Genomic DNA, 57,671 nt, shown 5'->3' on the forward strand with positions numbered 1-57,671 from the left:
AGTTAAAACAACCGAAACATCCAGCGCAACCTACACAACGTCCACCGCAACCTCCGCATCTTCCGCCGCCACATCCACCACAGCGTCCACCACAACCTCCGCATCCGCCGCAACGACGTGCTTCGTCTTGAATGTAATAGTATGGATATTGATTTTGTTGTAGTTGATCCCAATACACAACATTACCAGATTGATAATCATTAAGGTTTAATGATTGTAAGTCTTGTTGAAACTGATTCATTACGAAACCCTCCATTTATAAAAATAAATTCCGTCCAAATGTTAAAGTTTATATATTTTTGCAAACAAAGTAGAAATAAGACTATAGACTAAATGCGTACATCAACAAAATATGAACTTACACTAGGTGATGTACCTTGTTTTTTAGCCTATTTTCTTAATCTCCTTTTAGTGGACGTATTTACTATTAATAGAGGTGCTTAAAAATTGCTAATCCAACAGTTTAGTAGTTCATCGCTTAATTTTCTTTCTAATAACTTTTTAACTGATGGAGCTGGCATGATTTTATATGCATGTAAAGCTTCTTGATTATAATCTATCCAGTGAAACGCTAAATGAGATTCTTTAGATACTGGTATGAAATCAATATGTAACTCTTGCGAATCTACTTCAAAAATGTGATTGATTTCATGATGAAGAACTTCACGGTCTTGCCATTGGTTTTCTATCACGCCTAAAAATTGTTTTATGCTACAATTCACTCCGAGTTCTTCTCTTAGTTCTCTTATTAATGCATTCTCAGCTGATTCGCCAACTTCAACATGACCACCTGGTAAAAAATAATGATGGCCGATATATTCAGCCAATAATAATTTATTTTCCTTTAATATAACCGCTCGTACAATATGATGAAATTTATTTTTCAATTGTTATTCCGCCTAGTCTTTTTACTTTATATTTGATTAAAATAGCCATTTAATATTGGGATAATATAAATCATAGGTGTTTCATACGGGTGAATTTCATTAATCACTTCAAGGGCAGCCTTTACAAGGTCCCGTTTACACTTTATTTCAATTTTACATTCTTGCCCTTCGCATATTTGGCCTATTTCTCCATTAAAAGGTGATGCGTCATCTAATGGTCTCCAGTATCCTTTCACGGAACTATAGGAAAGACAATGGTCATATTTTCCCGTTTTACAAGCACCAATTCTATTTAGCTCATTCCGCAATGTCTCAATGTATTCTTCAGGAATAAATACTTCGATTTTCACTTCCGAAAATTGCATCTTTCTTTTCACACCTTTACCTCATAATATTTAAACGAATAAACGATATACTTGCTCACCATCATAATCATGTCCCAATGGTTGAAAACCGTAATGTTCATATAGTTTCTTTGCAGAGAGATTCTCTTTATGTACGGTTAATCTTATTTCTTTACACGCCTTACATGTATTTTTTATTAAGTAAATACTTTCTTGTAACGCCGCTTTTCCATAACCATTTCCTTGCTGCTTTTGATCAATAATAAATCCATTGATCCAATACATATCAGTTGTTTCTCTTATAACAGCATGCATAATAAAACCAACCATTAGATTGCCATCGTATATTGCAAATGGTATGTACTCCACATTGTCACCATCTGGTTTTATATATACTTTAGCTAGTGAAACTGCTACAGATGGAACAAATTTCGTCTGATTTTCTTTAACTTGTAGCTTTAAGGCATCTTCCCAATTCTCTCTCGTAACAAACTTTAACTGGACATTCACTATTTTAAGCTCCTTTATAAAGAGAATGTATTTATATATTCAACGTAGTGAAATAAATCCCTGTTTCGATAGCGACTTATAGCATAGTTTTAATAAAATCTTGAATAAATTTTTCTTCATCTATCTCTAAAGCTACACAGGCTCCTTCTGATATAGAACTAGGTCGAAAATCAGCAAATGTTTGTCCTTTCGTATCTCCGTATGTATCTACATTCACTGTACGATTTACAAATTCAAAAAAACCTGGATTTACTAATCCACTTATAGCAACCACATCATGAAGTAATGGTCCTTCGATAGATGGATTAAGTTTTTGGTATGCAGAAAAATAGTAATCATACATTGGTTTCATTATCGTATGGAATGGATTCTTTGAATTAGCTTGAATATAGTCAAACACATTTGGTGTTAACACAGCTTTGTTTGTTACATTTAAAGGAAATATAAATAAATTATTCGCTTGCTGAAAAACAATTTTACTTGCAATAGGATCTCCATACACATTTGCCTCTGCTAATGGCGTAACGTTCCCTACTTCTAAAAAGACACCACCCATGAAATATATTCCTTTTACATTTAGCATTAAATCATTCCATAAATTAAAAGCAATCGCTAACGAGGTAGATCTTCCTACATCGACAATTGTTAAGTCCTTTCCGTACTTTACAAGAATCGAGGCAATACTACCAAAATTGTATATCGGGATAGACAATACACTTTCTGGCACATGAATAGGCCCTAATCCTTCTGGTCCATGAATTTCAGGATAATATGTAGTAATTTCTTCTGTAAGTGGTTTTGTTGCACCGCTAATCACAGGAATGTCTTGTCTATTTGCTAACTGTAAAATATACGCTGCATTATGCGCAGCATGTATATGTTCAACATTTCCATATCCAGTTACAATACCGACAATTTCAATTTCAGGATGCAGTAAACCAAACATAATGGCAAACGAGTCATCAATACCTGGGTCTCCGAAAAATAATACTTTTTCCAAAGGATGCCTCCTTTCATATAGTAAATAGCAGATTATAACTATGTATATGTAAAAAAATAATTAAACTATACAATTTTATATGGATGTTACTAGTAAGAATTGTATAAATAAAAAGGATTAACATTATGCTAATCCTTCCACTAATAAGAAATCTAATAAACAGTTCAATTACATCTCTTGCAAATACTAACCAAACTACCTTGCTGTATTGCGGTACTCTTCACTTTGCATTTCTTTTTTTAATGATACATGTGCAATTAAAACCCCAAGTATAGTAATTCCCCCGCCAATTATCGAAACAAATGTCGGTACTTCACCTAACCATAACCACGCAATAAAACATGCAGTTACTGGGGTTAAATATAGAGAACTTGTTGCCTCAGCAGCACCAGTATGAGAGATGATATAAGCCAATGCGATATATGGGAGTACAGTTGGAAATAAACCTAAATATAAAACACTCATATTCACTTCAAGAGGAGCTGCTAGTATTTCTGTATACATTCCCGGTAAGAAAATAAGCATACATACAGTACTAGATAAAATTGTATATATGGTAAATGGCAAGAAGCCGTATTTTTTCAAGTAAGAAGTTTGGAAAACGAAAAATAGGCTTTCTGAAACGGCTGCTAATAATATAAATAATCCTCCGCTATTCAATTGAATAGCATCTCCTTGACTAAATGATATGAAAGCAATTCCTATAAAACTAATTACACCACCAATCCAACCATTTAATTTCATCTTTTCGTTCAAAAAAACAGAAGCAAAAATTGCCGTTACTATAGGTGTTACTGAAACAATTAAACTTGCAGATCCAGCATTTACAGTTTTTTCGCCGTAGTTTAATGCAATGTGATAAATAGTAAACCCTAAAGCACCAAATATAAAAATTGCTGGGATATCCTTTAAATCTGGTAGCCGCAACTTATATATAAAGGAAAACAAAAGAAGTATAAACGAAGCAATTAATAAACGCAGTAAAGTAAGATGCTCAGGTGTATAAGATTCGAGTCCCATACGAATTGCTGGAAAAGCGGTTCCCCATATTAAAATCGTAAAAGCGTGAGCACATATGATGCGTAAATCCCATTTTTTATTATGCATGTTGTCTCTCCCTCCCTAATAAACCAACCATTTTCAAATTACCAATTATTTCTTTTCATCATATTTAATAGTTGTTACAATGTCTTCAACCAGTTATTTATCGTAAAAACCAACCACTTGGCATTTTTAAAGTGAACGAGGGAGTTTTTTTATGACAACTAATAAAAAACTGCCTAAATATCGGCAGATAATAGACTATATGAAAGAAAAAATTGAAAATAGAGAATGGCCAATTGGAAGTAAGATCCCTAGCCAAAGGCAGTTAGCTAAATTATTTCAAGTAAATCGTAGTACTGTAATAACTGCACTAGATGAACTTATGGCAGATGGATTGATTCAAGGGAAAATTGGAGCAGGAACAATTGTAACAAATAATACATGGTCCTTATTAGCGACGAATCCTCCGCCTGATTGGAGTGAGTATGTAAAAGCTGGTATTCACAAACCAAGCAAGTTAATGGTACGAGAAATCAATGAAGCAGAAGCAAATAAAAAACTTATCCACCTTAGTAAAGGTGAACTTGCGCCTCAACTTTTTCCGGTAGAAACTATGCAGTCCATTATGAAAAGCGTATGTGAGGATTTAGAGTATTTTGGATACGAAGAACAAAAAGGGTTTTTACCGTTACGTGAAGCAATTAGTAAATACGTAAAATCATTTGGAATACATGCATCAGCCGGTTCTATATTAATCGTTTCTGGTGCGTTACAAGCATTGCAATTAATATCAATTGGTCTATTACATAGAGAATCAACCGTTTTACTTGAGCAGCCTTCTTACTTATATTCACTTCATGTGTTTCAATCAGCAAATATAAATCTATCTGGTATATGTATGGATCATCATGGTATTTTACCTAACGAGTTGTTAAAACGCATTAAATATAGTCAAAAGAAAAATATTTTATATTCTATCCCTTGTTTTCAAAATCCAACAGGGATATTAATGTCTCTAGAGCGAAGAAAAGAAATATTAAAAATATGTAAAAAGGAACAGTTACCTATTATTGAAGATGATATTTACCGCGAATTATGGATTGATGAACCACCTCCAGCTCCTTTAAAGTCGATAGATAAACATGGACATGTATTATATGTTGGTAGTCTCTCTAAAACACTTACTCCTGGTCTTAGAATTGGATGGATTATTGGACCAGAACCTGTAATTGATAGATTGTCAGATATAAAAATGCAAACAGACTATGGATCGAGTTCATTATCCCAAAGAGTTGCTGCTGAATGGATACATAAAGGTTTTTATGAAGAACATGTTGCAAACGTAAGAATTCAATTAAAAGAACGAAGACAAATCATGATACGAGCTTTAAATAAGTATTGTGCAGATGTTGCGGCGTGGGATATTCCTACTGGCGGAATTTTTATATGGCTAAAGGTTGTACCTAACATTCCGATGAAAAAATTATTTTCAGAGGCACTTTCAAAAGGAATTCTACTAAACCCAGGGCGTATATATGAAGAAGAATCAGATCAGTACATTCGTTTATCATATGGATATGCTTCTCCAGAGCAAATGACTAACGGGATTAAATTGTTAGGCGAATTAATCCGTAAGTTAATGACATAACAAAAACTCCTCTTTTATTAATAGAGGAGTTTTTTGTGTATTGTATTCACCACAATCTCATTTCCTGCCCTAACACAATAAGTTCCTCATAAGGATCTCCGTCAATATTTAATACTTGAGCAAAAGCAGGTTCTGTTTTTAAACCGTCCTCTTTTAAGCGAAGAATTTCTTCCCTTATATGGGGATGCTGCATTAATAACATGTGCTCTACGATCATATGTCTATATGCATTTTGGTTACGTACTGGCTTAGGCTGAGCAAATAATTCAAATTCAAAACCTTCAAATTCAAAGTTTACTTTTATCGATTCTGTAGTTTTAATTTTTTTCTTTTTTATTTTGAATCCTTTATAAGAACCGTATAAAGATCTCATTTCCTGTTCAAAAACATCAAAGTTATGTACTTCCATTACTATATCTAAGTCAGATCGAAGAGTATCAATTCTAATAGGAATTGTCCCACAAAGAACCGGACTATACAAAGTTAAATCCTCCATAATGTTTAGTTTATTCAAAACATCATACACTTTTTGTTGCTTCTCATTCCCAGATTGTAAATATGTAATAGATGTAAACATGGAAGTCTCTCCTTCTTTTCGCGTAATACGTGTCTCTCTAAGTTCAAGAAAAATTTGTCCGTTTATATTTGTTCTAGGAGTACCTTTATTTCAATATATTAAGGCGAATAAACAATACGTTTCAACTTTTCTCCTATACTGCAATACTATAAAAATAAAAAAGGAGGAATTATTATGAGCATTTTCAACGTTCTTTTAACCATCCACATATTATTTGGAACAATATGTTTAATAACCGGTATTATAGCGATGGTTGCTCAAAAGAAGAAAGGAAAACATACAGAATGGGGTGAAATATATCATGCATCCTATGTTGTTATCACCGTTACTGCAATTATATTATCCATTATAAACTGGGATAAAATCGCATATTTATTTTATGTAGCAATTTTCTCTTATTCATTTGCGATTTATGGCTACCTGGCACGAAAAAAACGTTGGAAAAATTGGCTGCATCACCATATTAGAGGTATGTTAGGTTCTTATATAGGTGCGGTAACTGCACTTTTAGTAAACGTTGGTATTCATATTCCCTTAATAAATTTCCTGCCACCTATATGGTTTTGGTTTTTACCTACATTAATCGGTATTCCTCTCGTAGCCAGTGTATCAAAAAAATATAAAAAGCGTAGTTAAAATTCATTACAATTTCATTACTTTCTGATGATTAATATAAAAAATCATACCCAATGTAATATTTTATTAACAAATTCAAATTCATATTGCTTTAAGTTAATTACTTAGAGCTAAATAAAAAGAATCCAATAAAAATATTGGATTCTTTTTCGGATTTCATTTCAATATCGGCTCTATGCATTCAATGATGTTACCATTTGGACCAAAAACCATCTTTATATACTTGTGGGTACTTGTTTTATTGGTTCAGTGATAATTACACCATTATAGTTTAAGATTGTAATAACGAATGTAAACGATCCGGGTAATTCGTAAACATCCCATCAACGCCCCATAAAAGTAACTTTTTCATATCTTTTTCATTCTCTACAGTAAATGGATGAACTTCTAATCCGTGTTTCTTTATTCTCTTTACATAAGCTGAATCAATATATTTATAGTTCATCCCAAGACCGATGCAGTATGTTTTATACTTTTTTATCTCTAATTCGGTTAATAGAACTGCCTTTTTGTAAGGGAGTAATTGTACAAGAGGTATATGAACATCTAAACTATGAATTTTTTGCAGACTTTCTTCACTAAATGATTGAATAATAACGTTATCACTCATTTCGTAGTGCTTTATAATTTCTAATAGCTTCTCTTCCATACCAGCGTATTCATCTGGTGATTTTGTTTCAATATAATAGTTTGCACCATTCCCGAACGTTTCAATAATTTCTTCTAGTGTTGGGACTTTAGCATCTTCAAAGTCTTTCTTTGCTAAACTTGGATGCTTTTCATTGAAAAAAGAACCTGCATTAAGTTTCTTTATTTCTTCTAATGTATGTTCCTTAACTAGACCCGTACCATTTGTAGTGCGGTTTACTGTTTCATCATGCATAGCTACTAAATGTCCGTCTTTTGTCATTTGAAGATCAATTTCTATATAATCTGCTTTTAATTGTTGTCCTAATTTATACGCTGCTATTGTATGTTCCGGCGCATACGCAGAAGCGCCTCTATGTGCAATGTTTTTTATATGATTTAATTGATTAATAGCTCTCGTGTACTTAAGTTCATTTGCTTTATGAAAAACAAAAGTACTTATTACTATAAAGGTGCAAATGATTGTAACGATATATATTCTTTTCATAATGATGTATTAACTCCTACATGAAAGCAATTTGGCTTGGATAATTTATTCAAATAAATGTCGATTTTCAAATACTGTCATTTGTCCAACAGATTGAAAGCCAGCCTTTTTATAAATATTAATTCCATCAGGTGAAGCTTGTAATACGCATTGAGCAACGTTTAATTCCTTTGCTTCTTGCAGCAAGTAATTAAACATAGTGGAGCCAAATCCTTGCCCTCTCATTTCTTCTTTAGTTGCTATATCATAAATACCAATACTATCTTTTGTACATACTAATGAACCAACAGATACGACTTCATCTTTAAAAATCCCTAAATATAGTTTCATATTTTCACTATTCCATAAATCGAAAGAAGCAGTTTGGTTGTAAAATGTTTGTATATGTATACCTTCCTCTGATGTACCAAATAGATTAGCTAACGTTTCTCCAAAATTTTTAATTTGTCCTGACGAAGATGCTATTTGTATCGTAAAACCTTCCGGCATGTTTATTGTTGGGTGTATTACTTTTAAGTCTGCTACCATCGCGATATTTTGTTCTGCTTCTTTTAAGCCAAGTTTTATTAATTCGTTTTTTATAGTTTGCTCATGCCTATCATCCCAAAACCAAACACTCATTGGAATTTTTTTTTGATTATAGCTGTTTACCACTTTATATAATTTCTCAATTCCTTCCATTACATCATTGTTTAGTAAAGTAATGATATTAAATGTATCTGCAGGTAAACCACAGTCGATAGCAATATAATCCTTCGTTTCTTTTACATTCATTCCATGTGCCTGTCGTGCAATATATGACGTTTTATATGTGAAGTTATCTATTAATAACTGTTTATAATTCATTCGTTTTTCTCCTTTCATAAAAATTCGTATTCGAATCATTCAGTATTAAATATAACATATATGAAATGTGCCTATTTCTATAAAAATAGCTCTATACATCACTCTATTCACCCTAAAAGAATTAAAAATGATATAACGTTGTCGGAATGAAAAAAGTGGTATATAATAAATATTAACATTACTAGTAATTATTTTAGGTATTCCTAGAATAAAGGAGCGATACATATGAAAATTACTATTTATTTCGGAAGTCATGAAGATCAAGATGTTCGTACTATGGACTGTCATTTAGATGTAGAAGATACAGAAGAGATTGTTTCTGTATCATAATATAAATTGTACGGATGAACCCTCTTCCCTACAGCGTTTAAGGCACCTTTTACAGGTGTCTTTTTTGTTGTTTTTTTCGTCAAAAACCCTTTACTTTATAGCGTTTTAATAGTACAATATAAATATACGAACAAACGTTCTTTTTATTTTAATTGTACATGAAGGGATGATTTTTACAATGGCTCAAGCAAAGCGCAGAGGAAGAAAAAAGCAAACACCTATCATTTCAAATACAGGCTTTATCGGCTCTGTCTTTATTGATACATTGGAGTTACAAAAGAAATCCTATTATTTCGCTCGTAAAAAACTTCAAATTGTTCATCACGTACTTGATGGCCTATCTGGGGCAACAAGTTCTCTATTTAAAGAACATAACATTTCAGCATACATGTCATGTGTGTATTTACATAAACAAAAGAAAATCGGCTTTGTTCTTTCAACGAAACCATTTGAACAAAGTGACGGTGTTGCTTACTTTATAAATTATTTAATCGAAAAGAATTTTTATGGTAATGACGAAGATGTAGAATATCAAGAAGTATTTAATACAGGTTTTATCGGTGTAGTATTCGCTGATTTATGTAGCATAGATCGCTTTAATTTCGAGTTTGAAATGGGTATGTTAACGAAATTAATGAAAGATATGATTATTCCGGTTAAAGAACTCTTTTTACGCCACAATGTACCGGCCTACATCTCCACTTCTCATTTAGAGGAACAAAACAAATTAGGTTTCGTTCTATCTGTAAAACCGTATGATGAACGTGCAGAAGCAGATTTATATTTTGAGGCGTATTTAAAAGAACGCGGGTTATTTATCGGTGATGAAGAAGATGATATTGATAAGATTGTTATTAGAAAAACAGCTGAATTACGATAGAAAGGCGCAGGATATGTATCCTGCGCTTTTTATAATTTATGAAGTTGATTTACCAAACAAAGCGATAGCCATTCTTAGCGTCTATGAAATCCGGTTTTAAAAGCCCAATTTCATCATAGTAGCGCAGCGTCTTCATTGTAAGATGCGATATTTTTGAGAACTCCCCAATTGAAAGCATACCACTCACCTCCTGTTATTAATTATTTTAAATATATTGCTTCCTGTAAGGGGAAGGTCAATCCATAAAGCTAAATTTTATTTTTGTATTTAGCCCCCTAAAACGAATACGTAATCTCTTCAACATTGTTCATAGGAAATCCGTCCATTTTTTCGTTTTATAGTATTTACTTTTCTTACCTTGAAAGATGTAGCAATATACATTCTACAAATAACCTAAGATTCTACGAAGCACTATAATCTTTCGAATGAACTTCTAATGTGAAACGATTTGATGAAATTTTAATTACTATTAAATATAAGATTCCACCTGCAATTGGAATGATGTAGGCTGGGATATAATTTAATAATAGACCTGATATTGCGAGTGCTATTGGCTGCATCATTTTCCCTAAGCTTAATCCAATACTAAGCACTCTTCCCCTATACTCATCAGGAATCTCTTTTTGCATGAAATAAATTAAAGGAATATCAATTAGCGCTATAATAATCCCTAAAAAGATCATAACAACACAATACGTAATAACGAATACAAAATCATTCACTTCAAAGTTTTTGAATAAAACTGGAATCCCTGAAAAAATCATAATAACTGACAACATAAAACTTAGCTTTTTCAAAAGATAAGAGTAAGAAAAACGATCAGTTATCTTTTTTACTACAATTGCACCAATTATCATCCCTACTGGAAAAGTCCCTTGAATGATACCAAATTGCTTAGAACTAAGATTGAGTACTGTGTTAATAATGTATGGCAATGGAACGGTAACAGCAAAGCCTAAGAAGAAATTAAACGAAATTAAAATATGAAACGTATTCTTTAAACTTTCCTTTTCAAGTAAGTAAGAAAACCCCTCTTTTATATCTTTAATAAAATTAACTCTACTTTTTGAATTTTCCTCATTTATATTACACTCAAACAGTTTAAAGTGAATAAATAGTAATGCTATCCCTGAAAGAATAAATGAAATACCGTTTATAATGATAAAAGTTTTAATATCAAATACTGAAAAAACGATACCACCTAACATAGGGCCAAGAATTAAAGATACAGAATCGATAATTTTACTTATAGAATTAATACTCATAAGCCTCTCTTTATGGACGATATTCGGTTTCGCAGCTTCTAACCCTATTCCAAAAAAGGTTGTAAAGACCGTCATTAGAAAGGTAGTAGTATAAATGATGAATAAGTTTAATCCATAATGGCTGCTTAATATATAAACAGCTATTAATAAGCAGCCAATTAGTAGATCCATACAGACGACGAGTTTCTTTTTATCAACTTTATCAGCAATTACACCAGCAAATGGATTCATAACAATCATTGGAATCGTTCCTAATATGAGCGTAATCGCGAAATTCAACGCAGATCCAGTTATTTGTAAAACATATAATCCTAATGCGAAACTATACATAGAGGTACCGAATATTGATACTGTTTTTGCGATTGAATATAAACAAATATTTCTTAGTTCCTGGTTTCTTTTTTTATTTTCTATATGTAATCGTAAACTTCCCATAACATTTCCCTCGCTTTTCTTTGTATTACATAAAGTGTACGTTCTTGGGTTAACCCAATATCAATACATTGTGTTTAAAAATTAATACAAAGAAATAAAAAAAGATTGGGTTAACCCCATGCCCATTAAACTAATCTCATCTACCGTCAATAATTTGAAGATAAATAGCTTAGAATTACTTAAGCAAATAGTTGTAATTGATTAGATACAAAAATATACATATAAAAAACGCCACCCTTTTCTATAATTAATTCTACAGAAAGGATGTCGCTTTTTTACTTTATATAGCCGTTTAATACTTACGTTTGTTATTTATATAATCTTCATGAATAAAAGTTAGCAATAGTTGAATCATGTAGATCGCACTTCCATCGAAAGGTAAAATTATTAGAGTTTCAGAAAGCCCATTTTATCTCTTTCATATGGGTACACGTGTACAAATGCAAATTTTTTTATTGAAATGTAAAAAGTAATATGGTATCTTCTATTACATTGATTAATTACATATGAGAATCATGTATAACTCCAAGAATATGGCTTGGGGGTCTCTACCAGGAACCAATAACTCCTGACTACAAAATGCGTATTTTAGCGTTTGTGGTCAGGAGTTTTTTTGTTTTAAGGTAAATAATGACGAGAAGGGAATACAAAAAATGAATTTCAAAGTATTTATATTAGCTTTAGCAACAATAGCAGTAGGGCTTGTAGAGCTTATTGTTGGAGGGATATTGCCAGACATCGCTAAAGATTTTAATGTTTCATTAAGTTCCGCTGGTCAATTAATTACAATCTTCGCCTTTACTTATGCAATAGCAGGTCCTGTATTATTAATTTTCACTAGTAAAGTAGAAAGAAAAAAATTGTATATTATTTCACTTTATATGTTTCTAATTGGTAATATACTTACTTATTTTAGTCCAAACTTTACTTTTATGATGATAGCAAGAATTTTAACTGCTATGAGTACAGCATTAGTTGTCGTACTTTCCCTTACAATTGCAGCAAAGATTGTAAATCCCTCTTACCGAGCAAAAGCATTAGGATTAATTTATATGGGTATTAGTTCTTCACTTGTCCTAGGAGTACCACTAGGCATATTAATTTCAAACACATTTGGGTGGAGAGTTATTTTTTTATGCATAGCTATTTTATCATTGGGATCTATTATATTAATCTCGGTATTTTTAGAGAAAATACCTGGAGAGGAAGATCGAACTCCTTTATCTATCCAATTAAAGGCCGTGTGTAGTCCAAAACTAGGCGCTGCTCATCTAGCTACCATGTTTATGTTAGCAGGACACTATACTTTATATGCTTATTTTACTCCTTTCTTAGAAGAAAAGTTTCACCTAAGCCCTTATTGGATAAGCATATTTTATTTAGTATTTGGTATAGCTGCAGTAAGTGGCGGAGCGTTCGGCGGTATATTATCAGATAAAATAGGGGCTCCAAAAAGTATTGTGATAGTTATTACTTTATTTGCTCTAATCTTATTTATATTACCGTTCACGACAGTTTCTATTGGTCTATTTATTCCTGTTATGATAGTTTGGGCTGCATTAAGTTGGGGACTTGCACCACCTCAACAAAGTTATTTAATCCAAACCGCCCCAGATACGTCAGATATACAGCAAAGTTTTAATAATTCAGCTCTACAAATAGGAATCTCACTCGGTTCCGCAGTTGGAGGTATAGCTTTAAAACAAGTGCATAATGTCGCTAATATGGCTTGGGTTGGTGGATCTCTAGTTCTATTGTCTTTAGCTTTGGCTATCTTTTCTCTTACTAGACATACACCGATAAGAGAGTGTCATGTAAGTGCTAAACATGTAGATTAACATCCTCTTTGTCTATTAATCGCAAAGAGTATAAATATAAATCATCAAAAAAAGTCCAGTTATAAAACCGGACTTTTTTTTGACGGAGTTGCCCTTATCTTTTTCCGAAAAATGAATATGTATAAATTTCTTCTCCTTGAACAAAGAAATCCTCGTACTTACCTCCTCGTTTTAAATAGTTTGAAGTACTTTCATCAATCGATTGAAACTGTAGATTTTGGATTTCTTTCGTTACTTTTGAAAGTGTAAAATTTGCTCGAAATTTATTTGTAATTTGGCTATTTGGGCTAAAATTTTTAAATAAAATAAATAAGCTTAATAAATAGCAATCCATTTTAAAAAGCGGATTTAATTCGTGAAGTAAAAAACTCTCATGTTCAAAACTATAATTGCTCGTACCAGAATGATCAATTACAATATCAACAGACCGATTCTGAATAGGGATGTTCAAAAAATCAGCACAGATAAAAAGTATGTTTCTTGTCGGATTTCTTCTTGCTAATACATCTTTTAAAAATATAAGTTTATTTAAATCTCGATCCACTGCAATGTATAGGCAATCTTCGGGTAGATCTTCATAAATGTTTCTCAAAAAGAATCCAAGTCCCGATCCTATATCCAGTATTAATTTGTTATTTAAATCTAAATGTATTAGTTTCTTTTTCGCCCATTCCCCTTCTTTAAGCATATTTTCCAAATATGCATTATCAGTTTCATGAATATAATCTGAAATAGTATCTTCCAGTGACGTTTGCTCATTTGCTTTAAATGATTTACCAGCAGTTATAATTCCTGAAGTAATAATATATTCTTCACCACAATTACAAATTAACTTCCCCTCAGTAATTTGATTGTTAGTAATAATCCCATCTTGAAGAATTAGCTTTTTGCTACACTTAGAACATGTAAGTAAATGTAGTACACTTAAATCTATCCCTATAATTGAATTAGAGGTTTCACTTGTTAATAATAAATCATGTAACACTTCCTTTAATTTATCCCGTTTCTTCTTCAAAAGTTCTATTTCCTGTTCCAACTTGTCATATTTCAGTTTAAATAAAGATTGGTAAAAAGTATCTTTTTCGTAATTCATAGATTTCGCTAAATTTTTATAAAAAAATAGTTCTTTAATTTCATTCAAGCTAAACCCTAGCTCTTTGTAATGTAATATAAGTTTTAAATCTGTTTGACAATACTCATCAAAAAAATAATGCCCTCCCTTTTTTTCAGGAATAATGAGACCCAGGTCCATATAATGTCTAATTGTATCAATACTTATGTTATTTAATTCTCCAAATTTACCTATTTTCATAGCATCACTACCATTTATATATTTTTTTATATAGATTTCTATTTTTATATTTAAAAACCCTTTAAACTTTCGAAACAACATTATTTACGTTATGTATGGGATATTTGGATGCCACATATTTTATAGGTGTATAATCTTTTTATTTAATTAAATTTCCATCGCATGGAATATACAGGAGTTTATAACTTAATATAGAACATAAAAAGGAGAAGTTTATATTCTAAATAAGGGGATATACATACGGAATGAGGGATTAGAAAATGAAAATTGCAATAGTCTGTTTCGATAACTTTACTGATATAGATGTTTTTTTACCATGGGATTTATTAAATCGTGTACGTTTAGTTGGCGGTGTTTCTGATTGGAACGTTCAACTATTAGGAACGGAAAAAACTCATATATCCATGTCTGGTTTACGTATTCCCATGACAGGAAGCATATCTGATATTCCTACTGCTGACGCAGTAATATTTGCAAGCGGTAAGGGTGTACAAGATTTATATAAAAACCAAGAATATATTAATAGCATTCATGTAGATCCTCAAAGACAATTAATAGGATCTATGTGTTCTGGTTCATTACTATTAGGAGCTAAAAAATTGCTAACAGGTAAAAAAGCGACTACATATCCATCCGTAGTAGAACAGCTTAAAGAATTCGATGTAGATGTTATTGAACAAAGTTTCGTAAACGAAGGAAATATCTCGACTGCTGCAGGTTGTTTCGCTGCTCAAGATCTCTCAGCTTGGATTATAAGAACCCTAATCAATGAAACAATGGTCGATACTGTACTAGAAACTGTTCAGCCAGTAGGCAAAGGTTTATATTTTTAATTTCAAATCAAGTTGAGGGATTATTGCTCCTAAAAACGATAAAATGAGACTTCTTGCTTAATGGCGACGTAATATGCCTCCATTTTCAATTTAATTAAATAAAAAACCCGCGAATCATTCACGGGTTTTCCTCTTAATAACTAATTGCTATTGTACCTTCACCTGCATGAACCGCAAATGAAATTGGTAATGGGTATAATTTGAAATCCATTTCAGGGAATGCTTGTCTAATATCTGCAATCCATTCTTCAGCTCCATCTTTATCGTTAGCATGGAACATATGAAGTACTTTTGGTAATTCTTTTTCAAGTTCATTTTTAATATATTCTCGACATTTTTGGATTTTACGAACTTTCTTTTCAAGTAAAAGCTCTCCACCTTTTACTTCTAATATTAAGTTAACACTTAATAAACTTCCAAGTAAAAATTGAACGCCTTTTACACGTCCACTTGCGTAAAGGCCTTTTAAACTTTTCGGGAATACGTGGAAAGGTCTTCTTTTTTCATCTACTAATGTTTTGTGTATATCTTGTAAAGTCATACCATCATAGTATAACGATTTTGCTTTTCTAATTAGTTCATCCATTGGATAACTTGTTGTTTCGCTATCTAATACCGTTAATGGGAAACCTGCCATGTCTGCAGCTAACTTCATGTTTTGATAGGTTCCACTTACTTTTCCGCTAATAGCAACTGCAAATCCCTCTTCATATTCTTCTTTGCATTTCGAAAATAACTCTACCATTTCCCCTATGTTAGGCTGTGATGTAGTGACAGTTTTACCTTCGTTCAAAGCATTATAAACGCGCTCACGCACACCTTCTTCACAATCTTTGTACGATACACCATCAATAATAACTTCAATTGGGATAACAAAGTTATCTCCTTCTGTTTTAAAACTCGCAGTTGTACTATCAGTAATCCAAGCAACACGCTTCATGTTGTTCCTCCCTTAATTCAATTCCTCTTTTCTGACTTTTCTATATATTCATGTTACGAAAAGAGAATATCCCTGTAATAGTAACAGGACTTTATTGTTTTGGCTATAGTAGATGAATATTAAATGTGAATATTTTTTGTCATTTTCGCCAAAAAAAGAAGAAAATCGGAGTTTTTCCCAATTTTCTCTTATCATACATTATTTAAAAGTTTCATTATCTAAAATTACTACATAATCATTTGTCAATCGGCCAGCTTCCTTCGTATAACTAACAAGTCTTTGTATGTTATCACAGCTTAGTTTCGCTCCCCATACAAGTAACGGTACGCCGATAAAATCAATGTGGAACCTTCTAGAAAACAGACCACCGAAAGTCATCGGTAAAGGTACTGTTGGTGATGTATTTGAAAAAATAATCTTTTCATGGCTATGATAATGTTTTTGTAAAATCTCTCCTAAATGTTTCATCGCAGGTACAACGACTTTGGATGCCCCGCACCCAATTGTATATACAGGATTCCCATATTCATCTTGTCCATGGAAAATAATCTTTCCCATGTCCTCTGTTTTCAATTTATTAAAGTAATCTACATTTAATATTTCTTCTTTCGTTAACTTACGATTCGTTGGCAATTTATTTAAATGATAAGCTGCAGCGAGTGCAGTTGAATGCGTTCCACCAAAATCTGTGTAAATGAATATCATATTATCATCCCTTGTTGTAAAAGTTCAATGTTATTTAGTATTACCGTTCACGGCGCTGTTAAACAATGGATGAATACTTTTATGTTTTTTGTATTAATTCATTATATTTTTTCCAAATATAATATCGTCTACTAATTACAGTACCTAATGTGATACATAAAAAGGTATTTGTTATAACCATTAATGTATAGTGAGTACTGCCAGACAACATACTTTGTTTAATCAAAACCTTCGTACCTAGAATAGCAAGTAGAATAATTGTACTTAACCAATTTCCTTTTCTTAATACATGACCTGTTTCACTATCTAATCGAAATGTTAAAACTTTTCCCCTAATTACTCCTAGAACCAATCCAATCCCTAGCATTACAACGAATAGTAATACTTTCAATATAGTTAATTGTCCCATATGAATAATAGACTGGATTGTCACAAAGCACAGCAAAGCCGGAATGAGCCAAATACGATTAATATTCACTTTATATTCTTTACCTTGCATTAGTATGATTATAAAAACAACAAGTAGAATAACAAATAGAGTTTCCATTTAGAGTCCTCCTATTTACTTGTTTACATTTGAAAATTATATTCGCTTCTTTTTATTCCATACTTTAAATAAACTAGCTACTAAAAATCATAAAATATAGAATGTGATTCCCATCAGTTTTAAGCATTATTTATACAAAAAAGACGCACAAATAAATAGTACGTCTTTTTTGCATTTATTAGTGCATTCATAAACTCTTTTAACCTTATGAAAAAGAGTTTTCTAATTCTTTCATTATTTTTTCGGGTCCTGTTCCTTTATTTGATGGAATAACCAAAGTAATTCCTAAGCCTGGATATACGGCTGAGCGAAAACTGACTCCTGGATCATATCCCATTACATGATATTTGAATATCTTGTTTTCTCTTGTTTCAATCCATATTCCATAGCCGTAAGACTGATTATTATTTACTTGAATATGAGGAGTTAAAAGCATGTTTGTATATTGTCGGCTTATGATTTCATAGTTAAATAACGCTTCCCAGAATTTCAGCATGTCTGGCGCAGTAATAAAAGCTCCACCATCAGAACCTCCTATTATGGGTATAGAGTAGGCGTTTGTTCTCCAATTTTGGTTTATTTCATCTTTTATATAACCGAGAGCTGTCTGTCTTGGTAATCTATCTAAAGAGAAATACCCAGAATCATTCATACCAATTGGATTAAATATGTTTTTTTCTATATACTCCGTAAATTTAAGTCCTGTCTGTTCTTCGATTATTAATCCAAGTATGATAAACCCAGCATTGTTGTAGTGAAACTTACTTCCTGGCGCAAACATCATATCTCTATTTTGAAATAATGGTAAAAAGTCTTTTAAACTTTTTAATAGATACATAGGAATTTGCTTCCAAAGTTCTTCGAAGTTATCCATAATACTTTCATCAAAATAATCCGGAATACCTGAACTATGCGTCAAAAGGTGATGTATTGTAATATCTTCATTAAAGTTTGGAAATTTAATACTTAAACACTCTTTTAACTTTGTTTGAAGAGTAATTACACCTTTTTCAACAAGTTGACAGATACCGATAGCAGTGAATATTTTACAACCGGAGGCGATTCCGAACCTTGTTTGTAGCTTATTGTTTATACATTCATTGCGATTTGCGTAACCAAACGCCTCTTCATAGACTAAGCATTTTTCTTCTTTTACTAAAATTACCCCAGAGAAATCTATATGCCGATGCATTTCTTTTACAATGCTTTCTATTTGATCTTTTGTTTTCATTACAAAAACCACCCTCGTTTATCAATAATTGTTCACCCTTCTTATATTTCCATATATAGGAGGGGGAACCCTCCTATTGAATACCGTAAATCAAAACCATGAGAACTATTTTGAATTGATTGACTCAGAGGAATGCATTTTAGACTGTGATGGCAATAAAGTAAATACACATAATATGATAGTAATAAGTAGCATTACTAATGAGCCTACAATAACCACAAGTTGTATAGAAATAAATTGTGTTGCAACTCCGAATAGAATCGTAATTAAAATGGTGATTCCTGCAATCACAAGCCCATATATACTCCCAATCCTTCCCATGATTTGGACAGGGACATTATTTTGATAAAAGGTATAAAATCCTGTATTTGCATATGCCATAGAGAAAGATAAAATAAAGAATCCAATAGCAGCTATTAAAAACTCATTTGAAAAAGCATAAATTAAATAACCAATTGCAATGAATAATGATCCTATTCCAATTAAAAATGAAGGTGTTAATTTTTTTGATAAAATTGTATTTGTTATGGATCCTAAAATAAACCCGGCTCCAGCGATACTAACTAAAAAGCCATATTCACTATCTGTTAACAATAAAAACTCTTTCGCAAATGATAATTCAAGTGAATCATTTGCGGCAGATAATACCATCATTCCTTGAAATAAGAAGTACACAAAAACGATATACAAAGATTTTTTACTGAAATTTAAAACGATGTTCCAATCTTTTTTTAGTACAGCTAAAGATAACATCTCATTTGATGTATGAATATCGGATTTTTTATCAAGATTAGGTAACAGCAAAGTAATTGCTCCTGATAAGAGAAATGCTATAGCATTCATATATATAGCAAACTCTGGTGTACTTGCTATTAACAATAGTCCCGCTATTGCTGGACCAATTAAAGATGCACCAGATCCTATTAAACTACGTAATGAGTTAAAACGTTGTCTTTGCTCTACTGGTACTAATTTCGTCATATACGTCATAGCAGTTGGCTCATAAATCGCACTGGCCATACTTATAAAGAATACAAATACATAAACAATCCAAAGTGATGGAAGTAAAGGTAAAATAGCGATAAATATCGCACGATATATATCAAGGTGAATCATTAACTTCCGTTTATTTAAACGATCAATCATACTTCCTGACCAAGCGTTTGTAAATAAGGTGGCTAATGGTTTAATTACATATAAAGTAGCAACAGCTAGGGCTGAGCCCCCCATATTATAGACAAGTACATTCAGTGCTATTAAGTAAATCCATGCCCCTAAATTCGCAATACCAACGCCAGACAGTAGTAATAAAGGATATTTCCAATCTTTAAGTAAGTTTTTCATTTTAGGCCCCCGCTTTCCAAATTGTATTTAAACAATAAAAAAATCCCACCCCCAAGACTTTTTGTCTTAGGGACGAGATTTATTATCGCGGTGCCACCCTAGTTTGTTAATATGTCGCCATATTAACCTTATCAGGTACTGCATTGTAAATCATGCTTATACCATAGCTCTATAACGGGAGCTCCCGTCACACCACCCCCTAATAAAAGGTTCCGATGTGCTGCTCAGAGGCTTGGTTCAATAAAGAATTTTTACTCCTTTTCAGCTAAATGGAGCTCTCTGTGAAAAATTCATTTTATTTACTCTTCTCTTCACTGCATTTGATTTTTTCCATATTATCACAATTATTTTTAGCTGTAAATAAAAAATAATCAGATATTTAATAAACTGTTTCTGTTAATTTTCTTATTTATTATTTTTTCAAAAAAATACGGTGCGTGAAATTACTTATAACTTTAAAAAGAACCTATTGGATCTAGGTTCTTCAAAGTGTTGAAATTAATTTGTATTCGCCTCTGCTAACGGTTGTAAAGGTGGTTCTAAGTTCAGTTCTAATGCATCGCCTTCTTGTATATCTTGTCCTTTTTCAATGCTTTGACTCGTTACATAGCCCGTACCTGTAGTATTTAAATCTAATTTTAATAGCTTAGAGAAATACATAACATCACGCATGGACCAACCTTGTAAATTAGGCATTTTTGCGTTGTTTCCTAATAAAAAGATACGATCTCCTTCACTCATTACTTCACCAGACTGCGGGTATTGTTTTTTTATTTTTCCTTCTCCTAAAACTATTGGTTGGAACTTCTCTTTTTTCACATTATGCTCTACGGTATCCATTGATTGATTGACATAATTTTTTACTTGTAATTGGGTTCGTTTCGTTGCATCTGCCATTTGTTTTTCCGTGTATGGTTTCACCTTTAAATATTCAAGGCTATTTTTCACAACTGGTTTAAATATTTCAGCAAGCGGCTGAGCTCCATACTCGTCTCCCTTTAACTTTGGCTGCTTAATAGCTAAGTATACAATTAACTCTGGGTCATCAATCGGAGCCATTCCTAAAAATGAAAAAATATAATTTTCTTTTCCTTCCATGTATCGTCCATTTTCAGGATTCGGAATTTGTGCTGTTCCTGTCTTACCTCCTATTGGATAACCATCCACTTTATACATTGTACCGGTACCTTTTGAAGACGTAATAACACGCTCCATTAAGTCCCTTACTTTGTCCGCTGTCTCTTTTTTTATCGGATTTCCAGTTTCTTTCGGTTGATTTTCCATAATAACTTGTCTGTTTGTTGAATTTACAACTTTGTCAACGATATATGGTTGCATCATTTTCCCGTCATTAGCTATAGCAGTAGCTGCTTGAATTAATTGAATCGGAGTTACTGTAGAACCTTGCCCAAAAGAAGTTGTAACTTGTTGAATTTGTGTATTTAATAATAAAGTATTCTTTCTTTCACCAGGTAAATCTATTCCGGTTTTTTGGTTGAATCCGAATCTATTCATATATTGCTTAAATTTATCCGGTTTCAATAACTGATCTTCTAAAATAGAAAAAGCTACGTTTGATGATCTTTCAAAACCTTCATCAAATGTAATAGATCCCCATCCAAATCCCCCATTATGATCTTTAATATCAGATGAACCAACTGAATATTTTCCAGATTGGAAATATTCTTTCCCGTTATATACACCTTCATTAATTGCAGCGGCTAGCGTAAATATTTTCATTGTTGAACCTGGTTCGTATGCATTTGCGATTGGATCATTTAAAAAATATTCGATATCGCCTTTATTAGGATTAAAACTAGGTTTACTAGACATTGCTAAAACTTTCCCTGTCTTTGGATCCGCTATGATTCCTACTAACATAGAAGGATCATAGTGCTCTTGTGCCTTATTCATCGCTTCTTCTAAAAAACTATTAATTTGTTTATCAAGCGTAAGGTACACGTTATTTCCATTTTTAGCGGGTTCTATTTTTCCTATATCATTTGTAAGGGGGATACCTTTTCGTGCTCCCACATATTCTATTTTCCCATTTGTCGAGCGCAAATATTTATCCAGACTCTTTTCAAGTCCGAATTTTCCTTCAGTATTTCCTTTATCGTCAGGTCTAGCAAAACCAAGAATATAAGATGCAAAATCTTCATTTGGATACACTCTTGCTTTCTCTGACATAAAAGATACACCTGGAATTTTTAATTTTTCAATTTGTTCTTTTACTTCTCTAGATAAATTCCGACCAACTTTTCCAATTTCAACTTGAGTACGCCCCTCATGAAAATTTTTTAATACGTCCTCTTTATCAATTTCAAGCGCATCAGCTAATTGTCCTGCAGTTTTCTCTTTATTGTTCACCTTATCTGTACCTTTCAAATTTACAACAACGCGATACGTTGTGGAATCTTGTACTAGCACCTTTCCAGTTTGATCATATATCGTGCCACGATTTGCTTCCAAAACACCCTTTTTATTATGTTGATCGTTTGCTAGATCCTTTACATTCACATTATGCAAGACTCCTACTGCCTGAATATAGAAAAAACGCAAAAGCATAATAAGAAACAAAATAATAAAAGCAACCATAAAATACCGCGCGCCTTTATTCGTTTGAAGTTTATACATATTTATCCCCTTTCTTTCGCAATTCATTACTGCGGTAGTTTGCTATAAATTTATGTAATTTTTGTTTTCAATACTATATGTTTCGAACTTTTCCTTTTAATTCCTTTAAAACAATGTGAAACTAATTATTGTTGTCGCTAGTTTATTTATATACTTAAAATACAGTACGTGAAATTTTGAATATTCATTCTTTTGATCCTGCTCCATAACATTCAAATTCTTATTGGAAATAATCCATTCAATTATATACAATAAAAAATCCTCCTCTGGATTTCCAAAGGAGGGGTTTTTCACCTAATCTACGAAAGGCTAGTTATGAAATTTAAGCTACATGATTATATTTTTCTAAAAAGGGAATTCGTTTCGCTACGAGTGCATACATTTTGAAAACAAATTTTGCGATTGGTTCAAATATACGTTTTTTCTGCAACAATAAACTGCTTGTTACAATTGTTATTACAGCCGCACCTATTACATCTAAAGGAAAATGAACACCTACATACAAACGTGATATACAAACTAAACCCGCCCATAAAAGTGCAATATATCTTAACTTCTCTCCTCTAAGAACAAAGATGAATGCAATTGATAATACAAGTACAGAATGATCACTAACAAATGATGAGTTTTCTGCATGAGGTACTAATTGATTCACATCATATGATACAAAAGGACGTGGATGATAATATACTGCATGAATAAAAACATTTACTAGTAATGCAATTATTACTGAAAGTGTCGTATACAACACTGTATATTGTTTCCTTATCGCATTCTCTTTCTTTCCGTTATGAAACCATAAGATAAACATGAATAGAATAGCCACATATGCAGCACTATTTGTAATAGCAATCATTATCTTATCTAAGAGCGCAGATGTACCCGCTAAATTGTTTATCCATTGAAATACTGTGTAATTCACGTTACTCTCTCCTTATAATTTCTTATATTACTTGATTTACACAGTATACAACATTTACACATATTTAGATTTTTACTTTATTCATTGTACTATTTTTCATTTGACAATTATGTAACTATTTACATGAATTAAAGATATATAATATTAAAAAACCTTTTAAATTAAATGATTCACAAACAATAAGTGTATATATTACATAACATAACCATATAAAAAGATAGGTTATTAAATCATATTTTTATTCCATCCGTAGAGCGATATTACCAAACTGTTCTCCCTGTTCCATACGTTTTAATGCTTGAGTAGCCTCTTCTAACGAATAAACTTTATCCATAATTGGTTTAATCTTATCTATAAACGTAATCATTTCATCAAATTCCTCACGGCTACCCATAGATGTCCCCATAATATCGATTTGATTATAAAATAATGCCCGTAAAGGTAATTCAACTTTATCTCCTGAGCTTGCACCAAAATTAACAATTCTCCCATTTGGTTTTAATACATCAAAGTATTTTAAGAATGTTGCTGCTCCTATACTATCAATTATTAAATCTACTTTCTCTCCGCGTAAACTCTCTTCCCAATTTCCAGAACTATTAAAAGAAAAGTCTGCGCCATATGTTTCGGCAAACTTTCTTTTGTTCTCAACTCTTGAAGTAACACTGACTTTTGCGCCAATTGCTTTCGCAAATAACATGGCAAATGTCGCTACACCGCCACCTATTCCTGGAATTAAAACATGTTCATCGCACTTCAATTTACCCTTTGTAAAAAGCGCTCTATATGCAGTTAATGCCGATAAAGATAATACGCCAGACTCTTCCCAACTAAGATATGACGGTTTTGCAACTACATTTTCAGCTGGCACAATGACATATTCAGCAAACGTTCCATCTTTCGGTCCACCTAACACCTCTGGTAACTCTGGTACTTTGGCAATATTATCCCATCCAATGCTAGGATTTATAATAACCTCGTTATTTAATAAATGATTTGAAACGCCTGCTCCGATTTCTGTAACAATTCCTGAACCATCTGAGCCTATTACTAATGGCAGATCCAATTCTTTTCTATTGTTTATAATAAATAAATCCCTATGATTTAATCCTGCAGCTTTTAACTTTACTTTTACTTCACCAGCATTAGGGTTTATTTTAGATGACAATCTATATTCTAATCCTTCTACCCCTTTTTTATATTGATGTACAATAGCTTTCATTGCTTCATTCCCCCTTAATATTTTCAATGTACTAGATATATCGAAATAAATAAAAGAATTTGCCTCCAATAATTAGAAATAATGTATATCATTATGACAAAAGAAAAACCCCCTCCTTATAAATATCTTTGGAAGGGATTTTTAAATTTCTTCAAATAACAATCTTTAATTTTTTTGGGTTTTGGCCAATTCTAATATATTTTGAATAAACGGTGCTTTTGCATTTGTATATGAAGCACGATCAAAAGGATATGTAGCTGCAAGCTTCTCTTTTAATGCTCTATATTCAATTTGTGCCCATTTATGTTCTATAAGAAAATCACGAAATAAGATGTTATTCTTCCACTCCTCACTATTATAAATATAGACATGTAGATGATGTGTACCAGCTCTCCATTTGCCCTTTCTAAAAAAACGCCAATTAGGTGTTTCTTTTGGAACATATTCATATCCAATTTTTATTAGTGCTTCAATCCACTTTTCGGTAATTTGCAAATCTGTTACACCAACCATCATATCTATTAGCGGTTTCGCTCCTAATCCCTCTACGGATGTACTTCCTATATGTTCAATAGCAATATAATCTCCTCCGAGTAAAGAAATAAATTTCTCTTTTTCTATTACATACTCATCATGCCAGTCATTTTGATATGGTGTAATTACGATTTGTTGTTCCATTTTAGCCACCTTCTTATAATTATTTATTATTATATTTATAAAATTTCATGTGATTAACATAGGATTTTCACAGAATATGTCGAATACTGAAATATACAACTTAATTATAATAAATGTGAGGTATATTATGAAAGCTAATCCAGTTGAAATTCAGTTGAATCAATTAACATTCCAATTAAAAGAACATCATAATTTTGATTGGCTTACGAAATTAGGAACCGTATTTGCAATTTTTGACCAGCAAGATTCAGGTAATCTATCTTTCGGTGTAGAAAAAGATGGGCATAAGAAATTTATTAAATATGCAGGAGCAAATACAATTGCATATAACGGCAAAATCAGTGATGCTATTGATAAATTAAAAAATTCAGTTTCCCTATATGAGACATTAAAGCATGACTCACTTATAAAACTAATTGAACACTTTCCAGTTCACTCTGGATATGTATTAATTTTCGATTGGTTTGATGGCGAATGTCTCCATTCGCATTGGAGTTTTCCATCCCTTGAGAAATATAGAAATCCAAACTCTCCATTTTATAAATTTAAGCAATTATCAGTTATGGAACGAATTCAATCCTTAAATTCTATTTTTTCTTTCCATACATATGTCGAAAAGAAAAACTATGTAGCAATAGATTTTTATGACGGTAGTATTTTATATAATTTCCATACAAATGAAACGCTGATTTGTGATATAGATTTATACAATAAGAAACCCTATGTAAATACAATGGGACGACTATGGGGATCTTCACGTTTTATGTCCCCTGAGGAATTTCAGCTAAATGCTATGATTGATGAGAGAACAAATGTATTTAATATGGGGGCAATGGCTTTTGCGCTTTTAGGTGGTGAAAAAGATCGTTCCTTTATAAAATGGGAAGCAAGTAAGGAGTTATATGAGATAGCTTTTCGTGCTGTAAGTGAAAACCGTACGGAACGATATGCCTCAGTTGAAGAATTTTATGAGGAATGGTTAAACGTGTCAAATATTGAAAAGATATAAATCTATATTATAAAACAAATATATAGTTTATACTATAATTATGTATAATACATATGAAATAGAAATTAAAAATAATGAGGCAAATATTATGAACTTTGTTTATATTAATCAAAACGTACTAAATAATCTTCTTTATATTTTAAGTAGTATATTTATTTTCTATTTTATATATGATAGCGGGCGCTATTTAAAGAAATATAAAAAGCTACTTATTATCCTTTGTACGAGTATCCCTCTTATTTTATGTATGCGCTATCCGATCTATATGGATGAAAATTGTATTCATGATTTAAGACAAATACCAGTTATAGTTGGTACACTTTATGGTGGATTCCCTGTCGGTATAACATTGTTGGCTATTTTATTAATTACAAGAATTGCATTTTATGGATTTAGTATGTTAACCATACTCGTTTATGGCACAATGTTTATCATTACAGCATTCGCATCCGCAAAATTTAATAAGTATAATAGAAAAGTTAAAGTAGCTTATGGAATGTTTTTAACATTTTTTCTAGCAATATTTACAACTGTAATTGTATTAACTTTATCGGATTTTGAAGTGAATAATTTATACATTATTTATTTCATACTATTACCAACTTTTTTGATGTTGTTTGTCATTTATTTTAATGAAGTTTTAAAAGATGCAGTATGTATGCGATCGAAGTTAATTAAAATGGAAAAAATGGAGATAGTTAGCCAACTCGCTGCTAGTATATCGCACGAGGTAAGAAATCCCTTAACTGTCGTAAAAGGATTTACTCAACTTTTAAAAACACCAAATTTAACTCCAGAATCAAGAGACAAGTATATTGAACATATACTTGAAGAATTACACCGCGCCCAAGGCATTATTGATGATTATTTAACGTTTGCCAAACCTGCTTCAGAAAAATTAGATCATATTTCAGTAGAACAAGAGTTAAATCGAGTTATTAATATGATCTTGCCATTATGTAATATGAATACAATACATATTACAAAAGATTTTTCTATGGCGACAATTGTTGGTAATAAACAGCACTTTCAACAATGCTTTTTAAACTTAATAAAAAATGGTATTGAAGCAATGCCTAATGGTGGTACTTTAAATATCTCTTCAGCTATTAGTAATAATAAAGTTATCATACGAATTGAGGACAGTGGCATTGGTATGTCACAAGAGCAAATAAATCGATTTGGCGAACCATATTTTAGTACAAAAACGAAAGGTACAGGTTTAGGTACCATGGTTGCTGTTAAGATCATTGAAACGATGCAAGGTAGTTTAAAAATCCGAAGCGTTATTAATAAAGGTACAACTTTGACAATTACATTCCCAAAATGGAATACGAACTCATCTAAAAACAAATAAAAAAGGAGCATTTATGCTCCTTTTTTATTTGTTTCGATACATAAGTATCTTCTATGTTTTTTTAGTTTACATTTGTGGATACTAATTAGAAATTAGTATCCTCCGCCCCAGCAGCTGCATCCAACGATAATTAATAAAATAAATAACACAACTAATAAAGCGAAACCTCCACCAAAACCACAAGAACCACCGTAACTCATAATTTCTCCTCCTTTTGGTTTGAAAACTAATAGGTAGTTGATCATTTTAACTGGTTCGTATTATACATTATGTAAATATCCCTTTTTTGAGCATGTCTACAAAAAAATAAGTAAAAGCACTCATTTGAGAGTGCTTTAAAATGGATACCAAAAGGTTTGAAATACATGTAACTTTAAATATATTGCTACAATTAAAATAAAAACACCTACAAATAAAGCAATGAAATCCCTGCTTTTTGCTTTATTTGTATAAAACCACGTACGTTTATCCTTCTTTCCAAATCCTCTTAAATCCATTGCATTTGAAACTGTATCGATTCTCTCTAGTGAATGAATAATTAAAGGCCAGAAAATTAAGACACGGTTTTTCATACGAGTCCATAAACCTGCTTCTCCTTTTTCAAAAGCTATCCCTCTCGCCTCTTGAGCATGTTTAATAACTTTATATTCGGACTGAATATTAGGTATATAACGTAACGCAATTTTTATTGCATAGGTTATTTTATAATGAATTCGAAATTTACTTAAGCTACTTACAAATTCACTTGGATCAGTCGTATAAATAAAAATAAGTGTAAATGGTAATAACGTAAAATATTTTAATGAAAGTGTAGCCGCATAAAATAATGTTTCATAAGTAATTGTCGCATATCCGATTTGTAAAAACGAAGTATATGATTCAGTTAATTCAGACCCATGGGTTGGTGTAATAAATAAAATCATGACAGAATTTAATAAACTAAATGTAAATATTACACTAAAAACAATTAAAATTTTACGAAATGGAATTTTTGCAATTAGAAGTCCGATGCAGCCAATCATAAATACAATAAACAATATACGAAAATCAAAAAACAAAAAAGTAAGCGTCATACAAAAAATAAATAACAATAATTTCACTGCTCCATCCATACGATGAAAGTATGTACTATACAAGTTCCTCCCTCCTAGTAACCTCAAAATAAAGTTCTATAAACCTTTCAGGATAGGAAATCCCACTAAAGTTAACTAGCTTGAATAAAGAACTTTCCCTTAGGTTCGCTCTTTGCAGCGTTCTTGAATGACCTAATACGATAGACGCAGTATTATTTGCAATAATTTCCCCTTTATGTAAAACAATTGCTCTATCTGCGTATTCTAATGCGAGATTCATATCGTGTGTGATAAAAATAAAAGATATTCCCTTTGCGGCTAGTTTTTTAATAAACGACATAAACTGTTTATAATGATAATAATCTTGTCCCGCTGTCGGTTCATCTAAAATGATCAGTTTCGGATTTGTCATTAGTACAGATGCAATCGTTACTCTCTTTTTTTGTCCATAACTTAATGCCTGAATTGGCCAGTTTCGAAATGGATACAAACCACAAATTTTTAACGTCTCTTCCGCTCTAAGCTTAATTTCTTCCTTTGAAACCTTTTTTAGTTTTAATGTAAATGAAACCTCTTCTATAACAGTAGGTTGTGTAATCATGTGATTTGGATTTTGCATCACATAAGATAGGACTTCACCACGTTTACGAATAGACCAAGAATTAATATTTACTCCATCAAATAAAATCCTATCATTTTTTGTTTTGTTTATGCCTATAAGACTATGAGCTAATGTTGATTTTCCAGCGCCATTATGACCTAAAAGTGCTACAATTTCCCCTTCTTTTATTGAGAAATTTACATTGTCTAATACTTTTTGTTTATTAGGATAGGAGAACGATAAATTTTCTACTTTTAATAATTCTTTGTTGGTAGGAGTGCTTTTACAAAAAACTTGCTTCTCCATCCACTCATTTATTGCGCTACTTACACTGTCTCTTTGAAGATTTTCAAATGGATATATTCCAGCATTATTACTATCAAAAGGTAATCTCTTTAATCCTTCTATGTACATAGGTTCTCTTAAGCCGATAGATGGTAATATATTTGACGTTAAAATCTCTTCTGGAGTGCCTATCGTAACAATTTCCCCTTCATCCATTAAAATGATTTTATCTAAATCCAGATTTAACATTTCTTCTATACGATGTTCAATAATTACAATTGTTTTATTATATTGTCTATGTATATCTTTAATAAGTTCTATTGTATGTAAGCTACTTACTGGATCTAAATTCGCTAAAGGTTCATCAAATAATAATATATCGGCATTCGTTGTTAACAAACCTGCTAGAGAAACAGTTTGTTTTTGACCTCCTGATAATTCATGTGGACTTTGTTTATGAAAAGAATGCAGCTTTACCTTTTTTAATGAGTCTGAAACAATTTTTTTCATAGTGTTTTGATTTACACATTCATTTTCTAAATAAAATGCTACATCTTCTTCTACTGTAAGACCAATAAATTGAGCATCTTGATCTTGCAAAATTGTTCCTACCTGTTTACTCTGTTCAAAAATACTCCCTTTCCTTGGGTCTTTTCCGGCAATTAAAATATTTCCAGTGCTACTCCCCCCATAAGAAAACGGGATTAGCCCATTGATACAATGAGCTAACGTTGACTTCCCTGAACCACTACGTCCAGCAATTAATACTTTTTCCCCAGGATATATATGAAAAGTAATGTCTTTTACAGTAGACTGCGCCGCATGCTCATATTGAAAGCTAAATTGTTCAAAAGAAATAACTGGTTGCATGTTAACATCCCTACTTTTCAATTTTTAAATGTGTATGTTTCTTATTAGACTTAGCTAGACCTATTGTAATTGGTAACCCAAGTACTAAAAATACAATAACATCCGCAATTGTTGCTCCTAATACTTGTATAACAATTTTGTCAAACGGTTCTCCCATCACAATAATATCGAATGCACCAGCAAATGTAATAGCAATGACAATACCAAGTAACCCCGCAATAGCTAAATAAGAAATATTCCCCTTATTATACGTCCCGTTTTTCACACTAAAGCCAGCTCTTTTTTGAATGAGTCCCATTGCAAATCCGATAATACCTGAACTAATAACCCATCCCCACCAAATACCCCAACCAGCGATTGTATCCGTTACAGTATGACCGATAAGTCCTATTAATAGTCCTGCCACAGGGCCAAATAACGCTCCAAAAACAGTTAAAATAGCTAATGCAGGTTTAATAAATGTATTTGGTGCAATTGAAAATCCCCAAAGTCCTAATATCCCGTATAATGCTGCTCCAATTCCGATTGCCACTACTAACTTCGTTGATAATTTGTTCATTACAATTCCCCTCTCATATTAGTCAACTTTAATTACTCTATATTTATTTTAAAAATGAATTATGCATCGACACTCCCTTTCTATACAACAAAAAATGACCTCTTATATAAGAGGTCATTTTCTTTCACGTTCAAGAATCCCCTTATCTTCCAAAAAACACATCGTGTCCTCTGCGGAATTAGCACCTTCCTATAAATGTACTTAGGGGTTGCTGAGGTTTCATAGGGCCGTTCCCTCCACCTCTCTGGATAAGTATTAATTTGTAATTCGTATTATGGCACTAAGAAGAATAAATTTCAATACTTTTCTGATTATTTTTATTTTTTGTTAAATGATACATTTAAATCATTGTATTCTTATCGGAATTATGAAATAATGAACTCACAATTGTTTCGGGAGGAATGTATGATGAAAGTAATTGGTTTAATTGGTGGACTAAGTTGGGAATCTACATCGTTATACTATAAACATATTAATACACTTACACTCTCTCAATACGATCAAAATGCAAAGCTTGTTTTATATAGCATGGATTTTGGTGAGGTAACTACTTTATTACAAAATCATCAATATGAAGAAGTGAAAAACGAATTAGTAACAGTTGCAAAAAAAGTTGAAAAGTCCGGGGCTGAATGTTTATTAATGTGTTCCAATACGGTCCATTTATTTGCTGAAGAAGTAGAACGGGAAATATCAATACCATTCCTTCACATCGGTGATGTAAGTGCTAAAGAAATAGTAGAACACAATATAAAACGTATTGGACTATTAGGAACGAGGCAAACGATGGAACAAGACTTCTACAAATCACGTCTAGCGAACTATAACATTGAGACAATCACCCCTATTAAAGAGGAGAGAGATTTTATTCATTATGTTATTTTAAATGAATTAAGTAAAGGGATTATTTCAGAATCATCAAAAGAAAAACTATTACAAATTACAAAATCATTAATTCAAAATGGTGCAGAAGGTATATTGCTAGGATGTACTGAAATTCCTTTGCTTATTTCTCAAAACGACCTTACTGTACCTGTTTTTGATACTGCTTTTATACATGCAAATACTGCTGTGCAGTTTGCAGGATAATAATATAAAAGCATAAAGGTTAAGCCTCTATGCTTTTATATTGTCCAAACTATTTATTTAAAAGAGATGTAATAACTTTGATTGCTTCTTTTGAACCACCACATTCTAAAAAACTATCATTCAGTTTTCGTATACCATGTTTATACTTTTCATTTGAAAGAGCATCTATTACCGCTTCATTTAGAGTTTGCACATTAACATGCTCTTTCAATAATCTATGTGCTGCTTCCAGCTCAGTTAATCTTTGTGCTATCATTGGTTGGTCTTTATCATGTGGAATTATGACAAATGGGACATTAAAATAAATAGCATCGTGCACACTATTCATACCGCCATGTGTAATAAAAACATCTGCTTCATTTAATATTTCTGATTGGGGTACGTATGAAGCAATTATAAAATTGTCTGGCGCTTTCTTAATTTTAGAACGATCATTTCTATCACCAATTGCCATTATAACTATTCCATCAAAATCTGAGAAAGTATCAATGCAAGTATTAAAAAAAGGTTCGAGTCCTTCAAGCAGTGTTCCCATTGAAATATAAATAACTTTCTTATCTTTAAGTAATTCAAGTGGAAACTCTACATTTGTTTTACGCTTTGAAATACTCGGACCAATAAAAATGTTATTTTCTCCGAACGCGTCGCTATTAGGTTGAAAATAACGACTTGTGTAAACGAGAGAAATATCACCCTTATTATGCATAAATTGAAGATTATTTTTGGGCTTTACTCCAAATTCGTGTTCCATTTGATATAATAATTTTTCAGAAAGTTCATCAGGATGGAATTGTATTTCTGCATTTGGATGAAAAGGTAACGTCTCCAAAAATTCTGGAGGAATTAAAAATATAGGAGAAGAAACTACGCCTGGAATTTGTAAATACTCCTTTACTAACTCTCCAGCACCAAATATATCATAAATTACGAAATCAAAATTTATTCTTTCACATAATTGTTTTGTAATTTTTAATATATATAAAGAAGTTTGAACATGTACATGAAAGAAAGAATTCAGCCCAGATGAAGTTTCATTATCAATAGAAATCTCCTTTAATAAATCTGGATGGGTATATACAGTCGCTCCCAAATCTTCAATTCTGCCTCTAAAGCGTTCTGTTGTAATATAATGTACGTGATCACCCCGTTCAGTAAAGGTTTTGACTAAACTTAATGTAGGATTTACATGTCCTTCTGCTGGAAAATTAACCATCAAAATATTTAGCACTTATTTCTCACTCCTTACATTTAAATACTCTTATTAATCATACTGTAAATATTACCGCCAATCTTCACCTAATAGTCCTATTATGCTCGCTACTTTAAATTGATAAATAATTGTCAGTTAATAACATAAAAAAAGCATCTACATAAGTAGATGCCTAACTGTGATAAGGAGTGTTCTGTGAGGTTAGAATAAGCTTTTCAGCTTGTCCTATGCTATCAATATATGATTTATTTTATAAAACGTGAATAATTGATAGAATTATTTTACCCATTTTATTCGATTAAATAGATAACATACCATTTCTACTTTATCTATTATACTATTATTCCTCGTTTCTAATTTATTCCTATGAAAAAACGCCTCTAGTTCACATGATTGCTAGAGACGCTTCGTACATGTTAATTCTCTTTAGGATCATCTATTTTTGGCGATTCTCCACTTAAACGCTTGTTTTTCAATTCGAAATAAGCATCTAAAACTTCTTTTCCAATATCAGAGTTAATGCCAGATTTATCATTAATAACCCATGGTACAACTACAGAGAACGCTACTTCCGGATTATCATATGGCGCATATCCTGCTAACGTTAGATTATAACATTCCCTTCTCTCGCCCTTTTCATTTCTTCCAATATCACTTTCACCACCATAAACTGTCTGTGCTGTTCCTGTTTTACCTGCTGGTTTATATGATGCTTTTTGGAAAGCCCTTACCCCAGTTCCATCACCTTCTTGGAATACCCTTCTAAATCCTTCTTTTACTTGATTTATATATTCCTCTTTCATATCTATTTTATTTAAAACGATTGGCTCTACTGCATGTACCACTTTTCCAATTTCATCTTTTTGCGACGTTTGCTCTCTAACCTCTTGAACAATTTGCGGCTTCATTCGATATCCACCGTTTGCAATTGTTGAAATATACTGTACAAGTTGAAGTGGTGTATACGTGTCATACTGACCAATTGAGTAGTCTAATAAGAAACCAGGTTGGTTATCTTTTTTACCAATTTGTCCAGCTGTTTCATTTGGTAAATCAATGCCCGTCGGAACACCTAATCCAAATTGCCTAAAATAATACCTCATTTTATCAAAGTACTCCTGTTTAATATTTAATGAGCTATTTTTCACATAATCCACACCTGCAATTTTTAATGCTGTATGAAACATATAAACGTTTGAAGAAACTTGTAACGCTCTTAAATCATCAATATTTCCGAACTCTTTCCAAGACTTTTTTTCCTTAGTTCCTTTAAACTTCATTGGTGCATCATAAAAATAAGTACCTGGTGTTATAGCTTTCGTTTCAAATCCAGTTAAAACTGTCGCACCTTTCACTGTTGATCCAAGTTCGTATGAACTAGTCATTGTGCCTAATGCATAGTCTTCAACTTCTGTTTTTCCGTCTTTTTCTACAAGTCTTTTCCCAGCCATCGATAATACTTGTCCGTTTTTCGGATTCATCATTACAACAAAAGCACGATCCAACATCGATTCTGAACCTTTATATGCTTTTAATATTTTTTCAATACTTTCTTCTACTTTTTTCTGCAGCTCCATATCTATTGTTAAAGTTAAGTTCTTACCGCTTTTCCCCTCAGACACTGTTTCCGTTCTAATTGTACTACCTTTTTTATCAGCAACGCTTCTTACTTCTTTTTTTGCCCCATGCAGTACATCTTCGTATTGCTGCTCGATATAACTTTTTCCAACCCTGTCATTTCGGCTATAATCACGTACCAAGTAGTAATCTAATCGTTCACTCGGTAATCCTTCATCGGAATTAGAAACATTTCCAAGAATGGATCGGAACAATCCGTCATTTACATACACTCTCTCCCAATCAACCGATACATCTACACCTGGGAGATTCGCTAAACCTTCACTAATTATAGTAAATTCTTTTTCACTAACATCTTTTTTAATAATTTGAGGAGCCATTTGATAACCTGAAGTCATCTTACTTTTAATAGCTAACACTTTTATATCTGTATTTGCTAATTCCTGAAGATTTTTATCTGTAACTCGTTTTCTTTTTAACTCTTCTATTTTTTTATCTAGCTTCTTACCGCTAATATCCTTCTCTCTAAATGTATCTATTTCTTTTTTAGATACTAGATTTTCAGCCAGTTTCGGATTTAATTGCATCCAAAAATCTTTTTTATCTGTTTCAGTTAACTTAGCAATATCTTCTTGCGGCATTTCAATAATATCTGCAAGTTGTCTTGCAGTTTTTAATATATCTTCTGATTTTACACCTTTCATCTTTGTGTACGTGATCGTGCGTAAAGATTTATTATCAACAACCGGATTCCCTTCTCGATCAAATATTTTCCCGCGTGGGACGGAAAGACTCACAGTTGCATTCTCTCTCTTTTCTACTTCATTTTTATAAGTCTCTCCATCGAGAATTTGCACTTTCCCTAACTGTATAATCATTGCAGAAAATAATAAAAATACACAAAGAAATAAAATATTTAACCGCGTCGGTATTGCTCTACCACTTTTTTTCTCTTGCTTATTCACTTTGTCATAATCTCCTCCTTACAGTATTCCTCATAATAATAGAATCTATATATTAAAAGTAATGCACATTTTCTATACAGTACTTTATACAAATATTAATATATCGATAAAAACTAAATAGAATTTAAAACAAAGGTAAAGAAAAGGTAAAGTTTACTAAATTAAATATAAAAATACCCAATGAAAAAGTTTAGCTTTTTTTCATTGGGTATTTAATCATTTATTTAAGAATGAATGCTAGAACTCATCGATATACATCTATCGTCACAATTTGATAGATGTTCTTTACTCTGAATTTTCGGCAAGTAAATCGTTACTGTTGTCCCGACACCAACCTCACTCATAATACTTATATTTCCTTGATGACTTTCAATAATTTTATAACTTAACATTAATCCAATACCGGTACCTTTTTCTTTCGTACTATAAAAAGGCTCACCTAATCTCTTAATTCTTTCTTCAGGTATTCCTATTCCTTCATCAATTACATGAATAATGACACCATCATCGTTTATTTCTTTTATGTGGATTGTAATTTTCCCACCATTTGGCATAGCTTCGATAGAATTTTGCAAAATATTAATAAATACTTGTTTCAATTGATTTTCTGAGCATTCAATACTTATATCGTTGGATTCTGCATATAATTCGACTTGAATATTTGTCATAATTGCTTTTGTATTCATTAACGATACGACATTTTTATAAATTTGATAAATATTTTTTTGTTCTGTATTCACTTCATCTGTTTTAGCAATTGACAAAAACTCTTGGAGGATCGCTTCTATTCTTTCAATTTCCGAAAGCATTAGATCAAAATATTTTTCTTGATCCTCTTTATTAATTTGGAATAACTGTATAAACCCTTTAATGACAGTTAATGGATTCCGCACTTCATGAGCTACACCCGCCGCTAATTGACCGATTGCTGCAAGTGTGTCTGATTTATTTAGTAATTCTTCTGTCTTTTTCCGCTCTGTAATATCACGTACAATGATCATTATTTTATCATGTAATAATGGTAAGCATCTAGCTTCAAAGAAATCGATACCCCCATTAATTGTAAGTGGATATTCAACAATTACATTCGTTCCTTTTTCCTTCACCTGATGAATTGCTTCCTGAAACTGCTGTGCTACTGGAGATGGTAATACTTCGAAAAACTTTTTTCCCATAAAAGCTTCTGCCGGTACGTAAAATTTCGAAGGGGATCCTGCTTTATAATCTATAATTGTGCCATCATCTTCTGTTAAGAAACATAAATCTGGTAAAGCCTTAAAAATTAATTCCAATTCAGACGTTTGTTGTTTTAACTGCTCTTCTATCGCTTTTAAATGTGTAATATCTACACCGACAGCCCAGTAGCTATACCCTGTTACAGGAAACTGTTCTGATATATTGGACCACATGATTGTCTTGATTTCACCATTTTTACATGTTAAGTGCATTTCCCAATCCCTGAAATTTTTTCCGCAAGTTAAAAATTTCGTTTGTATTTGGTGACGATAATTATGATCTGGGTACAATAATTGAAGGGCATTTGGATTTCCTATTATTTCTTCAGCGGTATAACCTGTTACAATTTCACACTCCCGATTCCACAAAACAAAATCTCCATTATAATCAAGCGCATCAACCATAACAGGCATGTTTTGTAAAATCGTATGTAATTCCTCCTCTTTTCGAGAAAACAACGTTGTATTTTTACTTTGAAATACTTTTGTTGCTCCATCTATAATTAGATTTGAAAGCATTTCAAAGTATTTTTGGCAATTGTAAATTTCGCTTTTGTTGGACCATACTACAAAAGATCCTAAATGTTGATTGTATAAAAAAATGGGGATTTCAATTTTGGGAAGTTTACATATTTTCGTCTCATTTATTCCAAATGAAAATATACATTCTTTTTCAGCATCAAGAAGTTGATGTGATATGTTGGTTAATTTATAAAACTGTTCTGCCATGGTTTCTATTGTACTCACATCAATAAGTTCCATTAGCCGCGCATTCATTCCTTTTTCACCTCAATATGTAAAATTAATACAAATTCAAAATTTATACTTCTCCATTATACGAAGAATGTGCCTTTAGGTATATAGCTGTAGAATAATTATTCGAACAAATTTTATTTTTCAATTAAAAACAGAAAAGAATTCGCATGTAAAATGAACTGTTAATCCATTTGTATTTACTCACCTCATATATGGTATTGATATGAGAGTAATATACATCATCTTTAGTAGTATAAAAATACAAAAAAATATAAAGTTCATAAAATTTTCACAATTAACATGAAAAATATAAACATTTATTCCAATATATTCTATATAATAAAAAGTAATAAGGCTTCTATGAATCTCATAGAATACCTTACCCCTAATAAAAAGAAAAAAAGAATCTATTTGGATTCTTTTTTTCTTTTTATATTATATTACATTACATATTTATATAAAGCGTGTGCAACACCGTGTTCTTCATTTGATAAGGTTTCGTATTGACACATCGCTTTTATTTCTTCGACTGCGTTCCCCATTGCAATTGATATGTTTGCTTTTTCCATCATGGAAACATCATTTAGCCCGTCACCTATCGCTACAGTATTTTCAACCGGTATATTCAAATGTTCTGCTAAAGTATATAATCCATTTCCTTTTTGAGCATCTCGATGATTGATCTCTAAATTATGCCAATATGAAGATGTAATTGCTAAATCAGTATTATGCAGAAACGCTGCTTTTAACTTTTTTAATTTTTCTATGTCATAAGAAAATGGTAAAAGCTTATGCACATGTATATCAGTTTCTACAATTGGCTTACAACTTTCTGCACTATGAAATGCTGTATGTTCAAGATATAATGCTGCAATCGTTTCTAACTCTTTCAAATCAAAATTTTCTTTTGAATTCTTCACATATTCGATCTCATTACGCACACTCTCTACTCCATAATCTGGTACATATACACCTTTATTAGTATAGAGCTGATAATATAAGCCATTCTCTTCAAGATAGTCCACAATCTCAAGTGCCTGCATATTTTGAATTGGGTATCTTTTCATCATTTTATTATCTTTATATATAAGTGCACCATTTTCCGCAATAATTGGACACTCTAAATTAACTTCTAACAACAATCTTTCAATATCAACGATAGAACGCCCTGTACAAATTGTTACAACATGGCCAGCTTCCTGACATTTTCGAATTGCATCTGCATTCTCTTTACTAATCATTTTATTCCCCGAGAGAAGAGTTCCATCTAAATCAATTGCAATTAATTTCATTATTTCTTCACCACTTTCTATATATACACGAATTTATATTAAACGAAAGGTATCGTTTTCATACTGATTTCGTGAAGTACTCCTTATTTATAATTTATGAAAAGCGTTTCAGGTCAAGAAATAATTAAAAATAAAATCAAAAGCTTTTCTTTTTAAAGAAAAGCTTTTGATTTTAATCTATGAATTATAACTAATATATTTTGTCTCACTCATGTACACATTCTTTTCTTCAGTTGGGACATATATTTTAAACTTTTCTAAACGTTTTCCATAAATATGAATAGTGACAACGCTTTCACATTCTCCTATTTCAAGAATATGACAATCAGCTGGTGGAATGACTTTATCTGTTTCTCCTTCTCCCAAATAAAGATTTCCTGTATGTGTTAAATAAACAAGTGAATTTTCAAGCTGCTTAGTTTGTATAAAGTTTCGCACCATTATCCTTCCTGTAAAAACGCCTTCTACTCCCCATGTACCATCATGATCATGTAAAGGTGTAGATTGTCCATCTCTCCATACAAGAGCTAATACTTCAAAACGATTAAAAGGATCTTCATATAACAAGTGTCGTGCGTATTGTGCCGAATTCGCCTTCTGTTTTTCTAACGGAAGCCATGTTTTCTTTTCTAAAAGGTCTTCTAGTAATTTTTCAATCGCACAAACAATTTGATCTTCTAATAAATTACTATCCATTAAATCCGTTACAGCTTTAATAAACGTTTGAAACGTTTTACTTCCATTACACGTTAACATAAGCGTCCTCCTCCATTCTATTTCACACACCTCCATACTAAATAACCAACCAAAAATTTACAATTGAGAAATAAAAAACAAGGTACAGTAAATTTGTACCTTGCTGAACGATTTACCTAGTTTTCAACAGAATAGGTAAGGAATTTAACGTTTGTTCATTTTCCAATAGACAGTTTTCTAAATCGAACGATGGAGATAACTTTATTTTTTCAAAGGCATTTATGAAAGTTCTTAATGCAATCTCAGCTTCTAAACGTGCAAGCGGTGCCCCTAAGCAAAAATGAGCACCTTTACCAAATGTCAAATGCTTTTCATTTCCTATTCGGTGTATATTAAATTTAGAGGCTTGTGAAAACTTTTTCTCATCTGAATTTGCTGCACTTACCCATGCAATAATCATTTGATCCTTTTTCATAAAATGTCCAAATATATTTGTGTCCTCTGTAATTCTCCTAGCTAATGTAACGGGAAAACGATAGCGTAATACTTCCTCAATTGCTTTTGAAATTAATTTAGGTTCTTCTCTTAATTCTTTATATGTTCCAGGTGAATCCACTAAGAAACAATAAAAACTATTAATAATTAAATTAGTAGTTGTTTCATTACCTGCCGCTAATAAACCTAAAGAAAAAGTGACAATTTCTTCATCGGTCAATCGTTCACCTTCATATTTAGCTCGTATTAAATCCGAAATAATATCATCCGTTAAATGGTATCTCTTTTCTTGAACAATCGGAAAAAGATATGCTTTAAATTCATTTAGTGCCATTCCTTTTTCCGCATCCAGATCAGTAAACTTTTCTTTACTATACGGCATAAATAAAATATCAGACCATGCTTTAATTTTTTTACGGTCAGTTTTTGGCACTCCTAATAAATCGGATATGACGGTAACAGGTAAAGGGGAAGCAAACTCTTCAACGATATTAACCTCACTATATTTTCCAATATGTTGTACAAGTTCATTTGCGATAGACTGATATGTAAATATAATAAAAAACGAATGATTAATAGAAATATTCTACGCCACTCGTTTTTTATCGGACTTCTTTTTACTGTACTTTTATTTTCTTTATGAGTTATTAGAAAAATAATTGTCTATATAAGTCTTTATTTTTTCAAAATCCTTTTCCATAAATAAGATTGCTGGTACTTCAATTATTGGAAGATTATTTTCATTATCAAAAGGTGGACACGGTTTGGGAACTACCAAATAGTCAACTGAGTTTTTATCCCTAATATAATTAATCGAAACATCATAATACTTAGAAAAATATTCCTTCAAATCATCCTGATTCCTTAAAAATGGTAGAGAAAATATTGAACCATAATTTATACCAGCGTCGACAATTAATACAAAGCATATTTTTTTCATGATACACCCTCCTCGTATAATAATTTTTAAGTTAATAACTGTTCCTTGAAAATTAAATAGTTTTTATCTTCAAGAGCTACATCAAAAAAATGATGTATGGGTAAAATTTAGTCTTGGATAAGGTAACACTGATAAAAACAGGTTTCCTTTTTCTTTATATTCAATTAAATTATATCATTATTTTACATGAATTTTCAGACTTTGTTTTTTTATTTTATTGGTAAACTTATGCTGAGCATGAATTGGAGGGATATATATGATAGATTATAGAATAATTTCAAGAGAAAACTATTCAAATAAGATTGGAGAGCTTGTAACAATGCTTGAACATACAAGAAATGTTACATTGAGCGAAATCTCCAATTTAAACCAAAGTGATTTAGATTTCTTACCAAACGGTAGTTCAAACACTATTGGTTCTCTCTTATCACATATTGCAGCGATGGAGTTTGTTCATCAAGTTATCTCGTTTGAAAAAAGAGATTTAACTGAAAGTGAATGTCTAAAGTAGCGAATTTCTTTAGAATTTGGAGACAAAGCAAGGGAAGGAATAAAAAAGCAATCTTTAGATTATTATTTGAATGAATTATCACAAGTTAGAGAAAATACACTAACATATCTGAAATCAAAACAAGATAGCTGGTTATTCGAGGAAAACAAGTGGGATAATGATGTGCCTTATAATAATTACTACTTGTGGTTTCACGTTATGGAAGACGAAATTAATCATCATGGACAAATAAGAACAATTAAGCGATTGATGGGAATGAATAAATAAATCTTATTCAACCAAAGGGTGCTTTACTTGAGAAAGTCACTAGAAGAGTCAAATGATAACTATGAACTGCCCCCAATTGCTAGGTTTTGTTTAACAATTGGGGGCAGTTCATTTATAGCGCATAGGTAATCAGCTTTTTGTTAATCATGAGGTAGATATTTTTAACTAAAAAACCAATAATGGAAATATATTATAGCTTATGACCCGTTTTTACACGTATCTCGGCTGAACCCCATAATACACTGTATCCCGCTCTTCGGCGCTTCGAAAATATGGGGGCTATAATTAAACAAATACATAAACAAGTCGGAAAGCCGAATCGAAATATGTACGACATAACTGAAACAGGTGAAGAAATTTTTTCTGAAATGTTACGAGAGTTTCCCGAAAAACTCGCGACAAACAATGCAGAATTCCTTGTTCGTATCGTACTATTTGAAAAACTTGATTACGAATCTAGAAAAGAAATTTTAACAATACGCCAAACCGCACTACATAAACAGCTTACTGCTATTCAATCTTTACATGTTAGCTCATTTTTCATTACAGAAGTCATTGAATTTAGTAAATCACGTATTGAACATGAATTGCTCTGGATTACATCACTTATGAAGAAAATATGAAAAAATAAAAAGAAACGTTAAAAACTATGAATGAAAATGAGATTTATTATCAATACTATAATTAATAAAAGGGCAACCACGATTTGGCCACCCTTCAAAAAATTATATTTCTGGATCGAATGTTTTGCAATCTGTTTCTTCCGTAGTAGATGCTTGTTTCCCTTTATGACTTACTACATAAATTGCATCTGCACTACATTTATTGCCGTTTGCCCAAAATTTACAGTTATTTACTTCACATAAAACGTCTTGTGCCATAGTATCACACCTCCTTGTTCTATTATCATTCACAAAATTCGGAGGTATGATACTCTTTGTTATGCATTTTTATTCCCTTTTTAGCTTTCTTAAAGGTTCAATATCTCCTCGTACAATAGCGTCTATATTTGCAGTTATTTTTTCAATGTCAAAATGCCACCATTGAATTTGCAATAATTCTTCTATTATTGTATTTGTAAATCGTTCCTTTATTTTATTTGCAGGGTTTCCACCAACAATTGTATATGGTGCAACATCTCTAGTCACAACAGATTTAGCTGCAATGATTGCACCATCCCCTATTTTTATTCCAGGCATGATTGTTGCATCCATACCAATCCATACGTCGTTTCCTATAACTGTATCCCCTTTGTAGGGTAAATCAGACAAATTAGGTGTATACTTCTCCCACCCATTCCCAAATATATTAAATGGAAATGCCGAAAATCCATCCATCCGATGATTCGCTCCGTTCATAATAAAGGTAACTCCATTTGCAATACAACAAAACTTTCCAAGTATAAGGCGATCTCCAAGAAATTCATAATGATGTAATACTCGATCCTCAAATGTTTCTCCATCTTTCGCATCATAATATGAATAGTCTCCAATGAGTATATTAGCTTTTGTTATTGTATTTTTTATAAATTGGACATTTTGATTTCCTTCAATAGGGTACTTAACATTTGGATTAGGATTCATTTTGTACAACACTTCCTTTATCACTTATTTCATTTTCTATTGCTATTACTGGTTTTAAATTGTATATCGGTAAAATAAACAGTAATCCAATAATAAATAATAGAGCTGTGCCCTCATACATCGTACTTAATGAAAACATATCTTTTAACGAACCAGCAATACTCATTGTTACTACCATTGAACCGGTGAATAGTGGACTTAAAATACCATTTACACGACCAATAAAATCGGTATCACTATTTTGAATAATGAGCGTATTAATCCCTATTTGGATACAAGGAAGAGCTAACCCGCTAAAAAGTTGTGCTGTGAGTGTTACCCATAAATTTGTGGAATAACCTATAATACCTATACCGATTGCCTGACCAAGCATACCGATAATTAACATCTTTTGCGGAGCAACGTTCTTCGCAAATACCATCGCTAAAGCACCACCAACAATCATTCCTGCACCATTTACTGTTAGTAACCATTGTAAACTCTCTTTTGATAAACCTAACTGCTCCGTTACGATAAATATACCTAATGGCTGAATCAATCCTATACCTAGTCCTGCCGCCATAAAACAAAGCCCTAGCAAAGTTAATGCTTTTTTCTTTTTCACATATTTAATACCATCAAGCATCTCCTGTAGTAGCGTGATTTCTTTCTTCTCATTATCATTCTCAAGATCTTTCGGAAGGAATAACAACACAGCTGCTGCAAGTAAAAAAGCGATACCTGTTATGATAATTGAAATATAAATTCCAAAACTATGAAAAATAAATGTTCCAAGAATCGGCCCTAATACCATAAAAATCGCAAATATTGTTTGATATATAGACATCGCTAATTGGATCTGTTCCGCCGATAAATGCTGTTTAAACAATTTCATGCCAGATGGCTGAGAAAACTGTGAAAGGATTGCAGAAATAAGTGTGACAAAAAACACAATTTTCCACGTACCTAACATAAGTGTAATTAATACAGCAAATACTGAAATAGAACTTAACGTTTCACACCATATCATTGTCTTCTTCGGCTTCCACCTATCAGCAAAAGTTCCACCAATAAAAGAAAAAATAAAAATTGGAGCAAACTCTGCAACTGAAATCATCGAAATAGCAAAAGCATCACCTTTCGTCATTTCCATTACATACAGTAATACCGCAAAGTTTCGAACCCATATCCCTACTTGTAAAAATAATGCTGATGCTAAAATCCCTTGCACAAACCGATTTTTCAATACTTGTGATACCCCAGTATTTTGTTTCGTTTCTACATTTGTCGACATAAAAAAGCCCCCTATTTCATGTTCTGAACAGGAGGCAGCACAAATCATATAAAAAGACTATATATTCGCAGAGCGAAATACATCCCTTTTCTATAAATGTACAGACTAATCCTATTCAGAAGAATATTTCGTTTTTTAACGAAGATCTCTTAGAAATAGAATTAGTTGATCATTGGGATGTTTTCACCCTTCCGTTTCGAATTTAAATAATACATACATACTCTATGTAAATCATTTTCTATGTATGCATGTCTAAAAATAAATATTCTAGAATGTTAAAGGTAATTCCTCTAAAGAACGCATTAAATAATTACCTTGCCATTTAATATTTTCACGATTCCCTTTTATTTGTAGTTCAGGCATTCGTTTAAACAACGTAGTAATAGCAATCTTTGCTTCCAACCTAGCAAGTGGAGCGCCTAAGCAGAAATGGCTACCATGCCCAAAGGCAATATGACGATTATTCTCCCGAGTAATATCGAATACTTCTGGGTTTTCAAATACTGTTTCATCACGGTTTGCCGAAGCTAATGCAATGACAACCATATCTCCTTTTTCAATTGTTCGATCGTGAATTTGAAAGGGTTCATCTGCCCATCTTGAAGTTGTAACCTCAACCGGAGAATAATATCGTAATCCCTCCTCAATAGCTACATCAATTAATTTTGGGTTTTCTTTTAATAACTGTAATTGGTCCGGGTTTTCAAGAAGCGCTAATACCGTATTTGTAATTAAATTTACCGTTGTTTCGTGTCCCGCCACAATTAGTAACATTATCATTGAATATAGTTCCCGAGCGCTAAGTTTATGCCCTTCACTTTCTGCAAGTATTAAAGCACTCACTAAGTCCTCTTTTGGTTCTTGTCTTTTAACATCAACTAAATATTGGAGATATGTAATAAACTCAGATAGTTGCGTTTCGGTTTCTTTTATTTCTTCTGGCGTTTCTGGGTAAGCAATGACAGCATGAGACCAAATTCTAAATTTCGCCTGATCTTCTTTTGGAATGCCGAGCATTTCACTTATTACAATAATCGGTAAAGGGAACGAATAATCATCAACAAGATTTAATGAACCTTTGCGCTCGACTTCATTTAACAAATCATCTGCAACACCCTGTATTCTCCCTTCCAATTGCGTGATCATCTTCGGTGTAAAAGCTTTTTGTACAAGTGATCGTAAACGATTATGGTTAGGTGGATCTGAATTTAACATGTGTGTCGTTAAATAATCACTATTGTCAACAGTAAGAAAGACATTCAATGTATCTTGAGAAAATACATTGGCCGGATCTTTTTTTAAGCGATTATCTTTTAATAGTGGTAAAGCATCTTCATATCTTGTAATAAGCCATTCTGCACCTAATTCAGTTTTATTCACAAATAAGATAGGTTGCATTTTTCGAGATTCTTTATAAATTTCATATGCATCTTCTTTAAACTGAGCTGAAGCTAAATTAATGCCATCCTCTATTCTTAACCCAACTTTGTTTTTCATTGACATCGTATTCCCTCACTCTCATTTGTTTTTGAAAACCAACCAACATATGCATTATACTCTAATAAAAACGTGAAAATTGTAAATTTTTAATCAAAATCTTACTTCATATATTGAAAAATAAAAAAGTGAGGGAGTAAGATCTTTCTACTCTCTCACTTTTCTTTATGCGAAGCACATGAAATTACTAATTTGTTGATAGCGGTAGCTTACTTTACGACGACGACCACCTTGCCAAGTGTAACCTGATACACCGTTTCTTCTCACTTCAGTCGGAAAGAACCATAAGTCTCTTCCGAAAGGTCCTGGACGATGTAAACGTAAAAAGCCCCATCTTCCTAGACAGTTACACATCCATGATTTCATATTGCCTGGTTGTGCTGGAGAAGCAAATGTAGATGGTAACGATGGAGCTTGAGATGGTGGTGGTGACGTTGGAGCATCTTCCGCATCATCTGGTCTATAATCTTCTTGTTCCATATCTCTCACTTCATTTACAGGTTCATACCCGTAGTTTTGTGGATTATAATACATCCCTTGATCATATGGATAATTTTGCTGGTTATACATATTAACAAATCACCTACTTTTCATTCAGTACCTTTAACATTCATATGTGATAAGCGCTCTATAGGTAGCTTATGTATAGCCCAAATTCATATAAAAGTGTTACAAAATAAAAATAGAAGAGATCTATATTAAATCTCTCCTATGTGCATTAAGCAAAACACATAAAATTACTAATTTGTTTATATTGGTAAGTTACTTTAAAACGATGGCCATCTTGCCAAGTATATCCTGATACATCATACCGCCGAACTTCTGTTGGAAAAAACCATAAATCTCTTCCAAAAGTACCAGGTATATATAACCTTAAATAACCCCATCTTCCTAGACAATTACACATCCATGATTTCATTTGGCCTGTTGTTATAGGATTAGCAAATGTAGAAGGTACATTGGGAGGGTTAGATGGAGGAAGTAAGTTTGGAACATCATCTGATTGACATGAACAGAACTGATTGTTCAATGAACTATTCCTCTTAATTATTAGTAAATTCTATATAGTATATGAAATTTATTTTTATATGAAACTTACATAGAGGAAAAACTTCTCTATTATTCCCCCAAAAAAATCCCCTTCTAATTCTTTAATAGAAGAGGATTTTTTGTTTAAATTCTATTTCAACTTCACACTATAAAAGCGCATTTCATCTAGTGAACCCACAAATTCAAATACTTCTTGTTTAATTAATTCCTTTAAGCGATATTCTAAAAACGTATCGCCAACTAACTGCTCTACATGACCAAGTGCTTCACCAATTACTCTAGGAGCTTTTAAGAACTCTCGATCAGCACCTATACTTTTCGCGCATTCAATAATAAACTGATCAAAATAATCATTTTGTACCGAACGCACTTCATTTTCTTTCCAAACTCTTAAAAACTCCGTACTTTTCGATAATCTATCCCATTCATATTCAAACTGCATTCGCTTCTCTTCCGTTACATGTGGAAATTCTGCAAAACTTCTTTGTAATAGAGCTAAACTTTCAGTTGGTAACTCTCCCGTTCCACGAATAGCATACTCTTGTTTTAATATTCCTTCACTTGCTTCAGACGTATTAATAACGCGAATGTTTTTCTTATCTTGTAATTGTGCCATTACAAAACAAAGGCCTACATGTTCATGCGCGTTATTAGCTTTCCAAATTGTAATAGGCGTTTCGCAAGGAATAGCGTGTAGTTCTTCCATTGTTTCTAAAAAACTTGGTAAATACTCTTCTTCAAAATAATTTTCATAAGCGGTTAAGTTGTTTACTAACCATTTCTGTCTTGCAAGTTGTCCCTCATTCATATGTAACTTGTTTATCGGTCCAATTGAAAAGAATTCAGAAAAAGCAACAACCCTCTCATCTAATCGTTCTTCTTGACCCAGCATATGCTTTAAACATCCAGCTGTTGAATCATCAAAAGCAATATGAACGTGTGAGCTTTCTTTTAGAGTTCTTTTATAAGATGTATTACTTGTTAGTTGTTTCGGAATATCCATCAAATTTTTAATTACATCTTCACTATAGTTTTCTTCTAATACACTTAACTGAATCAGAATACTTTGAAGTAAATGCTTTGCTTCATCTTCATACATATCCTCTACAACATTTTTGATTTTATCTATCACACAAATCCCTCTATTCATTTCAAAAATAACGTAGATTATAGTGTATCATTTTAGTATCGTTCTTTAAAAGTTTTTTAAAGTAAAAGCATTTATTATTCAGATTGCTACAGTTAACTACAATTTTTAATTACTAAATACCCCTTTATAAATCTTGTTATTTAAATGTATAATTATATAGAAAATAAAAAATACAGGAGATATATGTATGAATAAAGTATTTACTACTTATAAACATTATCTAAAAAATTGGAGATTTATATTTATTTGTATATTACCTACCATCGCTATATTATATGTTTTTGATGTTATTTTTGAACTACTATTTCATCAAAATTTCTATTTATCTAACTTAATTTTTGCTATTATATTATTTTTAATATTTATTAACATCAAAGATATGTTTAAAATTGAAAGTTAAAGCGCTGAATAACAAAGAGCACCCTGCAATTGGATGCTCTCATGTGATAGAGGTTTTTTCTGAGTATTAAGTAGGACACGAAAGTTTTGCCCTACTAGATAATATATGCTTGTACTTATTTTATTGTGCACCTATTACACATCAAATGTATACGTATTGCTAAAAATCCTCCTCATATATTTATTGTACAATTATCATATTTATAAATAAAAAAACATCCCTATGGATGTTTTTTATGTACCGATTTTTAAGCTTCCATAAACTTAGCCGGCACACCAATTTTTTCAACTACAGAAGATATATTAGTAGGATTAATCATTACATTTTCAATACTAACTAATTTATTTTCTAATAGTCCATTCTCTGTAGTAATAAGTTCTTCAAAGCGATCTAAAGTCATCGAGAATTTGTGTTCGCTTCCGCCATTCATACATACTTTTACATACTTCATAGTGTCACCGCCTTTCATAATAATCTATATTTCGATAAGAAGACGCTTACATCCTTTTTATTTCCTACTAGATTTCTCACTTTTACTCCTTGTTAATTCACGTTTATTTATTTTAAAGACAGCAGGTACTATTTTATGTTCACGATATTATTACTAGTAAGAATGATAAAGATAAAAATGCACAAAGTGGTATATATAAAACCGTATCCATTTTAGCAAATTGTGTATCTTTTTTTCGCTTAAAGATACCAAAATAATGAAACTCACCAATTACTCTTATGAAAAACACAATCATACAAATCCAGGATCCCATTTGAACAATAATATTAGGAAATGCAAAATGAACAACATTTGTTTGATGTAATAAAATTATTGCTGCCATACTTAATAATAACGCAATGAACAATGTCATCCCTGTACCTGGTGTAAACGCCTTTTCTCCAGATTTTGTTGGAATGACACTATTTGTCGCCCACTTACCTCCGAAAGCCCAATAAACATGTAAAAAACTAACTAAAAATAATATACAGACCGAAATGTATGTAATAATAAGCATTTTTTCCTCCCATTATTTTATTTAAGTCCTCAGCTAGCTTTAGAGTATGCTACAATTTCCACATTAGCAATCTATATTTAATTATATAAAAACCCTTTAATGATACATCATTAAAGGGTTTACTGAAATATTTTATGCATTATACCTATTCCTACGACGTTCCATCCTCGTTTGTCCTTGAACAGTACCTTCTTTATATTGTTGTATTGGCTCTGTCATTTCATATGTTGCAGCTGAAGCTGGTTCTTCGTAATTATGCTCACGTATGTTTTCTGGCATTTTTCGTTTTGATCCTTTCCCACCAAATTTAAATAATTCCATCTTGATTTTAGGCAATTTTGGAAGCGGAATCTTAAATGATAATTTTTTGCGTTTCTTTTTTTGTTGAAAAAGATTTATATTTTCTTTATTATCATTTTTCTCTCTACGGTGAATTAACATTGCAAGTAATCCACCTACTATTAGTCCTCCAACTAACAATAGAAGATATAAATAATGACTTGTCATTAAACTCGTCATACGTTCAAGTATAACCAACGACTGTATTTCTTTAATATCCCAAAGTAAAGCGGCCCATAATGACAATAAACCTAAAGTTAGTCCATATGTACGAAAACGGAATAAACATGGAATTAAAGCGATACAAGCGGCAATTTTTGCATTCGCTATTATTGAACTTGTTGAAATATCCTGATTCCAAATGACTAACAGTAGTGTTATAAATGGCGCGTACGCTATCCAACTACATATACGTGAATATATTTTTTTCGCAAAATAGCTACCGAAACTAGTAAAAAATAATAGGCCTCCAATATATAAAGATTGTTCTAGTGGGATTTGCTTCATAATACCTGCAACTGGAAAGAGGCCGCTTAATAGCATTAATAACACATCTAATTTCTTCACAATTCCTCATTCCTTTCAAATTTCTTTAGAATCAATTCATCCTGCTTTTCCATACGATTTAGATTTTGTATTTCTAAAAAACATCTTAATCCTGTATGTAAATAAAGTAAATACATAAAATTAAAGATACATGACAAAGGATATCCTTATTTACATAAAAAAATGACAAATCCTGATCAATATAACGAGTAGGATTTGTCTACTATTATTTAACGAATTTACCGAAAGAATTCTCCTTCCAGGGGCGCGTGAAGGGCGATAGCCCCGCTGTAGGTGGGAGATGAAAGGTTACTTTCGTCTTGGAACTGAGAAGCTCCCACTCCAAGCTATTCTAATTAGCCAGTAGTTCACAGCAGTATAATTGAATCTTTCTTTTCTCTTTTTATTATATCTACATCCAATTCATCATCAAATTCTTTAAACTCTCTTGCATCTATATCAGTCATATCGCGAATATTTTTATAAGCAATTCGTATAAGTGTGATCTCTTTAATTAGAGCTGTTTTAAAGAAGACATATCAGCGATAATTTATGTCTATTCTGTATAAGTGTTAGCAAGTTCGTTTGCAAACTTGTTAGCACTTTTTTATTTTCTTCTGTTAAAAATCTTCATTGTATTTTTCCCTTTACACATCAATCAAACTGCCACTATGACCAAAGTCATTAATTAAAGAAAAAAATAATAATAGTCGCGTTCATAACTTGCAAATTTCAAAAAATTCTTCTTAGGCTGTAAAATTCGTGCTTTGTTGGTACTACCCCATGCCCACCAACCTAAGAAAAGCAAATACCCCAAAACGAGAAAATTGAGCTGAATTCTCATAAATAACTGTAAAAAGCTAAAATTTTATTATAAGGGTCTCAAAATCTTAGCTTTATAGCAATGGGGTCTTCCCCCTATTAAGTAGACAATAAGAAAAAGACTAAATTACCAGTGTATTTCGATATTCAATCGAAACACACTGGTTTGATTCCTTATTAATGTGGAACAAATTTATTACTTAGATTGTCTATTAAGTGTATTCCTAAAAATATAGGCAAACAGCATAAGGGGGATTTCTGTTGAAAATTAATGTGATAAGAACAACATTTGAAGTTAGGTTATCAAAAGAAAAGGCTTCAAATATTTAATAAAAATAAAAAGTTTACCCTACTTTTTATTTTAACAGTTCCTTATATCCTATATGTATATGTGTACATCTCTCGCACTACACTCTTTATGAACAGCAAAATTTACAATTTACAAGGAGTAGACTTTATGAATAAGAGAATCAAAGAATTAGAATCCCAAGTTGTTAGAAAAGTAATCCCAGGCTATGCAAGATTTATCAATGGACTAGGCGAAATATCTAAAGTAGGTGTAAAATGAATTTTATCAATAAACTAGAAAAGAAATTTACTAAACGACAAGTTATATTATTTATATTAATTATAGGATATTATTCCCTTTTAATGATAGCTACCACATTTGGGCGTTCAGCTGAGAATATCTTTGTAAGAACTATTGATTTCGATGTACTAAGCCAGTATCAACAAGCATGGAATCAATTTTCATTTAATTCTTTTTTTCATATATTTGTTAATATAGGTATGCTGTTTCCGTTAGGGATTTTATTACCTTTATTTAATGAAGTTTTTTTAAAAGTAAAATGGATGTTAATCAGTTCAATTACAACATCTTTATTTATTGAAACTCTTCAATTTATAACACTTCGTGGAAGTGCGGAACTAGACGATTTACTTCATAATACTATTGGAATGATGCTAGGGTATTGTATATTCAATATAGTTCTTATTCTTCTCAAAAAAAAGGAATCACACACATATATAGTCAAATATTTAATCTTACCAGCTGCTGTAAGCTTCTTCGCACTTGGAATAATTATTTCGTATGAAATGAAGGAATTTGGTAATATGCCATTTGATCCTTACAGAAAAACAGATATGTCTCATGTCACTATAAAAACATCACTAGAGTTAAGCGATGAAGGTAAAAAAATGCCTGTTTTCGATTCTACAGGTGAAAAAGTGCGAGACGTCGAAATTATTTCTCCAAAAGAAGCATTTCAAAAGCTGAAACAAGGAGATATTTATCCTATGGGAGCTTTCGGAGCGGGTGAAGAATTTGAAGGCGAGACTTTAGTCATTACGGAATATAGTTTAGAACGCGTCACGGATACAAAAGGTTTTTCTCAACCAGTATATATCTTTCGCGTACAGTTAAAAGATCATGACGTAGTTCTAACGAGTCCACCTATTTCCGCAAGGAAATAATGTGAATTTTCATTTTATACGCATATAATCATAAAGTGAACTTCCCCCCGATTGTTAGACACAGGGCAGTACCACACACCCATCGACTTAAGTTTTTGTTGCATCCCCAAGTGTAAAAAAACGTTATTTTCTAAAGTTAATGAATTCCAAAAGCTTAATTTGTTTTTTTCGTTATTTCTCAGTTACTTAATTTTCAAAAAAAGACTATCTTCTGGCTTGTGCACAGGGATAGTCTTTTAATTATTAATTAGTTGAAACAACCTTTACAAACGGTGAGAACTTATCTTCATAAATGCCTTAGCCTTCAAAACTATATAAGCCCAACGAGTACTTTTAATAACTACTTCAGTCACGGTTAGCGATATTCTCGGTTTAATATTATCCATAATAGACGTACCACCAGCATTTTAATGAAAATATACGCTAAGTAAATTTCTTATGTACATTCTTTTTATGTTATTAAATACATCTTTCTAAGATACGAGTTAATTCTTCATGATTTGTTTGCATAACCCAATGCCCACCTCTTTGAATAGAATATACGTCCCATTTTCTCTCCTTTGCTATTTCAGCTGATCTTTGAAAAATAGGAGCCATTGGCCAATTTGCAGGATGATCAAGAATTTCTATATATGTATGCGGAATCTCATTCACTATCGAATTATTCATTTCAATTGATTGTGTAAATGCTAAAAGCGGCATAGCAACTTTTCTTTGATCTGATGCATTTCTTGGAATAATACGCCATCCATCTCCATGAACCTTTACTTCTTCTATAAAATGTGAAGATATTTCCGGACCAGATATATCCATTACAGAATCCCCGTTATTTGGAATCATCGCATCAATATACACAATATTTTTAATGCATTCTGGAATAATTTCTGCAACCCCCGTTATTACCATTCCAGCATAGCTATGCCCTACTAAAATAACCTCCTTTAATTTTTCATAGTGAATAACGTTCACAATATCTTGAATATATGTTTTTAATCCTACACCCGGATGTGCAAGATGCGCTCTTTCTCCAAGTCCCGTTAATGTAGGTGTATATACTTCATGCCCCTCTTTTCTCAACTGTGTTGCAACTTCCCTCCAAACATATCCACCATCCCATGCACCGTGTACAAGTATAAACGTTGTCATAATATATCTCCCCTCTAATATGTTTTATATTTCCAAAATTCATTATAATCCATTTTTACAAAATTAACCTTATATGTGCCTCAGCTTAAGAGATTTTAATACCCTTAAATACAAAAAAAACGCTATTCTTTCTGTAGAATCATAGGAAAGGATGGCGTTTTTTTATGTCTGTTTCTGTGTCTGACGAATTACAACTATTTGCTCAAGAGATTCAAAGCTTCTTACCTCCAAATATCTTACGCGATCTTGCTAGAGATGTTGGTTTCATGCACATGCCCATCAAGCTAAGATCTTAAAGTACCCCCTAAATGGAAATTTTGTGTTTTTATAGCACCGAAGTTTATTTTTATCGTTTTGGAGAACAACAGATTTTTTAACTTGATAGCAATGTGGTGCTGCTCCCAGATGAACTCAAGATAGATAAAGAAATGAAGGAAACTGTTATAGAAATTTCTACATTTCTTTGGTAACGTATCGCTTCTTTCTTACAAAAACCTTAACTTTAACACATCAAAAAGGTTCTTTATGAAAACTTATAGAATTAGAACATATCGCAGCACTTTATAATTGAAGGGGTGATTATATATGAACTTATCGATTTTTGATGAACTAGAATTATTTTCTAAAGAGTTACAACGATATATGTGACCATAGAAGGACTATTTTTTTATTTCTTCTATTACACATCACTCTCACTGCCATTATGACGCAAATCTCCATATTATTATCACTTGTAAAACAGTGCACCATTTCATATTCAACATTTACACTAGTTTTTATGTTGAATCGACTTGTAATATCTCCCCATATAATCCTTTGCATCTTTTTCAGCCCAACGTTCATCATATGGAATACTAGTATCATACGGATATTTGAAATATTCGCCGGTCTGATGTTGCCAATAATGTCGTAATTCATGAGCGAGCGTTTCAATCATAGCTTTACGGAATACATCCTTAGTAGGACGTCGATCAGCGGGAGCTGATACTAAGTCCCCCCTCTCATCCCGCTCTACAAGATAAGTCATCGGATATAAATCAATTACACCGGATTTTTGAGCATATGCTTTTATTCCATTTGAAGTCACATAACTACTATTAAATAGGCCAGCATACCCATTATCATTCAAGGTATTATGAATTGTAATTTCACTTGAAATCCCATCATCTCCAACACCTAGATCTTGTAAGATAAATTGTGTTTGTGTTTTAACAATTTCTTGTGTTATTGTTACAGCTTCTTCGTCAGTTACTCCAGTAGTTACTAAAGGAAAGTCGGCATCGGTTGCATAATATATAATTCCCGCTATCACACTAACAAAACAAAGAAAATTGAAAACTCTATGCATCAAATGTTTCCCTGAATTTTTCTGTGTATATTCATTTTCATGCGAATTTACCAATCTTAATTTTCTGTTCCTTTTTCTATGAATTGGTCTTTTTTTGAACAAGATCAAATTTGACCGTGTTTTTCTTCTCATGTATATCCGATTCCTCCCCAAAGGTATTATTTATACCTCATATGCATTTCCTTTTTAATTCGATTTATCTATTTATTCATTTATTATTAATGCAACTTGTTCATATTATAGCCTTTATTTTCCACAAAGTGAACGTAGAATCAAATTTTCATAGTTACAATCTGAATATCCGATATTAATGATGTGAATGACTATTTTTCTAAAGAGTTGTAACGATATATGTCACCACAGAAGTGATGTTCCTTTTTATTTTGCTCTTATATAATTGTAATCACATTCACCTTCACAAAAACATCATACTTAGCTGCTAACTCTTCTAATTTCTTTTCTCTGTATTTGGTCACTGTAAAAAAATGAATAACTGGCACTTTCCCATTATGCTTCTGTTTATAAATTTGCGTAAGTTCTTCGTATTTTTTTATCTTCTCTTCATTCACTTTCATTTTCTGCGAGCGATCTACTTCGACCGCATGGAGAATCCTTTCTTCATCCCGAAACTTTACATCAGGAACTATTTTCTTTTTTTCTTTATTCTTTATATAACGTATATCCGTTTCAATCTGCCATTCATCCGGACAAAATAAATGTAACCATGCTTCATTCCGTAATAATGCATGTGCAAGCTTTCCTCTCGAAACAACCTTACCGTCATCGCCAAACATGGCATGCCCTTCTTTATTAAGATAGTACACGTACTCTTTCCCTTGCATTGTCTTACTCAAATACGGCTTTAAATCACCCATAAGTCTGTTTGCATTTCGAATACCACCCATATCATGTACACTCATCACATGTCTTCTTGTGGCAAACTGCAGCTTTCTAATCGTCGCAAGTATCGCCATCTGACGGTTGATTTTTATGTGACTCTGGATGTTCATGTTTTTCCACCTCATATTCTTTTAGATGTTCCCACATCATTTCATCGCTAATATAAGGAACTTGAATTTCGGTGAGTCGGTCTGATTTATAAATCGCTCTACCAGGTAAGGATGGTAATGTTTCTAATCCGGATTCATCAAGAACAACTTCAGATGCCACCCTTGTCGGTAACCGAAATCCTACTTTCGCATCAGACATTTGTTTTACCACTGATGGAATTGAAGTTACTGTTGGGTACTGTGTAGCCAAAATCAAACGAAATCCTAATCCACCCGATACAGTCGCGATATAACTAAGCATGTATTGGCACTCTTCTCGAATCTTATTAACGTGACGCGGCAACCCTTTTGCCGGAGCGAGTACAGCACCTTCATCAACAATGATGAAAAAACGGTCTTTTTCTTTTGTCTCAACTATATTCTTATAACCATTTTCCTTCATGAGTTTGCCGCGCTCTTCAATTTTCTCCATGATTTTTCCGAGTACACGATG

General features: G+C 32.1%; 54 protein-coding genes, 4 pseudogenes, 2 riboswitches and 1 other annotated feature (2 of these 61 only partly in view). Of the genes and pseudogenes, 12 read left to right on the top strand and 46 right to left on the bottom strand.

The annotated features are described in order from the left end of the window. From ACXVYO_RS13060 to ACXVYO_RS13085, 6 genes are all read right to left on the bottom strand, one after another. Positions 1 to 241 carry the 5' portion of a heterocycloanthracin/sonorensin family bacteriocin gene (locus ACXVYO_RS13060; RefSeq protein WP_141524356.1) on the bottom strand. It extends 23 nt beyond the left edge of the window, so the window shows 241 of its 264 coding nt (coding positions 1-241); it begins with the start codon at positions 239 to 241; the stop codon falls past the left edge of the window. Positions 242 to 440: 199 nt separating this feature from the next. Continuing rightward, positions 441 to 887, bottom strand: a complete 447-nt coding sequence (locus ACXVYO_RS13065) for an NUDIX domain-containing protein (RefSeq protein ID WP_458467349.1) — start codon at positions 885 to 887, stop codon at positions 441 to 443. Between the two features lie 26 nt (positions 888 to 913). Further along, a complete protein-coding gene (gene cutA, locus ACXVYO_RS13070) occupies positions 914 to 1,252 on the bottom strand; it encodes a divalent cation tolerance protein CutA (RefSeq protein ID WP_458467785.1) in 339 nt (112 codons plus the stop codon). Positions 1,253 to 1,282: 30 nt separating this feature from the next. Next, positions 1,283 to 1,741 carry a GNAT family N-acetyltransferase gene (locus tag ACXVYO_RS13075; RefSeq protein WP_458467350.1) on the bottom strand — a complete coding sequence of 153 codons (459 nt, stop codon included), beginning with the start codon at positions 1,739 to 1,741 and terminating at the stop codon, positions 1,283 to 1,285. Between the two features lie 76 nt (positions 1,742 to 1,817). After that, complete coding sequence (locus tag ACXVYO_RS13080) at positions 1,818 to 2,741, bottom strand: nucleoside hydrolase (RefSeq protein WP_458467351.1); 924 nt, start codon at positions 2,739 to 2,741, stop codon at positions 1,818 to 1,820. Positions 2,742 to 2,936: 195 nt separating this feature from the next. Further along, complete coding sequence (locus tag ACXVYO_RS13085) at positions 2,937 to 3,848, bottom strand: DMT family transporter (RefSeq protein ID WP_458467352.1); 912 nt, start codon at positions 3,846 to 3,848, stop codon at positions 2,937 to 2,939. 151 nt (positions 3,849 to 3,999) lie between these two features. Here ACXVYO_RS13085 and norG point away from each other — a divergent pair, with 151 nt between their 5' ends. Continuing rightward, a complete protein-coding gene (gene norG, locus ACXVYO_RS13090) occupies positions 4,000 to 5,433 on the top strand; it encodes an efflux pump transcription regulator NorG (protein ID WP_458467353.1) in 1,434 nt (477 codons plus the stop codon). A gap of 46 nt (positions 5,434 to 5,479) precedes the next feature. Here norG and ACXVYO_RS13095 read toward each other — a convergent pair whose 3' ends face one another. Next, positions 5,480 to 6,010, bottom strand: coding sequence for a DUF4269 domain-containing protein (locus ACXVYO_RS13095; RefSeq protein WP_458467354.1), 531 nt, complete (start codon positions 6,008 to 6,010; stop codon positions 5,480 to 5,482). 174 nt (positions 6,011 to 6,184) lie between these two features. Here ACXVYO_RS13095 and ACXVYO_RS13100 point away from each other — a divergent pair, with 174 nt between their 5' ends. Continuing rightward, positions 6,185 to 6,646 (top strand): DUF2306 domain-containing protein, encoded by a 462-nt coding sequence (locus tag ACXVYO_RS13100; protein WP_120450262.1) that lies wholly within the window; start codon positions 6,185 to 6,187, stop codon positions 6,644 to 6,646. 271 nt (positions 6,647 to 6,917) lie between these two features. On the opposite strand, the gene ACXVYO_RS13105 is transcribed toward ACXVYO_RS13100, so the two are convergent. Then, positions 6,918 to 7,781, bottom strand: coding sequence for a glycerophosphodiester phosphodiesterase (locus ACXVYO_RS13105; protein ID WP_458467355.1), 864 nt, complete (start codon positions 7,779 to 7,781; stop codon positions 6,918 to 6,920). A gap of 45 nt (positions 7,782 to 7,826) precedes the next feature. Further along, positions 7,827 to 8,627: a GNAT family N-acetyltransferase gene (locus tag ACXVYO_RS13110; protein WP_458467356.1), complete on the bottom strand. Its 801-nt coding sequence runs from the start codon at positions 8,625 to 8,627 to the stop codon at positions 7,827 to 7,829. 496 nt (positions 8,628 to 9,123) lie between these two features. Here ACXVYO_RS13110 and ACXVYO_RS13115 point away from each other — a divergent pair, with 496 nt between their 5' ends. Next, positions 9,124 to 9,837, top strand: a complete 714-nt coding sequence (locus tag ACXVYO_RS13115) for a hypothetical protein (RefSeq protein ID WP_002071887.1) — start codon at positions 9,124 to 9,126, stop codon at positions 9,835 to 9,837. Between the two features lie 58 nt (positions 9,838 to 9,895). On the opposite strand, the pseudogene ACXVYO_RS13120 reads toward ACXVYO_RS13115, so the two are convergent. Together ACXVYO_RS13120 and ACXVYO_RS13125 are read right to left on the bottom strand one after the other, a co-directional pair. Further along, positions 9,896 to 10,015 (bottom strand): annotated as a pseudogene (locus ACXVYO_RS13120) (MerR family DNA-binding transcriptional regulator); the annotation flags it as partial. A 223-nt stretch (positions 10,016 to 10,238) separates the two neighbouring features. Beyond that, on the bottom strand, positions 10,239 to 11,537 hold the full coding sequence (locus tag ACXVYO_RS13125; RefSeq protein WP_458467357.1) for an MFS transporter: 1,299 nt from the start codon (positions 11,535 to 11,537) through the stop codon (positions 10,239 to 10,241). Between the two features lie 495 nt (positions 11,538 to 12,032). After that, a riboswitch (purine riboswitch) is annotated at positions 12,033 to 12,132 on the top strand. A 58-nt stretch (positions 12,133 to 12,190) separates the two neighbouring features. Between ACXVYO_RS13125 and ACXVYO_RS13130 the strand changes: the two genes are divergently transcribed. Then, positions 12,191 to 13,375 (top strand): MFS transporter, encoded by a 1,185-nt coding sequence (locus ACXVYO_RS13130; RefSeq protein WP_458467358.1) that lies wholly within the window; start codon positions 12,191 to 12,193, stop codon positions 13,373 to 13,375. A 94-nt stretch (positions 13,376 to 13,469) separates the two neighbouring features. Here ACXVYO_RS13130 and ACXVYO_RS13135 read toward each other — a convergent pair whose 3' ends face one another. Then, a complete protein-coding gene (locus ACXVYO_RS13135) occupies positions 13,470 to 14,687 on the bottom strand; it encodes a MerR family transcriptional regulator (RefSeq protein ID WP_458467359.1) in 1,218 nt (405 codons plus the stop codon). A gap of 260 nt (positions 14,688 to 14,947) precedes the next feature. Between ACXVYO_RS13135 and ACXVYO_RS13140 the strand changes: the two genes are divergently transcribed. Continuing rightward, a complete protein-coding gene (locus tag ACXVYO_RS13140) occupies positions 14,948 to 15,520 on the top strand; it encodes a DJ-1/PfpI family protein (protein WP_073515192.1) in 573 nt (190 codons plus the stop codon). 133 nt (positions 15,521 to 15,653) lie between these two features. On the opposite strand, the gene ACXVYO_RS13145 is transcribed toward ACXVYO_RS13140, so the two are convergent. From ACXVYO_RS13145 to ACXVYO_RS13185, 9 genes are all read right to left on the bottom strand, one after another. Beyond that, the gene (locus ACXVYO_RS13145) at positions 15,654 to 16,460 is read right to left on the bottom strand and encodes a DegV family protein (protein WP_458467360.1); all 807 of its coding nucleotides are present in this window, start codon (positions 16,458 to 16,460) and stop codon (positions 15,654 to 15,656) included. A 198-nt stretch (positions 16,461 to 16,658) separates the two neighbouring features. Then, positions 16,659 to 17,165, bottom strand: coding sequence for a DUF3189 family protein (locus tag ACXVYO_RS13150; protein ID WP_458467361.1), 507 nt, complete (start codon positions 17,163 to 17,165; stop codon positions 16,659 to 16,661). Positions 17,166 to 17,244: 79 nt separating this feature from the next. Further along, entirely contained in the window at positions 17,245 to 17,712 is a 468-nt protein-coding gene (locus tag ACXVYO_RS13155; RefSeq protein WP_458467362.1) for a DUF1453 domain-containing protein, read from the bottom strand. Positions 17,713 to 17,917: 205 nt separating this feature from the next. Beyond that, positions 17,918 to 18,943: a serine hydrolase domain-containing protein gene (locus ACXVYO_RS13160; RefSeq protein ID WP_458467363.1), complete on the bottom strand. Its 1,026-nt coding sequence runs from the start codon at positions 18,941 to 18,943 to the stop codon at positions 17,918 to 17,920. A 105-nt stretch (positions 18,944 to 19,048) separates the two neighbouring features. After that, entirely contained in the window at positions 19,049 to 20,287 is a 1,239-nt protein-coding gene (locus ACXVYO_RS13165; RefSeq protein WP_458467364.1) for an MFS transporter, read from the bottom strand. A gap of 65 nt (positions 20,288 to 20,352) precedes the next feature. Continuing rightward, positions 20,353 to 20,611 (bottom strand) — a binding site (T-box leader). A gap of 174 nt (positions 20,612 to 20,785) precedes the next feature. Next, positions 20,786 to 22,924 (bottom strand): penicillin-binding protein, encoded by a 2,139-nt coding sequence (locus ACXVYO_RS13170; RefSeq protein WP_458467365.1) that lies wholly within the window; start codon positions 22,922 to 22,924, stop codon positions 20,786 to 20,788. 322 nt (positions 22,925 to 23,246) lie between these two features. Beyond that, complete coding sequence (locus ACXVYO_RS13175) at positions 23,247 to 23,846, bottom strand: undecaprenyl-diphosphatase (protein WP_458467366.1); 600 nt, start codon at positions 23,844 to 23,846, stop codon at positions 23,247 to 23,249. A 238-nt stretch (positions 23,847 to 24,084) separates the two neighbouring features. Continuing rightward, positions 24,085 to 25,068: a zinc-binding dehydrogenase gene (locus ACXVYO_RS13180; protein ID WP_458467367.1), complete on the bottom strand. Its 984-nt coding sequence runs from the start codon at positions 25,066 to 25,068 to the stop codon at positions 24,085 to 24,087. 165 nt (positions 25,069 to 25,233) lie between these two features. Continuing rightward, the gene (locus ACXVYO_RS13185) at positions 25,234 to 25,746 is read right to left on the bottom strand and encodes a GrpB family protein (RefSeq protein ID WP_458467368.1); all 513 of its coding nucleotides are present in this window, start codon (positions 25,744 to 25,746) and stop codon (positions 25,234 to 25,236) included. 127 nt (positions 25,747 to 25,873) lie between these two features. Here ACXVYO_RS13185 and ACXVYO_RS13190 point away from each other — a divergent pair, with 127 nt between their 5' ends. Both ACXVYO_RS13190 and ACXVYO_RS13195 read left to right on the top strand, forming a co-directional pair. Continuing rightward, complete coding sequence (locus ACXVYO_RS13190; RefSeq protein ID WP_458467369.1) at positions 25,874 to 26,755, top strand: serine/threonine protein kinase; 882 nt, start codon at positions 25,874 to 25,876, stop codon at positions 26,753 to 26,755. Between the two features lie 88 nt (positions 26,756 to 26,843). Continuing rightward, positions 26,844 to 28,112, top strand: coding sequence for a LytS/YhcK type 5TM receptor domain-containing protein (locus tag ACXVYO_RS13195; RefSeq protein WP_458467370.1), 1,269 nt, complete (start codon positions 26,844 to 26,846; stop codon positions 28,110 to 28,112). A gap of 92 nt (positions 28,113 to 28,204) precedes the next feature. Here ACXVYO_RS13195 and ACXVYO_RS13200 read toward each other — a convergent pair whose 3' ends face one another. The 4 genes from ACXVYO_RS13200 to ACXVYO_RS13215 all read right to left on the bottom strand — a co-directional run bounded on the left by ACXVYO_RS13200 (position 28,205) and on the right by ACXVYO_RS13215 (position 31,500). Then, entirely contained in the window at positions 28,205 to 28,312 is a 108-nt protein-coding gene (locus ACXVYO_RS13200) for a YjcZ family sporulation protein (protein ID WP_000120182.1), read from the bottom strand. Positions 28,313 to 28,447: 135 nt separating this feature from the next. After that, the gene (locus ACXVYO_RS13205; RefSeq protein WP_458467371.1) at positions 28,448 to 29,248 is read right to left on the bottom strand and encodes an energy-coupling factor transporter transmembrane component T family protein; all 801 of its coding nucleotides are present in this window, start codon (positions 29,246 to 29,248) and stop codon (positions 28,448 to 28,450) included. Beyond that, positions 29,241 to 30,941: an ABC transporter ATP-binding protein gene (locus ACXVYO_RS13210; RefSeq protein ID WP_458467372.1), complete on the bottom strand. Its 1,701-nt coding sequence runs from the start codon at positions 30,939 to 30,941 to the stop codon at positions 29,241 to 29,243. The genes ACXVYO_RS13205 and ACXVYO_RS13210 overlap by 8 nt, the downstream gene beginning before the upstream one ends. 10 nt (positions 30,942 to 30,951) lie before the next feature. Further along, the gene (locus tag ACXVYO_RS13215) at positions 30,952 to 31,500 is read right to left on the bottom strand and encodes an ECF-type riboflavin transporter substrate-binding protein (protein WP_458467373.1); all 549 of its coding nucleotides are present in this window, start codon (positions 31,498 to 31,500) and stop codon (positions 30,952 to 30,954) included. 139 nt (positions 31,501 to 31,639) lie between these two features. Further along, a riboswitch (SAM riboswitch) is annotated at positions 31,640 to 31,755 on the bottom strand. A 150-nt stretch (positions 31,756 to 31,905) separates the two neighbouring features. Here ACXVYO_RS13215 and ACXVYO_RS13220 point away from each other — a divergent pair. Next, complete coding sequence (locus tag ACXVYO_RS13220) at positions 31,906 to 32,589, top strand: aspartate/glutamate racemase family protein (protein ID WP_458467374.1); 684 nt, start codon at positions 31,906 to 31,908, stop codon at positions 32,587 to 32,589. A gap of 49 nt (positions 32,590 to 32,638) precedes the next feature. Here the strand turns inward: ACXVYO_RS13220 and ACXVYO_RS13225 are convergent, their stop codons facing one another. The 7 genes and pseudogenes from ACXVYO_RS13225 to ACXVYO_RS13255 form a co-directional block, all read right to left on the bottom strand. Continuing rightward, positions 32,639 to 33,817: a macrolide family glycosyltransferase gene (locus ACXVYO_RS13225; RefSeq protein WP_458467375.1), complete on the bottom strand. Its 1,179-nt coding sequence runs from the start codon at positions 33,815 to 33,817 to the stop codon at positions 32,639 to 32,641. Positions 33,818 to 34,215: 398 nt separating this feature from the next. Next, a complete protein-coding gene (locus tag ACXVYO_RS13230) occupies positions 34,216 to 36,342 on the bottom strand; it encodes a peptidoglycan D,D-transpeptidase FtsI family protein (protein WP_458467376.1) in 2,127 nt (708 codons plus the stop codon). Positions 36,343 to 36,566: 224 nt separating this feature from the next. Beyond that, the gene (locus tag ACXVYO_RS13235; protein WP_458467377.1) at positions 36,567 to 38,354 is read right to left on the bottom strand and encodes an ATP-binding protein; all 1,788 of its coding nucleotides are present in this window, start codon (positions 38,352 to 38,354) and stop codon (positions 36,567 to 36,569) included. A gap of 419 nt (positions 38,355 to 38,773) precedes the next feature. Further along, complete coding sequence (locus tag ACXVYO_RS13240; protein ID WP_458467378.1) at positions 38,774 to 39,625, bottom strand: Cof-type HAD-IIB family hydrolase; 852 nt, start codon at positions 39,623 to 39,625, stop codon at positions 38,774 to 38,776. 177 nt (positions 39,626 to 39,802) lie between these two features. After that, positions 39,803 to 40,381 (bottom strand): cysteine dioxygenase, encoded by a 579-nt coding sequence (locus ACXVYO_RS13245; RefSeq protein ID WP_458467379.1) that lies wholly within the window; start codon positions 40,379 to 40,381, stop codon positions 39,803 to 39,805. Between the two features lie 112 nt (positions 40,382 to 40,493). Further along, a pseudogene (locus ACXVYO_RS13250) lies at positions 40,494 to 41,360 on the bottom strand (cytochrome P450); the annotation flags it as partial. Between the two features lie 93 nt (positions 41,361 to 41,453). Continuing rightward, positions 41,454 to 41,756, bottom strand: coding sequence for a hypothetical protein (locus ACXVYO_RS13255; protein WP_000717614.1), 303 nt, complete (start codon positions 41,754 to 41,756; stop codon positions 41,454 to 41,456). A 256-nt stretch (positions 41,757 to 42,012) separates the two neighbouring features. Here ACXVYO_RS13255 and ACXVYO_RS13260 point away from each other — a divergent pair. Beyond that, a pseudogene (locus tag ACXVYO_RS13260) lies at positions 42,013 to 42,534 on the top strand (DinB family protein). 218 nt (positions 42,535 to 42,752) lie between these two features. Further along, positions 42,753 to 43,157, top strand: a complete 405-nt coding sequence (locus tag ACXVYO_RS13265; protein ID WP_458467786.1) for a PadR family transcriptional regulator — start codon at positions 42,753 to 42,755, stop codon at positions 43,155 to 43,157. A gap of 102 nt (positions 43,158 to 43,259) precedes the next feature. On the opposite strand, the gene ACXVYO_RS13270 is transcribed toward ACXVYO_RS13265, so the two are convergent. From ACXVYO_RS13270 to ACXVYO_RS13300, 7 genes and pseudogenes are all read right to left on the bottom strand, one after another. Then, positions 43,260 to 43,415, bottom strand: a complete 156-nt coding sequence (locus ACXVYO_RS13270; RefSeq protein WP_073515157.1) for a DUF1540 domain-containing protein — start codon at positions 43,413 to 43,415, stop codon at positions 43,260 to 43,262. Between the two features lie 69 nt (positions 43,416 to 43,484). Continuing rightward, positions 43,485 to 44,117 (bottom strand): Vat family streptogramin A O-acetyltransferase, encoded by a 633-nt coding sequence (locus tag ACXVYO_RS13275; RefSeq protein WP_458467380.1) that lies wholly within the window; start codon positions 44,115 to 44,117, stop codon positions 43,485 to 43,487. Next, positions 44,107 to 45,390 (bottom strand): MFS transporter, encoded by a 1,284-nt coding sequence (locus ACXVYO_RS13280; RefSeq protein ID WP_458467381.1) that lies wholly within the window; start codon positions 45,388 to 45,390, stop codon positions 44,107 to 44,109. Before ACXVYO_RS13280 ends, ACXVYO_RS13275 begins: the two co-directional genes overlap by 11 nt. A 267-nt stretch (positions 45,391 to 45,657) precedes the next feature. After that, on the bottom strand, positions 45,658 to 46,893 hold the full coding sequence (cypA, locus tag ACXVYO_RS13285) for a cytochrome P450 (protein ID WP_458467382.1): 1,236 nt from the start codon (positions 46,891 to 46,893) through the stop codon (positions 45,658 to 45,660). A gap of 159 nt (positions 46,894 to 47,052) precedes the next feature. Further along, positions 47,053 to 47,457, bottom strand: a complete 405-nt coding sequence (locus ACXVYO_RS13290; protein ID WP_000282697.1) for a hypothetical protein — start codon at positions 47,455 to 47,457, stop codon at positions 47,053 to 47,055. 148 nt (positions 47,458 to 47,605) lie between these two features. After that, positions 47,606 to 47,878 (bottom strand): annotated as a pseudogene (locus ACXVYO_RS13295) (hypothetical protein); the annotation flags it as partial. A gap of 189 nt (positions 47,879 to 48,067) precedes the next feature. Continuing rightward, positions 48,068 to 49,069 carry a DUF1835 domain-containing protein gene (locus ACXVYO_RS13300; RefSeq protein WP_458467383.1) on the bottom strand — a complete coding sequence of 334 codons (1,002 nt, stop codon included), beginning with the start codon at positions 49,067 to 49,069 and terminating at the stop codon, positions 48,068 to 48,070. A 205-nt stretch (positions 49,070 to 49,274) separates the two neighbouring features. On the opposite strand from ACXVYO_RS13300, the gene ACXVYO_RS13305 reads away from it, so the two are divergent. Next, the gene (locus ACXVYO_RS13305; protein ID WP_458467384.1) at positions 49,275 to 49,487 is read left to right on the top strand and encodes a hypothetical protein; all 213 of its coding nucleotides are present in this window, start codon (positions 49,275 to 49,277) and stop codon (positions 49,485 to 49,487) included. 247 nt (positions 49,488 to 49,734) lie between these two features. On the opposite strand, the gene ACXVYO_RS13310 is transcribed toward ACXVYO_RS13305, so the two are convergent. From ACXVYO_RS13310 to ACXVYO_RS13320, 3 genes are all read right to left on the bottom strand, one after another. Beyond that, on the bottom strand, positions 49,735 to 49,938 hold the full coding sequence (locus tag ACXVYO_RS13310) for a hypothetical protein (protein WP_000878362.1): 204 nt from the start codon (positions 49,936 to 49,938) through the stop codon (positions 49,735 to 49,737). Positions 49,939 to 50,077: 139 nt separating this feature from the next. Beyond that, complete coding sequence (locus tag ACXVYO_RS13315) at positions 50,078 to 50,494, bottom strand: DUF3995 domain-containing protein (RefSeq protein WP_458467385.1); 417 nt, start codon at positions 50,492 to 50,494, stop codon at positions 50,078 to 50,080. Positions 50,495 to 50,626: 132 nt separating this feature from the next. Then, positions 50,627 to 51,400 carry a DUF3959 family protein gene (locus ACXVYO_RS13320; protein ID WP_458467386.1) on the bottom strand — a complete coding sequence of 258 codons (774 nt, stop codon included), beginning with the start codon at positions 51,398 to 51,400 and terminating at the stop codon, positions 50,627 to 50,629. 1,365 nt (positions 51,401 to 52,765) lie between these two features. Here ACXVYO_RS13320 and ACXVYO_RS13325 point away from each other — a divergent pair. Beyond that, positions 52,766 to 53,674 (top strand): VanZ family protein, encoded by a 909-nt coding sequence (locus tag ACXVYO_RS13325; protein ID WP_458467387.1) that lies wholly within the window; start codon positions 52,766 to 52,768, stop codon positions 53,672 to 53,674. Between the two features lie 459 nt (positions 53,675 to 54,133). On the opposite strand, the gene ACXVYO_RS13330 is transcribed toward ACXVYO_RS13325, so the two are convergent. From ACXVYO_RS13330 to ACXVYO_RS13345, 4 genes are all read right to left on the bottom strand, one after another. After that, positions 54,134 to 54,820 (bottom strand): alpha/beta fold hydrolase, encoded by a 687-nt coding sequence (locus tag ACXVYO_RS13330; RefSeq protein WP_458467388.1) that lies wholly within the window; start codon positions 54,818 to 54,820, stop codon positions 54,134 to 54,136. Between the two features lie 769 nt (positions 54,821 to 55,589). Next, positions 55,590 to 56,168, bottom strand: coding sequence for a DUF3920 family protein (locus ACXVYO_RS13335; RefSeq protein ID WP_458467389.1), 579 nt, complete (start codon positions 56,166 to 56,168; stop codon positions 55,590 to 55,592). 389 nt (positions 56,169 to 56,557) lie between these two features. Continuing rightward, the gene (locus ACXVYO_RS13340; protein ID WP_458467787.1) at positions 56,558 to 57,088 is read right to left on the bottom strand and encodes a replication-relaxation family protein; all 531 of its coding nucleotides are present in this window, start codon (positions 57,086 to 57,088) and stop codon (positions 56,558 to 56,560) included. A gap of 31 nt (positions 57,089 to 57,119) precedes the next feature. After that, positions 57,120 to 57,671, bottom strand: the end of a protein-coding gene (locus ACXVYO_RS13345; protein WP_458467788.1) for an FtsK/SpoIIIE domain-containing protein. It continues 594 nt past the right edge of the window; the window shows 552 of its 1,146 coding nt (coding positions 595-1,146); the start codon falls outside the window, past its right edge — the gene reads right to left on this strand; its stop codon occupies positions 57,120 to 57,122.

The sequence above is a fragment of the Bacillus sp. BC08 genome (genome assembly GCF_054326875.1).

Bases quoted from the DNA above. Each gene is read 5' to 3' on its own strand.
- cutA (WP_458467785.1), bottom strand. From the start codon at position 1,252: ATGCAATTTTCGGAAGTGAAAATCGAAGTATTTATTCCTGAAGAATAC.
- ACXVYO_RS13085 (WP_458467352.1), bottom strand. From the start codon at position 3,848: ATGCATAATAAAAAATGGGATTTACGCATCATATGTGCTCACGCTTTT.
- norG (WP_458467353.1), top strand. From the start codon at position 4,000: ATGACAACTAATAAAAAACTGCCTAAATATCGGCAGATAATAGACTAT.
- ACXVYO_RS13095 (WP_458467354.1), bottom strand. From the start codon at position 6,010: ATGTTTACATCTATTACATATTTACAATCTGGGAATGAGAAGCAACAA.
- ACXVYO_RS13100 (WP_120450262.1), top strand. From the start codon at position 6,185: ATGAGCATTTTCAACGTTCTTTTAACCATCCACATATTATTTGGAACA.
- ACXVYO_RS13105 (WP_458467355.1), bottom strand. From the start codon at position 7,781: ATGAAAAGAATATATATCGTTACAATCATTTGCACCTTTATAGTAATA.
- ACXVYO_RS13110 (WP_458467356.1), bottom strand. From the start codon at position 8,627: ATGAATTATAAACAGTTATTAATAGATAACTTCACATATAAAACGTCA.
- ACXVYO_RS13115 (WP_002071887.1), top strand. From the start codon at position 9,124: ATGATTTTTACAATGGCTCAAGCAAAGCGCAGAGGAAGAAAAAAGCAA.
- ACXVYO_RS13125 (WP_458467357.1), bottom strand. From the start codon at position 11,537: ATGGGAAGTTTACGATTACATATAGAAAATAAAAAAAGAAACCAGGAA.
- ACXVYO_RS13130 (WP_458467358.1), top strand. From the start codon at position 12,191: ATGAATTTCAAAGTATTTATATTAGCTTTAGCAACAATAGCAGTAGGG.
- ACXVYO_RS13135 (WP_458467359.1), bottom strand. From the start codon at position 14,687: ATGAAAATAGGTAAATTTGGAGAATTAAATAACATAAGTATTGATACA.
- ACXVYO_RS13140 (WP_073515192.1), top strand. From the start codon at position 14,948: ATGAAAATTGCAATAGTCTGTTTCGATAACTTTACTGATATAGATGTT.
- ACXVYO_RS13145 (WP_458467360.1), bottom strand. From the start codon at position 16,460: ATGAAGCGTGTTGCTTGGATTACTGATAGTACAACTGCGAGTTTTAAA.
- ACXVYO_RS13150 (WP_458467361.1), bottom strand. From the start codon at position 17,165: ATGATATTCATTTACACAGATTTTGGTGGAACGCATTCAACTGCACTC.
- ACXVYO_RS13155 (WP_458467362.1), bottom strand. From the start codon at position 17,712: ATGGAAACTCTATTTGTTATTCTACTTGTTGTTTTTATAATCATACTA.
- ACXVYO_RS13160 (WP_458467363.1), bottom strand. From the start codon at position 18,943: ATGAAAACAAAAGATCAAATAGAAAGCATTGTAAAAGAAATGCATCGG.
- ACXVYO_RS13165 (WP_458467364.1), bottom strand. From the start codon at position 20,287: ATGAAAAACTTACTTAAAGATTGGAAATATCCTTTATTACTACTGTCT.
- ACXVYO_RS13170 (WP_458467365.1), bottom strand. From the start codon at position 22,924: ATGTATAAACTTCAAACGAATAAAGGCGCGCGGTATTTTATGGTTGCT.
- ACXVYO_RS13180 (WP_458467367.1), bottom strand. From the start codon at position 25,068: ATGAAAGCTATTGTACATCAATATAAAAAAGGGGTAGAAGGATTAGAA.
- ACXVYO_RS13185 (WP_458467368.1), bottom strand. From the start codon at position 25,746: ATGGAACAACAAATCGTAATTACACCATATCAAAATGACTGGCATGAT.
- ACXVYO_RS13190 (WP_458467369.1), top strand. From the start codon at position 25,874: ATGAAAGCTAATCCAGTTGAAATTCAGTTGAATCAATTAACATTCCAA.
- ACXVYO_RS13195 (WP_458467370.1), top strand. From the start codon at position 26,844: ATGAACTTTGTTTATATTAATCAAAACGTACTAAATAATCTTCTTTAT.
- ACXVYO_RS13200 (WP_000120182.1), bottom strand. From the start codon at position 28,312: ATGAGTTACGGTGGTTCTTGTGGTTTTGGTGGAGGTTTCGCTTTATTA.
- ACXVYO_RS13210 (WP_458467372.1), bottom strand. From the start codon at position 30,941: ATGCAACCAGTTATTTCTTTTGAACAATTTAGCTTTCAATATGAGCAT.
- ACXVYO_RS13215 (WP_458467373.1), bottom strand. From the start codon at position 31,500: ATGAACAAATTATCAACGAAGTTAGTAGTGGCAATCGGAATTGGAGCA.
- ACXVYO_RS13220 (WP_458467374.1), top strand. From the start codon at position 31,906: ATGATGAAAGTAATTGGTTTAATTGGTGGACTAAGTTGGGAATCTACA.
- ACXVYO_RS13235 (WP_458467377.1), bottom strand. From the start codon at position 38,354: ATGAATGCGCGGCTAATGGAACTTATTGATGTGAGTACAATAGAAACC.
- ACXVYO_RS13240 (WP_458467378.1), bottom strand. From the start codon at position 39,625: ATGAAATTAATTGCAATTGATTTAGATGGAACTCTTCTCTCGGGGAAT.
- ACXVYO_RS13245 (WP_458467379.1), bottom strand. From the start codon at position 40,381: ATGTTAACGTGTAATGGAAGTAAAACGTTTCAAACGTTTATTAAAGCT.
- ACXVYO_RS13255 (WP_000717614.1), bottom strand. From the start codon at position 41,756: ATGAAAAAAATATGCTTTGTATTAATTGTCGACGCTGGTATAAATTAT.
- ACXVYO_RS13270 (WP_073515157.1), bottom strand. From the start codon at position 43,415: ATGGCACAAGACGTTTTATGTGAAGTAAATAACTGTAAATTTTGGGCA.
- ACXVYO_RS13275 (WP_458467380.1), bottom strand. From the start codon at position 44,117: ATGAATCCTAATCCAAATGTTAAGTACCCTATTGAAGGAAATCAAAAT.
- ACXVYO_RS13280 (WP_458467381.1), bottom strand. From the start codon at position 45,390: ATGTCGACAAATGTAGAAACGAAACAAAATACTGGGGTATCACAAGTA.
- cypA (WP_458467382.1), bottom strand. From the start codon at position 46,893: ATGTCAATGAAAAACAAAGTTGGGTTAAGAATAGAGGATGGCATTAAT.
- ACXVYO_RS13290 (WP_000282697.1), bottom strand. From the start codon at position 47,457: ATGTATAACCAGCAAAATTATCCATATGATCAAGGGATGTATTATAAT.
- ACXVYO_RS13305 (WP_458467384.1), top strand. From the start codon at position 49,275: ATGAATAAAGTATTTACTACTTATAAACATTATCTAAAAAATTGGAGA.
- ACXVYO_RS13310 (WP_000878362.1), bottom strand. From the start codon at position 49,938: ATGAAGTATGTAAAAGTATGTATGAATGGCGGAAGCGAACACAAATTC.
- ACXVYO_RS13315 (WP_458467385.1), bottom strand. From the start codon at position 50,494: ATGCTTATTATTACATACATTTCGGTCTGTATATTATTTTTAGTTAGT.
- ACXVYO_RS13325 (WP_458467387.1), top strand. From the start codon at position 52,766: ATGAATTTTATCAATAAACTAGAAAAGAAATTTACTAAACGACAAGTT.
- ACXVYO_RS13330 (WP_458467388.1), bottom strand. From the start codon at position 54,820: ATGACAACGTTTATACTTGTACACGGTGCATGGGATGGTGGATATGTT.
- ACXVYO_RS13335 (WP_458467389.1), bottom strand. From the start codon at position 56,168: ATGCATAGAGTTTTCAATTTTCTTTGTTTTGTTAGTGTGATAGCGGGA.
- ACXVYO_RS13340 (WP_458467787.1), bottom strand. From the start codon at position 57,088: ATGAGTGTACATGATATGGGTGGTATTCGAAATGCAAACAGACTTATG.